The organism is Corynebacterium sp. (genome assembly GCF_052107835.1).
Lineage (GTDB): Bacteria > Actinomycetota > Actinomycetes > Mycobacteriales > Mycobacteriaceae > Corynebacterium.
Genome location: NZ_JBQEDF010000008.1, coordinates 1 through 57,671, shown reverse-complemented (window position 1 = coordinate 57,671; position 57,671 = coordinate 1). Strand labels below are relative to the sequence as shown.

Below are 57,671 nucleotides of genomic sequence, written 5' to 3'. Positions count from 1 at the left end.
GGCCTGCATGCACCGCTGGTGCACGGCATGTGGCTCTCCGCGACCGCGCAGCACGCCGCCTCGGCCGCTGGTTCCGGCCACCACATCACCGGCTGGACCTACCGCATGTTCGGGCTGGTGCAGCTCAATGATCCGGTGGACATCCAGGTCGAGCGGACCGGCCGTGTCGCCGGTGGCGGACTGATGCTGGAGGTCACCTGCCGCATCAACGATGAGCTGGTGTCCCAGGGCACCGCCGTGACCGCCGCGCCGACGACCGCCTACGTGTACCCCGGCCAGGGCATCCAGGCCAAGGGCATGGGCCTCGACGAGCGCAGCGCGTCCAAGGCCACCGCCGAGGTGTGGGAGCGCGCCGACGCCCACACCCGTGCGACGTTGGACTTCTCCATCCTCACCGTGGTCCGGGACAACCCGACCTCGCTGACCGCCAACGGCGTGACCTACCACCACCCGGACGGCGTCCTGTACCTCACGCAGTTCACCCAGGTCGCGCTCGCGACCCTGGCGCTGGCGCAGACCGCGCGGCTGCGTGAGGCCGACGCCCTGGTCGCCGACGCCTACTACGCCGGGCACTCCCTCGGCGAGTACACCGCCCTGTCGGCCTACGCCGGCACCATCGAGCTGGAGACCGTGCTGGAGGTCGTGTTCCACCGCGGATCCACCATGCACCACCTCATCCCGCGCGATGCGCAGGGCCGGTCCGACTACCGTATGGGCGCGCTGCGCCCCAACCAGTTCGGCGTCGACGACGAGCACGTCGTCGAGTACGTGGAGGGTGTCGCCGCCGCATCCGGTGAGTTCCTCGAGATCGTGAACTTCAACCTGGCCGGCGAGCAGTACTCCGTCGCCGGCACCGTCGCCGGGCTCGCCGCCCTGGAGGCGGACGCGAAGAAGCGCACCGCCGCCGCCGGCGGCAAGGGCTCGTTCATGATGGTCCCGGGCATCGACGTGCCCTTCCACTCGCGCGTCCTGCACCCCGGGGTGCCCGACTTCCGCGAGAAGCTGGAGGGCCTCCTGCCGGAGCGGATCAACTACGAGATCCTCGTCGGACGCTACATCCCGAACCTCGTCGCCCGCCCCTTCGAGCTCACACCCGAGTTCGTGGAGTCCATCCTGACGGTCGTCCCGGCCGAGCCCGCCCAGGCGCTGCTGGATGACTGGGACGGCCGTACCAGCACGGAGGAGGGGCGTGCCCAGGCCGCCCGCGTGCTGTTCATTGAGCTGCTGTGCTGGCAGTTCGCTTCCCCGGTGCGCTGGATCGAGACCCAGGACCTGCTGCTGGCGTCCGACCGCCTGGACATCGACGAGCTCGTCGAGGTCGGCCTCGGCGCTTCGCCGACGCTGTCGAACCTGGCGACCAAGACCCTGAAGCTGCCGCGGTTCACCGGTGCGGACGTTGCCGTGCGCAACGTCCAGCGCGACGAGAAGCTCGTCTACAACACCGACGTGCAGAGCATTGAGGCACCGGCGGACGAGAGTGGTGCGGGCACGGTCGAGGCCGCTTCCGTGCCCACCGGCGACGCCGCCTCCCACGCCGAGCCGGACACCTCCGCGCCGTCCTCGTCCGTGCCGGAGCCGGTGGTCGAGCCGATCAACGAACCGACCGCCGCCACCGGTTCGGTGGCCCCGGCCGGTTCGGTGGAGCGTCCCGCGGACCTGCCGTACAAGGCGTCCGACGCGATCAAGACGCTGCTGGCCTACGCCAACAAGCTGCGTCCGGAGCAGATCGGTGGTGCGGACACCACCGGTACCCTGACCAACGGTGTGTCCTCGCGGCTGAACCAGCTGCTCATGGACATCTCGGCCGAGCTGGGCCTGTCCAGCGTCGAGGGTGCGGCCGAGGCGGACGTGACGACCCTGTCCGCCACCGTGGACGCCGCGGCCCACAACTACTCCGCCTTCGGGCCGGTGCTGGCGGAAGCCGTCAAGGACCGCCTGCGCAAGCTCTTCGGAGCCGCCGGCGCCAAGGCCACGGCCATCGCCGACCGGCTGACCGGTACCTGGGAGCTCGGACCGGGGTGGGTCGACCACGCCACCGCGCAGATCCTGCTCGGCTCGCGTGACGGCGCATCCTCCCGCGGCGGCGACCTCGCCACCCTGGCCACCTCCGCCACCTCCATGGCGGACGTCAACGGCATCATCGACGAGGCCGTGACCCAGGTCGGAGCCGCCCACGGCATCCCCGTGGCCATGCCCACCGCAGGTGGTGCAGGTGGCGGCACCGTGGACTCCGCCGCGCTGGACGCCTTCGCCGACGAGGTCACCGGTGAGGAGGGTGTGCTGGCCGGCCTGGCCCGTCACCTGCTGCACGACCTGAACCTGGACGTGCCGGAGTCCAGCTCCCTCTCCGACCCGGAGGCCGACGAGACCGCGGCGATCCTGCAGTCCGTCAGCGAGGAGCTCGGCGCCACCTGGCCGACGCTGGTCACCCCGGTGTTCGACGAGGCCCGCGCGATCCTCATCGACGACCGCTGGGCCACCGCCCGTGAGGACATCCACCGGCTCGCCGCCGGGGAGTCCCTGGCGGAGACCGTGAGCTTCCGTGGCACCGGTGAGACCGTGGCCAAGCACGCCGACCTGCGTGCGGCCCGCGCCGAGGTCGAGGACGACGCGTCCGCCGCGGAGCGTTTCCGCGCCATCGCGGCCGAGGCCCGCCTCAGCGGTGCAGAGGCCGACGGCGACTTCGCCGGCCAGGTCGCCGTGGTCACCGGTGTGACCCCGGCGTCCATCGCCGGTGGCGTGGTCGGGGACCTGCTTGCCGAGGGCGCGACGATCGTGATCACCGCCTCGCGGATCGGCCCGTCCCGCCTGGAGTTCATCAAGAAGCTCTACCGAGAGCGCGCCAACAACGCCGCGAAGATCTGGCTGGTGCCGGCGAACCTGTCGTCCTACCGCGACATTGATGCGCTGGTCGACTGGATCGGCAACGAGCAGACAGAAACCGTCGGTTCCGACCGGAAGCTCATCAAGCCCGCCCTGGTGCCCGACCTCTTCCTGCCGTTCGCCGCACCGTCGGTGACCGGCACCGTGGAGGACGCCGGCGGAAACGCCGAGACCCAGGCCCGCCTGCTGCTGTGGAGCGTGGAGCGGTCCTTCACCGCCCTGTCCCGCATCGGCCACGAGGCCAACCTGGCCCACCGCCTGCACGTGGTGCTGCCCGGTTCCCCGAACCGCGGCACCTTCGGCGGCGACGGCGCCTACGGCGAGACCAAGGCCGCCTTCGACGCCATCTGCAACAAGTGGTCCAACGAGCCGTGGGGTGAGCGCGTCACGATCGCCCACCCGCGGATCGGCTGGGTCTCCGGCACCGGCCTGATGGGCGGCAACGACCCGCTGGTCGATGCCGCTGTCGAGGCAGGCGTCCGGGTGTGGACCCCGTCCGACATCTCCGGTGAGCTCGTCCGGCTGTGCACCTCCGAGATCCGCGCCGCCGCGGGCATCGGTCCGGTCGACGCCGACCTGACCGGTGGACTGGACAAGATCAACCTCACCGAACTGCGTGAGCAGGCCCTGGCCGAGGCGGCGGATGCCCCGGCGTCCGCACCCGCCGAGGACGCGGGGCAGCCGGTGACCGTCAATGCCCTGCCCTCCCCGGTGCGCGTCTCCCAGCCCGTCGGCGCCGACTACAGCGACGGCACCGACTGGGGCGAGGTCTCCACCGACCTCGAGGACATGGTCGTCATCGTGGGCCTCGGCGAGGTCAGCGCCTGGGGCTCCGGACGCACCCGCTTCGAGGCCGAGTACGGCATCCAGGCCGACGGATCGGTCGACCTGTCCGCCGCCGGTGTGCTGGAGCTCGCCTGGATGACCGGCCTGCTGACCTGGAAGGACACCCCGGTCGCCGGCTGGTACGACGCCAAGGGCGAGATCGTTCCCGAGGAGGAGATCTTCACCCGCTACCGTGATGAGGTCGCCGCCCGTGCCGGCGTGCGCACCTTCGTCGACGATGTCGCGCTCGAGGACCTGAAGACCCCGCAGGAGGTCGAGATCTTCCTCGACCGCGAGGTCACCTTCGCGGTGGACTCCGCCGGGGATGCCGCGTCCTTCGTCGAGACCGACCCGGACTTCACCCGGGCGAACCTCAACGAGGAGACCGGTGAATGGTCCGTGACCCGCCTGCCGGGTGCACGGACGCGTGTTCCCCGCCGGGCGACGCTGGCCCGCAAGGTCGGTGGCCAGTTCCCGACGGACTTCGATCCGTCCCGCTGGGGTGTGCCCGCCTCGATGATCGAGGCGGTGGACCGCATCGCGATCTGGAACATGGTCTCCGCGGTGGACGCCTACCTCTCCGCCGGCTTCTCCCCGGCAGAGATCCTTCAGGCCGTGCACCCGTCCGACATCGCCATGACGCAGGGCACCGGTTTCGGTGGCATGACCTCGATGCGCAAGCTGTTCGTGGACCGGTTCCTGGAGGAGGACATCCCGTCCGACATCCTGCAGGAGACCCTGCCGAACGTCGTCGCCGCGCACACCATGCAGTCCTACGTGGGCGGTTACGGCTCGATGATCCACCCGGTGGGTGCCTGCGCCACGGCGGCAGTGTCCGTCGAGGAGGGCGTGGACAAGATCATGCTCGGCAAGGCCGAGTTCGTGGTCGCCGGCGCGACCGACGACATCAATGTGGAGTCCATCAGCGGCTTCGCGTCGATGAACGCGACCGCCGACTCCGACAAGATGGCCGGCAAGGGCCTCAACGAGCGCTTCTACTCGCGTGCCAACGACCGTCGCCGCGGCGGCTTCGTCGAGGCGCAGGGTGGCGGCACGATCCTGCTGACCCGCGGTTCGGTCGCGGCGAGGATGGGTCTGCCGGTGCAGTCCGTGGTCGGGTTCGCGGCGTCCTACGCCGACGGTGCGCACACCTCCATCCCGGCCCCCGGCCAGGGTGCGTTGGGCGCGGCGCGCGGCGGCACGGAGTCGAAGCTGTCGACGTCGCTGGCGTCCCTGGGTGTGTCCGCCGATGACATCGCCGTGGTGTCCAAGCACGACACGTCCACCAACGCCAACGACCCGAACGAGTCCCGCCTGCACACGCGCCTGGCTGGTGCGATGGGCCGTACCGAGGGCAACCCGATGTACGTCGTCTCACAGAAGACGCTCACCGGGCACGCCAAGGGTGGCGCCGCCGTGTTCCAGACCGCGGGTCTGGGCGACATGTTCCGTACCTCCAGGCTCCCGGCGAACCGTTCGCTGGACTGCGTGGACCCGGAGATGGCGTCCGCACCGAACCTGGTGTGGCTGCGCGAGCCGCTGCAGCTCAACCGCACGATCAAGGCGGGTCTGCTGACCTCGCTGGGCTTCGGCCACGTGTCCGCGCTGCTGGCGCTGGTCCACCCGGAGGCCTTCCGGGTGGCGGTCGAGTCGCAGCTCGGTGAGTCCGCCGCGTCCGAGTGGGTCGAGCGGGCATCGGCGCGGTTGCGTGCCGGTGTGCGCCGCCGTGAGGCCGGGATGCTCGGTCACCGGGCCCTGTTCGAGGAGATCGACCACCGCCGCTTCGCCGACGGAGTCGACATCGATTCCGCTGAACCGGACATGCTGCTCGACCCGGCCTCCCGTGCCGGTGAGGACGGACTGTTCCGGTGACGGCTCCCGGTGGCTCCGTACTCGGCATCGGCGTGGATGTCGTGGATATCCCGTCCTTCGCCGACCAGCTGGAGCTGCCGGGCTCGAAGTTCGCCCGGTCCTTCAGCGGGGCCGAGCGGCGTGCCTGCCGGAAGCTCGCGGAGACCAGTGGGAACGAGGCCCAGCACCTTGCGGCCCGGTGGGCGGCGAAGGAGGCCTTCTACAAGGCCTGGACCTTGGCCGGTGCCGGGGACGAGATCCCCGGTGCCCGCATGGACTGGTCGCAGATCGAGGTCGTCAAGGACCGCTGGGGCAGGCCGTACATCCGGCTGCATGAGCCGTTGGCGTCGATTGTCTCCGGTGCGCTGTCGCGGGAGTTCGGCGACGGTTCCCCGTCCGGCCACGCCGTGTGGCACCTGAGCCTCTCGCATGACGGCCCGGTCGCCCAGGCCTTCGTGGTCGGGGAGTGGCGGCCGTAGGGGTGCGTGCCCCCCTCACAGCGGCACCCGGCGTGCTGTCAGGCGGAGGTGTGCCCGGTCGCGTACCGTTGGTACCGATGAACCATGACGTGAACAGGCAGTGTGTCCTCGTCATCGGCGGGACCGGGATGCTGCGCTCCGCCGTCAGGGGACTGGTGGGACGCGGCGACCCGGTGATTGCCGTGGCCCGGCGTCCGCAACGCGGTGCGCCGGACGGCGACGGGACATTCATACCGGTCGAGGGGGACTGGAGCAGGCCGGACGAGCTGGTTGACGGGATCCGCGGGGCGTTGGACGCTCACGGTATCCGGTCGTCGGATATCGCCGGTGCGATCGTGTGGGTGCATTCGCCGTACCGTCAGCCGGTCCTGGATAAGTTGGAGGGGCTGCTTCCCCTGGACGCCATTGTCCTGCAGTTGTGGGGGAGCGGGTTTCAGGATCCCCGGGAGGTGGCGGGGGAGTCGGTCGAGCGACCGTGGATCATGCGGCACCTGTTCCTGGGGTACCAGCGTGATTCGGGTGTATCACGGTGGCTCACGGACGACGAGATCTCTGAGGCAACCGTGCAGGCGTGGGACGGTGCCAATGACCGTGTGATCGCCGGCCACCTCGACCCGTGGGATGAACGGCCGTAGCTGCGGTCAGGTTGCGTCGAAGGAATCACAGGGTTCCCGGCAGTAACTCCGCACTCCCGTGTCACATGTCTCCCACTGCTGTCCGAGGTTCGGGCGGCAGACTCCGTGGGTGTCAGAGACACCGAGACACTGAAACACCGTAGGAGGCACTGATGGGCACGGACGACAGTCTGGACAACCGCGCGGACGGCAGTGCGGGCAGCACCGGATCACGTGGCAACGGGCTACGGCACCGATTCCGCAACTTCATGCAGAAGGCAGCCAGGAACGGCAACCGTGGTGGGAGTGACGACGGCATTCCCGAGGAGGGCCGGACCACGGAGGAGCGGGCCGGCGAGGATCAGGGCGTGCGGTTCGAGATTGCCGATGCCCACAGGCGGCGGCACATTCGACAGGGCTTCCCGGGGGCCGCGCCCGCTTACCGTGCGGCGGTCATTTAGGTCGGCGCGCGGCCGGGCTCGCCGAAGACCGAGGGACAATTGAGCACACCCACAGCCAGCACTTCGCTGGCAGCAACCGAGACATCGAGGCCGTCTCCCACGTGAAGTAGGGACTGTGGGCGGCTCAGTACACCATCCCCATCACGTCCTGCACCGTCCGCAGCGTCTCCCCGGCGACGGCGTTTGCGCGCTCGTTGCCCTCGCGGAGAACGTCCAGCAGGTAGCCAGGATCCGCAATCAGTTCCGCGCGCCGGGCACGGTGCTCGGACAGGTGCCCGTTGATGGCCTCTGTCACCACACGTTTCAACTCCCCGGCGCCGCGGTCGCCGATTCCTTCAGCGATCGCGCGGGGATCCTCCCCGGTGAATCCCGCGGCGATCGTCAGCAGGTTCGCCACACCGGGGCGTCCCACCGGGTCGAACGTGATCCGGCGCTCCCCGTCCGTCACCGCCTTCCGCACGATCCTCGCAGTTTCATCCGCCGTCGCGCCCAGGGCAATCGCGTTGCCGCGCGACTTGCTCATCTTCCGCCCGTCCGTGCCGGTGACCAACGGAGTGGAGGTCAGCAACGCCTCCGGCTCAGCGAACACCTGCGCACCGCTGGCGTAGCGGTCGTTGAACCGGCGTGCGATCACCCGGGCCAGCTCGATGTGGGGCAACTGGTCCTGTCCGACCGGTACCACGGTGCCGTGGCAGAACAGAATGTCGCAGGCCTGGTGCACCGGGTACGTCAGGAGCAGCCCGGACATGGCGCGGCCATTCTTCTCGGCGGACGCCGCAAGTTCGTCCTTCACCGTCGGATTGCGGTGCAGTTCCGCCTCGGTGACCAGGGACAGGAACGGCAGCATGAGCTGGTTGGCGGCGGGGACGGCGGAATGGGCGAAGATCGTGGTCCGGGACGGATCGATACCGGCGGCAAGGTAGTCCGCCAGAAGCCCCAGGACGTTACCGCGCAGGTCACCGAGGGAATCACGGTCGGTGATGACCTGGTAGTCGGCGATGAGCAGGAATGTGTCGACCCCCTTGTTCTGGAGGGTGACGCGGTTGCGCAGCGTCCCAGGTAATGGCCGATATGCAGGGGCCGGTCGGACGGTCACCGGTGAGGACGCGGAGGTTTCCCCGTCCGGAGGCGTCGGGGCCGTCGATGATCCGGTGGAGTTGGTCGCTGCGGTGTTGGGCGGTGGTGAGGGACGGGGTGTCCGTCATGGCTGTTCCTTCACGAGGTTTCGGTGGGTGGTCGGGGCCGTCCCCACCCGGCGAAGCAGCGCAGACACGCAAAAAGACGCCGCCCGTGGTGGGGCAGCGTCCGGAAATGAGTGCGGTTCATTCGGTGACTGCCCGTCAGGACAGCCACCACCAAGCCTGGGTCTTGCCGATTGAACTCACGGTCGGTGATCGTACACGGGGAACTGTGAGGTTGTCAGCGCAGCGCAACGTCCATACTGTGGGAAACCTGAGACGCAGAACTTCATGGAAGGAATGTATCGAGTATGCGTCGAACACGGCAGGCTTTCGTGCCCTTGGGTGCCCTCGGGCTCCTGTTCACTGCCGCTTGTGGTGAGGACGGAACCACGGACAAAGAGCAGGAATTCTCGGACGTGGCATTCGCAACCCACTCCGGTGATGTTGCGGACCTCGCAGGGACCGCCTCGATCAACCTTGCCCTCACAGCTCCGGCCGATGATCCCGTGTGGGACGGTATCCACGAATTCCATGTGGTCAACGACGCACCGAATGGTGGTGACCTCGTGCTGGCCGGGGACTCGGTTGAGCTCGACCCCGGGGATGAGGTCGGTGACGACCGCGTGGGTGCCGTGTTGGTCGATATCCCGGACGATGTGCAGGACCTCGAACTCTCCACGGTACGGGTGATGGTTGACGAGGGTGGCACCCTGGAGGACCACGATGTCGGCGACTGGAGCTTCCACCGCAACGAGGCCGAGTCCGCCCTCTCTCCTACCCACGACTACCCCGCGAGTGCTGCCGGGTGTGGGGAGCAGAAGCTCAACCTGAGCGCGGACCACGGCCCGGGAGTCGATATCGTTGACGTGGCCATTGATGCCCCAGGCGTAGACATCAACGATGTTCAGACTGTCCGCAACAGTACGGGGAATGGGGGAGTGGACTTCGACGTCAGCTTCACGCTCGACTGTGACCACGACGCCTACGATGTGTTCGCCGTCAGCCCGAGGATCACGGTCGGGGACGGCGGAAACGTCCACGAAGAAGCGCTGGCACCCATCCTCCTCGGCTACATGGACCTCACGGAGGAAGACGTGCAACGGTTCCGGGACCGGTGACGCCGGAGCCGCTCCACGACCGGCCGGGTGATGACGATAGTGTTGGGGCAACAAGTTCACTGTGTTTCCGCCAGTGACCGACTTCCCCCAACCCCCCCTTTTGACACGCTGAGGTGACTATGTATGACGGACCGTTCCGCGGTTCCGCGGATGCCAGGCTGACATGGACATAGCCGGCCTCGACCCGTCGATCGACGTCGTCTACCAGACCCTCGATCTGATCGGGATCTTCCTGTGCGGGATCATCGGCGGAACGATCGCCCGTGCCCGTAACTTCGACCTGGTCGGGATGGCCTTCCTTGCCATCACCACGGCACTCGGCGGAGGCATGATCCGTGACGTTCTCATTGACGCCGGTCCACCCGCCGCGCTGGTCAACCCCTGGTACTTCGCTATGGCACTGGCCGGGTCCCTCCTCTCGGCCCTGGTCCGTTTCGACAGCAGGGGATGGGAGGTCTTCCGGGTCCACAGCGACGCCGTTGTGCTCGGGGTGTGGGCGGTCACCGGATCCACCAAAGCCCTGGCCAACGACCTGCTCTGGTCGTCGGCGCTCTTCCTCGGTGTGATCACCGTCGTTGGCGGAGGCATGATCCGGGACATGATGACCGGTTCCGTCCCCGCCGTCTTCGGTGGCACCACCCTGTACGCCACTCCCGCCGTCTTCACCGCGGGACTCATGGTGGGGACGTACGCGCTGCATGACAGCGGTGCCCTCCCCGACTTCCCCGTCCTTGCCACCGGAATGATTCTGTCGTCGGTGGTCGGTTCCGGCGTGGTGATCCTGGCGTACTGGCGCGGCTGGAAACTCCCGGGTACCCAGGTCGTGGCGCTGTCCTCGCTCCCCGGTGTGCGTCAGCCCATCGGCCTGGCCCGTGCCATGCGGCGTCGGCGGCGCCGGATGCGGGCGGAACGGATGGAGCGCCGGGAACTCAGGAGATCAGGACGCACCCCACCGGGCACAGAGGTCACCGACGACTGATGCGCGGGATGCACCCGTCCCGGACCTCTCCCCGGACCCCTACGCCTGCAGGCGCTCGGAGCGCAGCTGCGTGACCTCGGCATCCAACTGGGCCGCGAAGTCGCTGGTGAACGACGGCAGCTCATCGAGCGTCGTCTCCATCGCCGCAGCCAGCAGCAGGTCCGCCAGCTGCGGATTCCGGGCCAGTACGGGACCGTGCATGTACGTCGCCACGATGGAGCCCTGCACCGCGCCCTCGAAGTAGACCTCCTTGCCGGCCCGGTCATGTCCCAGACCACCGGAGAGGGCGCCATGGGCATCCGTGTTGCCCACCCCCTCGGTCACGTAGCCCAGGGGAGTCGCGTCCGGTCCCAGCAGCGTCGCCCCCTGGTGGTTCGCGAACCCGGTCAGCGGCTCGGTCAGAACCCCGGCCGAGCCCACGGAGCCCGCGGTCAGCCCGAACCCCTTCAGGTTCGGGTCGGAGCGCAGCTCACCGATCGTCCGGTTCTGCAGCGACGACGTCGTCGCGTCCAGCAGCCCCAGTCCGTCCACCATCCGGTCGGAGGCGCGGAAGGACTGGCCGAAGACCTGCAGGCCGGCACAGATCGCCAGCACGGGACGTCCTGCCTGCACCGCGCGGGTCATTGCCCCGTCGGCGAGAAGGTGGTCCGCGGCGAGGATCTGCGCCACATCCTCACCGCCACCCACGGTGTAGATGTCCAGTGACTCCGGCACCGCGTCGCCCAGGTTGACCGTGTGGATCTCCGCGCTGATGCCACGCATCCGCGCCCGCTGGCGCAGCACGAGGGCATTGCCGTCGTCACCGTAGGTGCCCAGCACATCCGGCAGGACGAGCCCGATGTTCAACGTTGCTTCCTTCACTGGGAAATCTCCTTCTGCAGGTTCTTGCGCAGGTCACGGAAGGCGGTGTAGTTCGCCAGTACCTCCACGCGCCCCGGAGGGCACGCCCGGATCGCCGCCACGGTGTCCTCGACGGTGTCATGCTCCACCCCGGCATAGCCCAGCCGGACCGCCAGGTCCGACGACCGTTCCCCGGCGGCCACCACCTTCAGCGACTCGAAGTTCTCGAACTTCACGTCCCACAGCCACGACAGGTCCTGCCCGTCAGCGACCTGCCCGTTGACCGAGATCACCAGGCCGTCGGCGGAGCGGTCGACCATCGACAGCGCCTCCTGCCAGCCAGCCGGGTTCTTCGCCAGCAGCAGGTGCACCTCGCGCCCGTCGAGGTTGACGGTGGAGTAGCGTCCCGCGACATCGTCGACCCGCTCGGCGGCGGCCAGTGCCTGGTTCTCCCCGGTGCCGAGCGCCACCGCAGCGGCGATGGCCTGCGCCGCATTGCCGCGGTTCGCGGTGCCCGGCAGCTTCAGTGTCATCGGCAGCAGCTCGCCGGACGGTGTCGTCAATCCCTCGTCGCCGATCACCCAGGTCGGCTCGGGACGCCGGAACTCACGGCCGTCCGGCAGCTTCTTCACCGCGAACCAGTCCGGTGACCCGTCCTCCTTCTCGGTGCGGACCACCGCGCCACCGGTGCGTGGGCAGGACGTCGAATCCCCGGTGAACCCCACCCCGGCGGACACCCACTGCACGTTCGGGCTGTCCCAGGCCACGGACGTGACCTGGACGTCATCGCAGTTCGCGATGATGGTCATGTCCGGACGCTTCTCCGCGAACTCACGCAGGACGCGCTCGATCTTGTTGATCTCCCCGACACGGTCGAGCTGGTCGCGCGAGAGATTCAGCAGTACCAGCACCGAGCAGTCGAGTTTCTCGCCGATGCTCGGAACGTGGAGTTCGTCGACCTCCAGGACCATCCGCTCAGCACCGCGTCCGGCCAGCAGCGCCGAGATCACGCCGGCATCCATGTTGTCGCCGCCGTCGTTCGTGGCGACGGTGCCCAACGAGCGGGTTGCCTCGGCGAGCATCCGGGTGGTCGTGGACTTGCCGTTGGTGCCGGTGACGATCGCGCACGGCCGTCCCACCCCGAGCTGCTCCATGAGCTTGGGGTCGATGAAGTTGGCCACGAGACCGCCGATCATGCCGCCGGAACCGCGTCCCGTCTTCTTCGATGCCCATGTCGCCGCATCCGCGGCCTTGACGGCCACTGAGGTCAACAGCCCCATTGGTGGATCACCCCTGCTTCTGGTTGTTGTTCTGGCCTGAGCCGCGCCGTCTGCGGCGGCGGTTCTGGGAGGCCTGGCCTGAGCCCTTGCCCACCTGCTTGGCCTGGCCCCCCTGCTTGTTCTGGTTGGCCTGGCCGCCCTGGTTGTTCTGGCCGCCCTTGCCGGAGCCGTTCCCACGACCCTTGCCGCCACGGTTGCCGCGGTTGCCGCCCTTGCCCTTGCCGTTACGGTTGCCGCCGCGCCCACGGCCTCCGCCGCCGCGTCCCTGTCCGGTCTGCGGTGCGGGGATCTTCGGGGTGGCGGGGCGGGCGTCCGCGCCTTTGATGTCGGTGGAGCCGGGAGCGACGTCATCCAGGGCACCGAGGAACTCGACGTCGGTGAGCAGCGGGATGTTCTTGCGCTCACCATGCATCGCCTTGCCGCGCAGCGGGTGGTTGCCGTTGCACACGACCAGGCTGGACGTCCGGTTCAGTTTCTCGCTGTACACCAGCCCGGCCCGCATCGCGGAGTTGATCAGGACGTCGGGGTCGGTGGAGACGTCCGGGCTGACCACGAACTCCATGCCCTGGACAAGGCGGAAGCTGTCGGGAGTGCCAGGGTTGCCGAAGGGCCGCGGCGACGTTGTCGCGTCCACCCGGACGATGCTGCGCTGCAGGCCGAACCGGTCGGCCGTCAGGTCGGAGGGGTCAGCGACGGAGATACCGCCGGGACCGTTGTCGTCCGAGCCGCCGGCGACCGCCAGGTCCCTCTGTGTGCTGTACAGCGGGAAGAGGATGCGATTGTCGGCCAGGAGGATGTCGTCGGGAACCAGGTCGGCGCGTTCACCGCTCGATGCCGCCCCGATACCGGGGAGTGCGTCGGCGGGCAGGTCCAGGCCATGATCCCGGACGTAGACGTCGGCGATGCTGCGCAGCCGCGGGTCCTCCACGGTCACGGACTGGCGCCGGGCGGTGCCGAGCGTGTCGATGATCCGTTCCGGCACGGGTACGGCGATCTTCTTCGGACGCCGCTGGTTGCGCCGGCGCCCGCGGGATCCGCCGCGCTGGTTGCCGCGGTTGGCGGCACGCTGTGCCCGACGGTACTCGTACTGGATGAATCCCCAGGTCAAGGGGATGTTATGGCAGATCAGGGTGCGGCCGTCGATGAGATCGAACAGCAGCGAGGCCACCGTGGCGAAACCAGGGGCCTGGCCCAGGTCGGCCTCGGTGTACCCGTGCAGGTGCCACGGCCCGGGGTCCTCGCCCGGGTTGATCTGCTGCACGATGCCCGTCACCGCCCCCTCCGGGCCGGTCGCGTCCCGGAGGGCGGAGGCGTTGGGGTCGGCGGAGGCCGGACGGTTCCCGGCGACCCCGATCCGCTGGCCGTCCGCGGAGTGGAGGGTGGCGGAGAATGCCACCATGCGTGAGGTCGACGGGTGAATGCCGGACGCAGCCACCGTGATCTCGACGAACGGGGCGTCCTCCGCCGACGGCAGTGAGCCGTGGAAGGTCTTCGGGATGTTGCGTCCGTTGGCGGTGGACGATGGCCGCGGCCCGTCCTGCTCCGTGCCGGACGGGGGACCCGGGGCCGCGTCCTGCTGCTCCGCGGGCGAGGGACGGGACGCCGCGAGGTTCTCCGCGCGCTCGCGTGCCTGCTGCGACGGGGGAGCCGAACGGCGGTGGACCTGGCGGCGGCGCCGTCGTCGGGAGCGGTTGGTTCCGCTGTCCGGAGCACCGGGTGAAGTGCCGTCAGCGCCGTCGTCGGCGCCGGAACCGGTGGATGTCATGGATCACATCATACGTTCTGCGGCCCGGTGCGCCTAAGAGCGACCCGGCGCGGGGCCCACGGCAGGGGGCCTGCGGCCCCGGGGGAGCCCTGCGCGTGCCTACAGCGCGGGTGCAGCCACCGGCTCGGCGGCACGGGCACGGTTCACACTGGAGGTGATCGCCTTCAGCGAGGCGTAGGTGATCGAGTTGGCGATGCCGACGCCCCATACCTTCTGCCCGTTGACCTCGGCCAGCACGTAGGCCGCGGCCTCGGCGTCGTCGCCGGCGGTACGGGCGTGCTGGGAGTACTCCTGCACCTCCACGTCGACACCCAGCGACTCCAGGGCCTGGCAGTAGGCGTTGACGGGGCCGTTGCCGCGTCCCTGGACGGTCCTGGTCTCGCCCTCCCACTCGATCTCGGCGGTGACCTTGGTCTCCGAGCCCTCGGTCTGCGGGCCGTCGACGGTCACGGAGATCTGCTCCAGGGGGGTGTCGCGGTCCAGGTACTCGCCGGTGAAGATGTCCCACATCGCCTTGGAGCTGACCTCGCCTCCCTCGGCATCGGTCACGGTCTGCACCACGGTGGAGAACTCGACCTGCATCGGGCGGGGCAGTTCCAGGCCGTGGTCGGTCTTCATGATGTACGCCACGCCGCCCTTGCCGGACTGCGAGTTCACCCGGATCACGGCCTCGTAGCTGCGGCCGATGTCCTTCGGGTCGATCGGCAGGTACGGGACCTCCCACTGGACCTGGCGGAACTGCTCGTCGGTGATCTCGTTGGCGTGGTGGCCGGGCTGCGCCTCATCGGCCATGTAGTCCATGCCCTTGTTGATGGCGTCCTGGTGGGAGCCGGAGAAGGCGGTGAACACCAGGTCGCCGCCGTAGGGCTGGCGCTCCGGGACCTCCAGCTGGTTGCAGTACTCCACCGTGCGGCGGATCTCCTCGATGTCGGAGAAGTCGATCTGCGGGTCCACGCCCTGGGTGAACATGTTCAGACCCAGGGTCACCAGGTCCACGTTGCCGGTGCGCTCACCATTGCCGAACAGGCAGCCCTCGATGCGGTCCGCGCCCGCCATGTAGCCCAGCTCGGCGGTGGCCACGCCGGTGCCGCGGTCGTTGTGGGGGTGCAGCGACAGGATCACCGAGTCACGGCGTGCGATGTTGCGGCTCATCCACTCGATGCCGTCGGCGTAGACGTTCGGGGTGATCATCTCCACGGTGGAGGGCAGGTTGATGATCATCGGGTTGTCCGGGGTCGGCTCCATGATCCCGATGACCGCGTCGCAGACCTCCCGGGCGTACTCGACCTCGGTGCCGGTGTAGGACTCCGGGGAGTACTGCCAGCGCCAGTTGGTCTCCGGGTAGTCCTGGGCGACCTCCCTGATCAGTTCGGCCGCGTCCGTCGCCAGCTTCTTGATGGCGGGCTTGTCCTTCCGGAACACGACCTTGCGCTGCAGGATGGAGGTGGAGTTGTAGAAGTGCACGATCACGTTCTTCGCGCCCTCGCAGGCCTCGAAGGTGCGTCGGATCAGGTGCTCGCGGGCCTGGACCAGGACCTGGATGGTGACGTCCTCGGGGATCTTGTCCTGCTCGATGATCTCGCGGACGAAGTCGAAGTCGGTCTGGGAGGCGGACGGGAACCCGACCTCGATCTCCTTGTAGCCCATGGTGATCAGCAGGTCGAACATGCGGCGCTTGCGCTCGGGGCTCATCGGGTCGATCAGGGCCTGGTTGCCGTCACGCAGGTCCACCGCGCACCACTGGGGGGCCTTGTCGATGACCTTGTTCGGCCAGGTGCGGTCGGGCAGCTGGAAGGTCTCGACCTCGGTGAAGTGCGGCTGGTAGCGGTGTACCGGCATCTGGGACGGACGCTGCTTGTTCCAGGCCTTCTGGCCCTCGGGAATGTCGCCGGCGGGGGTGGAGATGCGGGCGGGGGCCGAGATGAAGGAATCGGTGGGGGTCATGGTCTTGCTCCTTGGCAATCGGTGGAAGTGTGTTTTCTACACCGACCGGCACGACTCAACTCCGCGACGGGGAGCCGGTCGGATTTAGAACCTGACCCCGCCGCGGCAGAGAAGGAGAAGCTGCGCGCGCGAGTAATTCATGTCGACGACAGTAACACGGGGGCACCGGCGACCGACAAGCCAGCAGTGTGACCGGGGTTACTTTCCGGGGTTGCCCGGGGGCACGCCGCACTCTGCCGCGGGACGGTAGGCTCATCGGTCATGAGTTCCACCGTCCCCGAGCGCCCCCGGGTGTCCGACGCCGTCATCCCGGTCGCCGCAGCCGTGTCGGCGCTGGTGACCGGGCTGCTGCAACTGCTGGCGATGCAGGTGTGGGGTGGGCGCCGCGGTATGGACCTGCGGGACGTCCTGATGCAGTGGGACTCCCAGTGGATGACGCTGATCTCGGAGTACGGGTACTCCGGCTTCGTGATGTCGGCCGACCAGACCGATCCCGTCGAATGGGAGTCGGTGGCCTTCTTTCCCGGCTACCCGGTGCTGGTCAGGATCGTCGCCGCACCCTCCGCCGTCCTCGACGGCACCGACTCCACCTACATCGCCGCCCTGGTGGTCTCGGCGGTGGCGTCGCTGCTGCTCGCCTGGGGTGCCTCGCGCCTCGCGACCGACATGTGGGAACGCATGCGGGGGAGGTCGGGACGGCCGTCGGTCGGTGCCTCGGTCTGCCTGACCGCCACCGTGACGGTGCTGGTCTTCGGTGCGCCGATGGGCGTCGTCTACTGGATGCCCTACTCCGAGGGACTGTTCACCGCGCTGACCGTGTGGACGCTGGTGTTCCTGCTGCGGCGCAGGTACCTGGTGGCGGGGGCCCTGGTGCTCCTCGCCGGACTGACCAGGCTCACGGCCGCGGCGTTGATCCTGGTGCTGTGCATCGCCGCGGTGATGGAGGCGCGGGAATGGTGGAGGGCCAGGCAGGACCCGGAGGCGCCCGCTGCGTCCCGGCCGGCGTTCCCGGCGCGTGCGGTCGCTGCGCCCGTGATCGGTTCACTCGGCATCATCGCCTACCTGGTCTGGGCGAACAACGCCGTCGCCGAGATCGGCGGCTACTTCGCCGCCCAGGAGCGCGGTTGGCATTCGGGCTTCGACGTCGGGGCGGCGACCCTCCGCTGGCTGGCGGGGAACCTCAGCGGTGACACGACCGGCTACGTGGTCTCCAGCTGGTCCATGATCCTGGTCGCTCTGCTGTGCGCGGCGTCCGTGTGGCCGCTCGTGCGGGGCTGGATCCCGTGGCAGGTCTGGCTGACGGGTGTGGTGACCGCCGGTATCGTGCTGGGCTCGGACGGGATCATGCACTCGCGTCCCCGTCTGCTGCTGCTCCCCGTGCTCCTGCTGCTCCTGCCGTTCGTGGTGCGTGCGGTGCGGTGGGTCTGGGAGGGGCCGGCGTCCCGGCGGCGCACTGCGGGCCTGGGCGTGGTCGCGGTGTGCTGCGTCCTGTGGTGTGTCCTGGGTGTCTGGGTGTCGGGGCAGATGCTCATCGACTTCGACTACGCCATCTGACGCTCAGTCCACACCCTTGCGTGACAGCACCACCGTGGACACCACCATCACCACCAGCGCGGCGGCCATCAGCAGCCACCCCGCGCCCTCGGCCTGGAAACGTTCGCCCAGGATCGCGTAGCCCAGCATGAACGCCACGATCGGCTCGGTGATCGTCATCGCCGGCAGCGAGTTCTTCAGCGCACCGGCGTTGAAACTCGCCTGCTGCACCAGCGTCCCGATCACCGCCCCTGCCACGAGGCCGTAGATCTCCCAGCTGGTCAACAGGCCCGAGAGTCCGCCCCGGGTGAACTCGTCCACCACGGCCTTCGACAGCACCGCCACGTACCCCATGATCGCGCCGGTCAGGGCGCCGAGCAGCAGTGCCCGCTGCCGCGGCACCTGGCGTGACGCATACCAGGCGACCGCGACCATGACCACGATCCCGATGGCCAGCGCCAGCAGCCACCGGTTCAGCGGCGGGGTGGAGAGGCCGGGAAGCGGACGCCCCCAGACCACCAGAATGCCGACGGCCACGGTGAGCAGTCCCGCCCACGCCATCTCCTGGCGGGACACCCGGCGTCCGTCGAAGCGGGCCGCCAGGGGCAGGGTGAACATCAGTGACAGGACGAGGATGGGTTGGACCACGAGCAGCGTCCCGAATCCCAGGGCGACGATCTGCAGGCCGTACGCTGCCAGGGCACACAGGACGCCCGCCCACCAGAGTGGGCGGGCGAGCGCGGCGAGGACCGGCGTGCCGTGGGCGTCGTCGGGATCACCCGACGTCTGCTCCGCGGCCTGGTGACGGAGGATGGTCCCCCAGGCGACGGTGAGCGCTGACAGCAGGGCGAAGACGACAGCGAGGAGGTTGCTGTGCATCATCGAGAGTTCAGACTAGCCGACCTGCGGTCACGCCGGATACCTCGGTGGCCGCGGCACCTACGTGGTGAAGTACTCCTCGATCTGGTCGAGCATCGCCATCGCGCTGTAGAAGTCGATGCGGAAGGTCTCCGCACCGAACTCGAAGACACGGTCGTTCTCCACGGCGTAGGTGCCGCGGGCGGCCGGCTGGGCCTCCAGTTTCGACGACACGGAGCTGCCCGGGTCGGCGTTGGTGGCGAACACCGTCCTGCCGGTCAACCCCTTGTCCAGGTTCTCCGCGGTGACCTGGACAACGTCGGTGCGTCCCGCGTAGTCACCGTCGGTGCGGGCGACGCCCTCCCCCGGGACATCCAGGTCCCAGCCGAGCTCCTCGATGATCCGGCCCTGGGCCGACTCCGCGGTCATGAAGTTCAGGTTGCCGTCCGGGGTGGGCAGCACGAACTGGACGGGCTGCTCCGGCTCCTCGATGTTCCCGGACACTTCGGTGGCGCGGTCCTGGAAGTCCTGGATGGCGTCCGCGGCCTCGTCCTCGTGGCCGGTGATCTCGCCGAGCTGGGTGGTGACCTCGGTCCAGTCCTTGTCGGAGTAGTCCAGGACCACGGTCGGTGCGACGTCCTTCAGACGGTCGTAGAGGGGCAGGGCGGAGTCGGCGCCGAAGGCGGAGACCACGATCAGGTCGGGGTCCTGGTTGATGACCTTCTCGAAGTCGATGTCCTGGAGTTCCCCCACCGGTTCCACGTCGTTCTCGTCGGCGATCCCGGCCCACTGGCTGAAGAAGCCCTTGTCGTCGGAGGTCGGACCGACGGCGGCGGTTCCGGAGCCGACGACCGGGGCGTCGATGGACAGCAGGCTGCCGGTGAGGGTCGCGGCGGTGGAGACGATCTTCTCCGGCTTCCCCGGGATCTCCACCTCCTCGGTCTCGCCCGTCGGGGTGCCGTTGTCGACCGCGATGGAGTCGACGGACCGGGGCCAGTCACCGTCGGAATCCGAGGCTGAGGAGCCGGAGCCGTCGCCGGAATCGTCGTCGCTGGAACACGAAACGACACTGAAAGCCAGGCTGGTTGCGGCGAGCGCGCCGATGATGCGGCGGCCCGCACGACGGCTCAGGGTGGGTTGATGGGACATGTTCTCTCCTAGTGAACGTCGCTCCCCGGGTGGGGAAACGGAACAACAAGTTATCCTAACCTCTGTAGTGTGGCGTGCGCCATCACTACACCGTCGCCGCCACCCCGCCGCGGAACGGATCGACCGACCAGAAGGACCCGGAGGCCACACATGCCACGCATCAGCCGTGACACCGACATCTACCCCATCACCATGCGTGAACTGGAGGTCCTCAGTGTCGAGGACATCACCCCCGGCATGCGCCGGGTCACCTTCGGAGGGGAGGGGCTGCTGGCCCACGAGCGCGACGGCGAGCAGGTGCCCGCGATCGTGTCCGACGGCTTCGACGACGACATGCGCATCATCTTCCCGGACCCGGTGACCGGGGAACGCCCCTACCCGGCATCGCTGGGCGACGGCAGGCTCGACTGGAACGCCGAGGTCAACGACCTTTTCAGGACGTACACCGTGCGGAAATGGAGCCCCGACGCCGGGGAGTACGGGGAACTCGTCGTCGACTTCGCACGCCACGGTACGGGGCTCGCGGAGGACTGGTCGTCCACGGCGGTCCCCGGCGGCAGGGTGTACGCGGCCGGGCCGAAGAACTGCGGATCCCTGCCGGTGCACACCGACTGGCTGCTGCTCGTCGGTGACGACACCGCGCTCCCGGCCATCGGCCGGTGCCTGGAGGAGACCCCCGCAGGGCACCGGGTGATCGCCGTGGTCGAGGTCGCAGACCGTGCCGACATCCAGCACGACCTGGCCGGGGTTGCCTGTGCGGAGACCCTGGACCTGCACTGGGTGGTCCGTGCGGAAGGTGGGGACTTCACCGAGGAACTGCTGGCGGTCGCGGGCGGCGGGGGCGGGCTGCCGTCCGGCGTGCCATTCGTGTGGGCCGCCGGTGAGTCGAAGCGGCTGAAGACGGTCCGCAGGTTCGTCAAGGAGGCCGGGGTCCCGCGCGAGCACGTGGAGATCACCGGCTACTGGCGGAAGAACGACGCCGTGGCGGTGGACGGGAACGAGTCCGGTACCGGGGAGAAGGAGCCGGCGACGTCCAGTCTGGCGCCCCTGATGCAGCTCCACGAGATGGCCGAGGTCGCGCCCGGGTTCGCCCTGCGTGCCGCGGCGGGCCTGGGCATCTTCGAGGCCGTGGACACCGCCGTCGAGCAGCAGGGTGGTCCGGTCACCGCGGCGGCCGTGGCCGGTGCCGTCGGAGTGGACGTGGACATCCTCGTCCGGTTCCTGCGCTACCTCGAGTCCGTGTCACTGGTGGATCTCAGCGTGCCTGACGACAGCACCGGTGTGGGGGACACGACCGTGCTGCTGACGTCCCTGGGGCGCGAACTCGCCGACCCGGACGGTGCGGTGGCCAGGCTGACCGGCCCGGACTCGCTGCGGACGCTGGCCTGGCTGCACCTGGAGCAGGGCCTGCGCAGCGGCCGGCCCGTCGACGTCGGGGCAACCGGCCTGGACTGGGCCGGACTGCGCGCCCGGGACACCGCGGTGGTCGACACCCTCGCCGACGCCGAGGCCACCAGGGCGCAGTGGGTCGCGCCCGCCCTCGCCCAGGGCCTCGGTACCGTCGCCGCGGCTGCCGGTCCTGTCAGCACCATCGCCGTCGCCGGTGCGGGGGAGGGCGTCGCCGCGGCCGTCTACGCCGATGAACTGCTGCGCCACGACCCGGAGCTGGCGGTCAGCGTCCTGAACCTGGACGGTGGGGCAGGTGGCGGCCGCACCGTCGTGGCGGAGGAACGCCTGGCCCGCGAGGTTGGCGAGTCGCGCCGGGAGCGGTTCTCGGTGCAGGCGTGGACCCCGGGCGCCGGTGGTGCGGACGGGGGGTCCGTGGACCTGGTCGTCCTGGTCGACCCTTTCGCGCTCGCCGTGCCGCAGGACGTCCCCGCGCTGCTGTCGTCCGCGGCCTCGCGTGGGCGCGCCGTGGTCGTCATCTCCCGCCTGCTCGCGGAGAGCGGGGACGAGGACCACGACTACGAGGAGGACATCACCCGGCTCCTGCTCGACGGCCGGAGCGTCCCGACCAGGCGTGACCTGGGTCGGGCGATCGCGGAGGCCGGACTCACGGGGGTCGCCGACCGTCCGGTGGGTTGGGGTAGCCACGCGGTGGTCGCCGTGCCGTCCTGAGCGGCGTTGTGGAGGACACTCCCGGGCTACCGGGCACAGCACGTACTCAGGTAGTCTGAGTCTCGCGCACGAATCAAAACAGAAGGTGGAGCAAGGAACAGTGGCCCTGATCGTCCAGAAGTACGGCGGCTCGTCGTTGGAGAGCGCCGAGCGCATCCGGCGCGTCGCCCAGCGGATCGTGGAGACCAAGAAACAGGGCAATGACGTCGTCGTCGTCTGCTCCGCCATGGGCGACACCACCGATGAACTGCTCGACCTCGCCAACCAGGTCAACCCGGTTCCCCCGGGGCGTGAGATGGACATGCTGCTCACCGCCGGTGAGCGCATCTCCAACTCCCTGGTCGCCATGGCGATCGACTCCTTCGGTGCCGAGGCACAGTCCTTCACCGGCTCGCAGGCCGGCGTGATCACCACGGAGCGGCACGGCAACGCCCGCATCGTGGACGTCACCCCGGGTCGCGTCCGGGAGGCCCTCGACAACGGCATGATCTGCCTGGTCGCGGGCTTCCAGGGGGTCAACCGGGAGACCCGCGACATCACCACCCTGGGACGCGGCGGCTCCGACACCACCGCCGTGGCGCTGGCCGCCGCGCTGGACGCCGATGTCTGCGAGATCTACTCCGACGTCGACGGTGTGTACACCGCGGACCCGCGCATCGTCCCCAACGCCAAGCGACTGGACAGGATCTCCTTCGAGGAGATGCTGGAGATGGCCGCGGTCGGCGCCAAGATCCTGATGCTGCGCTGCGTGGAGTACGCTCGCGCGTTCAACGTCCCGATTCGTGTCCGTTCGTCATTCAGCAACGAGCCCGGCACCCTGGTGTCCGGATCATTGGAGGATATCCCCGTGGAAGAAGCAGTTCTGACCGGTGTGGCCCACGACCGTTCCGAGGCGAAGGTCACCGTCCTCGGCATCCCCGACAAGCCGGGCGAGGCCGCACGGGTCTTCCGCGCCCTGGCGGACGCCGAGATCAACATCGACATGGTGCTGCAGAACGTGTCCTCGGTGGCGGACAACCTCACCGACATCACGTTCACCTGCCCGCGGGAGGACGGCCCCCGCGCGGTCGAGCTGCTCAAGGGGCTGCAGGGCACCGAGGACCACCAGAAGTTCAGCCAGCTCCTCTACGACGACCAGGTCGGCAAGGTCTCCCTGGTGGGTGCGGGCATGAAGTCCCACCCCGGCGTGACCGCGGACTTCGCCGAGGCACTGCGCGACGTGGACATCAACATCGAGCTGATCTCCACCTCCGAGATCCGTATCTCTGTCCTGATCCGCGACACCGACCTGGACGCCGCCGTCGCCGCGCTGCACGAGCGTTTCCAGCTCGGTGGCGAGGAAGAGGCCACCGTGTACGCCGGTACCGGCCGATAGACACCGCACCGTCGAAAGGAACCAAGGAATGACCACTCTCGCCATCGTCGGCGCCACCGGCCAGGTCGGCCGCGTGATGCGCGACATCCTCGAGTCGCGCCCGTTCCCGCTGGAGAAGGTCCGCTTCTTCGCCTCCGCACGGTCCGCGGGCTCAGAAATCGAGTTTCGCGGGGACACGGTCGTGGTGGAGGACGTCGCGGCGACCCCGACGGAGGACCTGCGCGGCATCGACGTCGCCCTGTTCTCGGCGGGTGGTGCCACCTCAAAGGAGCACGCCCCCCGTTTCGCGGAAGCCGGTGCGACCGTGGTCGACAACTCCTCGGCGTGGCGCAAGGACCCCGAGGTCCCGCTGGTCGTCTCCGAGGTCAATCCGGGCGATGCGCAGAACGTGCCCAAGGGCATCATCGCCAACCCGAACTGCACCACCATGGCCGCGATGCCGGTGCTCGGCGCACTGCATGCCGAGGCCGGGCTGAGACGCCTCCACGTGTCCAGCTACCAGGCGGTCTCCGGATCCGGGCTGGCCGGGGTGAAGGCCCTGGCCGACCAGGTGCGTGCCAACCTGGACGTGCTCGAGCAGCTGGTCACAGACGGGTCCGCGCTGGAGGTCCCCGACGATGACCTCGGCCCGTACGCTGAGCCGATCGCCTTCAACGCCCTGCCCCTGGCCGGGAACCTGGTGGACGACGGCACACGGGAAACCGATGAGGAGCAGAAGCTCCGCAACGAGTCCCGCAAGATCCTGCACATCCCGGACCTTCCCGTGGCGGGCACCTGCGTGCGCGTACCCGTGTTCACCGGTCACACCATGACGGTCCACGCCGAGTTCGACAAGGCGATCAGCGACAAGCGGGCCGCAGAGGTCCTCGCCGGTGCGTCCGGTGTGAAGCTCCAGGAGGTCCCCACCCCGCTGGCGGCCGCCGGCATCGACGAGTCGCTGGTGGGACGTATCCGCCAGGACCAGTCGGTCGAGGGCAACCGGGGTCTGGTCCTGGTCGTGGCGGGGGACAACCTGCGCAAGGGTGCGGCTCTGAACACGATCCAGATCGCCGAGCTGCTGGTGTAGACCGCCCCGCTGCGCCGGGCGTTCCGGTTGCGGGGGCTGCCCGGGGCGCGCAAGGTCGTCAGCATGACGACCGCAGAAAGCACCACTGAAACCGCCACCGGCTCCGCCTTCGCACACAACGGCAATCCCTGGCCCGATGTAGAGCAGCACATGGTGCGCTACGGTGCGCCGCCCTACTTCCCGGAGATGATTGACCGGGCCGAGGGCAGCTACGTCTGCACCGAGTCCGGGCGGAGGATCCTCGACTTCACCTCGGGCCAGATGTGCGCCACGCTCGGGCACGCGCACCCGAGGATCGTCCGGACCGTCCAGGAGTCCTATCCGCGCCTGGACCACCTGTTCAGCGGGATGCTGTCGCGTCCCGTGGTGAATCTGTCCACCCGGCTGGCGCAGAAGGCCAGTGCGGTCACCGACATCGATCCGTCCACCGATCCACTGGAGAGGACACTGCTGCTCTCCACCGGTTCAGAGGCCAACGATGCTGCGATCCGCATGGCCAAGGCCATCACCGGAAAGTTCGAGGTCGTCTCGTTCAGCCGTTCCTGGCACGGGATCACCGCGGCCGCTGCCGGGGCCACGTACAGTTCCGCCCGGACAACGGGCACACCAGGGATGCCGGGGCAGATCGCGATCCCCACCCCCTACGACTACCGGCCGGACATCGAGGATCCGGAGGGGAACCTCGACTGGCGGCGCCTGCTGGACTTCGGCTTCGAGATGGTGGACGCCCAGTCGGTCGGCAGCCTGGCCGCATGCATCGTGGAACCGGTGATCTCCAGCGGTGGTGTCCTGGTCCCGCCGGACGGGTTCCTCGCCGCCTTGCGGGAGAAATGCCGTGAACGGGGCATGCTGATGATCCTCGATGAGGCGCAGACCGCCATGGGACGCACCGGTTCCTGGTTCGACTTCGAGCACGAGGGGGTCACCCCGGACATCCTCAGCCTGTCGAAGACCCTCGGTGCCGGCCTGCCCCTGGCAGCGGTGCTGACCACAGCGGCGCTGGAGCAGAAAGCGCACCACAACGGCTTCATCTTCTACACCTCCCACGTCAACGACCCGGTCGTTGCCGCGGTGGGGAACACCGTCCTGGACGTCATCGAGGACGAGGGTCTGCTGGACAATGCCGGCGAGCGTGCGGCGCAGCTCAGTGCCGGTCTGCGGGACCTGGTGGACCGCCACGACATTGTCGGGGACGCCCGGGGCCGCGGCCTGCTCCAGGGACTGGAGATCGTGGAGAGCTCCGCGTCCAAGGTCCGTTCGGAGACTCTGGGCAACCGGATCACCGACACGTGCTTCGACCTGGGCCTGCACATGAATATCGTCAACCTGCCCGGGATGGGTGGTGTGTTCCGTATCGCGCCACCGCTGACCGTGACTGCCGATGAGATCGATGAGGGGCTCACGATCCTCGGACAGGCGATCGAGGACGTTGAATCGGGTTGGCGGGCGGGGGATAAGGGGTAATTACTCCCCGGGGACGTCCGCCCAGTGCTCGTGGACCAGGTCCAGCACCAACCGCGTGAACTCCGGCTCCAGCCCGGGTGTTGCGGCGCGGACCATGGTCACCCCCAGCTCCGCAGCGGTCTCCGCAGCCTCGTTGTCCAGGTCCCACATGACCTCCATGTGGTCGGTGAGGAACCCGACGGGGCACAGGACGATGGGGCGCCGGTCGCCGTCGGCGGAGTCACCGGAGCCACCCACCGTGGCCTCCAGGTGGTCGCAGATGTCCGGTTCCAGCCACGGCACGTGCGGTGGGCCGGAGCGGGACTGCCACACCAGTTCCACGTCCGCGGCCTCCACACCGTCGTGGTCCTCCCCGTCGATGGCGAAGGAGCTGAGGGCACGGATCTCCCGGGCGGCGGTCAGCACCTGTCCTGAATAGCGGTGGGTGGAATCCGCCGAGGATGCCTCGTCCGCGGCGACCGGGATGGAATGTGCGGTGAACAGCAGACGGCCGTCCGCCTGCTGCGCGGCGGGCAGCGACGCACGCGCCTCGTCCACCAGTCGGGCGAACGCGGCGCGGAACAGGGGGTGGTCGTGGAACGGACAAATCTTCGTCATCGACGGCGGGGTGATCCCGGCGTCACGGCAGGACTGCAGGGCACGCTCGATGTCCTCGCGGTACTGGATGTCACCGGAGTAGCCGCCCCACGCGGACGTGGCCAGGACCAGTACCTCGGTGATCCCGTCGGCGACCATCCGCTTCGTCACGTCCTCGACGTACGGCTCCCAGTTCCGGTTGCCGAAGTAGACCGGAAGATCCACGCCACGTGCACCCAGTTCGGCGCGCAGATGATCGATGATCCCCAGGTTCTGGTCGTTGATCGGGCTCTTTCCCCCGAAGCGGTAGTAATGCTCGCCGACCTCGGCGAGACGGTCGCGGGGGATGCCGCGTCCCCGGGTGACGTTCTCGAGGAAAGGGAGGACGTCCTCGTCCTTCTCGGGACCCCCGAAGGAAAGGACGAGCAGTGCCCGTGTGCTGTGAGCCATGGGGCCAGCCTACCCGCCGGACAGACCGAGTTCGTGGACCAGGGCCGTCCTGAGACGGGGGTGGCGGAAGCGGTGGTTCGCCTTCTCCAGGACACGGGGCGAGACATTCTGGTCGGCCAGGGCGAGCTCCTCGGCCCCCTGTACGCCGAGCAGCAGGGCGGGGGCCGCGGCAGGGACGGGGATGCTGGTCGGCACGCGGAACCGGAGAAGTTCGCCGAGGGTGTCGGTGAACTCCGCGTTGGTCAGCAGCTCCGGGGCCACCGCGTTGACCGGGCCGTGCAGCGTTTCCGACCCCGGCACACCGACGATGGCGCGGTGGTAGATGTCGACCAGGTCCTCCAGTGATATCCACGCGAAATGCTGGCGGCCGTTCCCCAGTACGCCGCCGCCGGCCCGGGACGATGCGGTGAGCGCGCTGAGCAGCGGTGACCCGCCACCGAGGACGATGCCGGTGCGGATGTTGACCACCCGCAGCCCCGCGTCCGCGGCGGGGGAGCAGGCGGCCTCCCAGTCGGAGACGACGCGGGCGAGGAAACCGTCCCCGGCGCCCGCCTGCTCGGTGACGCGTCCGGCGCGGGCGTGCCCGTAGAAGCCGATTGCGGAGGCGCAGACGAAGCTCCCCACGCCGTCGGTCGCCGCCGCCAGGTCGGCGAGGCGGTGGGTGGGCCCGACCCGCGAATCCCGGACCTTCGCCTTGTGTCGGTCGGTGAACCTTCCGGCGATGGAGGCCCCCGCGAGGTGGACCACCGTGTCCACCCCGCGCAGCAGTTCGGGGTCGGGGTGCCCCGGGTCCCAGATCCGGGCGTCCGGCTCATTCGGCTGGGCCGAGCGCGACAGGGGGACCACCGTGTGGCCGGTGCTGCGCAGCAGTGCGGTGAGACGGGTGCCGACCAGTCCCGTCGCGCCGGTGACGGCCACGGTGTGGCGGGGTGCCCCGTGATCCTGGTGGGAGAGGAAGGTGAGGTCCTCGGTCAGCTGGCGGTGGCGGTAGGCGAAGATGCGGTCCAGCAGCGCGGACGGTGCGGTGGTGTCCACGGAGTCGGTGAGGAGGGTGCCGTCCTGCGCGGTGTCCGTGGCAGGGGCATCGGCGAGGTCATGGTGGTGGCGCCACCGGGTCAGTTGCTTGACCGGTGCGTTGCTGCACTCGTCGGCGAAGTGGCTGCCCTCGCGGAAGCTGCCGGGCAGGTGCCGGGCGTCCCACCGCAGACCCGGCAACCGAAGGACGGTTGTGCCGTCACGCAACGAGGATGCCTCGCTGGCGACATGGACGTGCGCGAAACCGGGTGTGAGTCTGGTGACGGCACCGGGGCGTGTGTGCCAGTCCCAGACCTCAGGCCGTGGGAACTCGAGGTTCTGGCGGTAGGTGTGGGTCACGAGCCCCAGTGTAGGAGCGGGTCGTCCCCTGCGTCGTCGTCGCTGCTGCCCGTGCCGCGGTTCGCGTTTCCGGACGCGGCGAGCAGGTCGGCGCGGGCGCGGGCCACCCGTGAACGGATCGTCCCCACCCGGACGCCGCAGATGTCCGCGGCCTCGGCGTAGGTGTGGCCCAGGATCTGGGTGAGGATCAACGCCTCACGGCGTTCCGGCCGGAGCTGGTCCAGGAGGGCGCGGGCGTCGACCAGTTCGGCCCAGGTCTGGCTGCCGGCGGTGTCCGGTGAGCTGGTGGTGCCCGCCGCCTCCTCCCACTGCTCCGCGGACTTCCGCGGCCGGGCCATGTCGTGGCGGACGCTGTCGACCCAGGTGTGGCGGGCCAGTGCCAGGAGCCAGGTCCGGGCCGACGAGCGTGCGGCGAAGCGGGGGAGCGCACTGATCACACGCAGGTAGGTTTCCTGGGTGAGGTCGTCGGCCCGGTCCGCGTCCGCCAGATGCGCCAGCAGGCGCCAGACGTCGGCGTGGGTGGCCTCGATGAAGTCGGTGAGTGCCCGACGGTCCCCGGAGGCCGCACGCAGGGCGAGGTCCGTGACGGCTTCGTCACCGGGACGGGACATCAGTTCGTCTCCTTGGCGGGCTCGCCGCCGGACAGCGGCACGGTGTGGTCCCACAGGGTGGCGTGCAGGGCACGGCCCATCACGTAGGAGCCCACCGCCTGCACCACCAGCAGGGCGAACACGGCGACGATGGCGCGGATGAAGTATCCGGGGACGAAACCCTCCAGCGCCCAGGAATGCACCAGGTCCGCGGCGACGAGCAGCGGCAGGCCCATGCCGACGGCGGGGCCGAGCATGTTGACCTGGCTCAGTGCGTCCGGGGCGAGGTACATGGCCACCGCCGGGACCATGATGTAGAGGGCGCCGACGAGTGCCAGGACGCCGGCGATGATGGCCGGGACCCAGCCGATTTCGTTGGTCTCGAGGACCTGGCCGCCCTCGGCCGCCAGGAGGGTCACTGAGGATGATGCGGGAATGGTCATTGCGGCTCCTACCTCCGTCCACGGGTGATGACACGGGCGAACGCCATGGTGCTGATCGCACCACCGAGTCCCGCGATGAGCACGACGTCATAGGTGATCGACGAATTGACGAACAGGCTGTACACCAGGAAGCCGGCGACAACGGTCAGGAAGATCATGTCGGCGAGGACGGCCCGGCGGGCGTCATTGCGGGTCGAGACCGCACGCCAGAGCACGAGGGTCAGGGACACCGCGACGATCGCGCCGGCCGCGCCGGCGAAGATCCACAGCAGTTGGGTCGGAGTCACTTCGTTCCGTCCTCTCCCTTGTCGTCCCCGGTGGGGGTCTCCGTGTCCTTCTTCGGCGCCGGAGTGTCCTTGGCTGGGGTGTCCTTGCCGGTGCTGTCCTTGGCGGCATCACCGGTGGGGTGCTCCGTCTTCGGACGCTTCGCCAGGGGAGTCCCCTTCGCGCCGCTGAGGTTGAGGTTCGGCTGCGGCAGCCGTGACCGGACCTCGAGGGCGTTGACCAGGGAGGCGATGGGGGACGTCCGGCGGCCCGACTTGGCGGCCGACGACCCGCCGGCGACACCGGCGCCAGCGGCACCGGAGTCCGCCAGTGCCGACACCCCGCCCTCGGAGTGGGGTGCCACCCGCTGGCTGTCCAGTCCTTCGTCGTCGTCCGACTCATCGTCGTCGAGGGTCAGTGGCGGCGGGCTGAGCTCCTCGGCGAGCTTGCGCCGGCGACGCTCCTCCTCCTTCAGGGCGAGCCTGCGGCGCTCCTCCGCGGCCTTGCGTGCGTGCTCCCTGGCGATCTTCTCGCGCTGTTCGCGGGAGAGCCCCTCCAGGTCGTTTTCGTCCAGCTTGTCCTCCTGGCGCATGATCGCCGCGACGAACGCGGCGGCATGCGGTGTGGAGTCGACCTTCTCGATGTCGAAGACACCATCGTCGCTGGCACGGCCACCACGGTTCCCACGGTAACCGCGGGGGCCGGGGACGCCACGCTCCACGAGGTGCTCCACGTCGAACTCGATCTTGCGCTTGCGCACGGCGGGAACGAGCTTGCCCTCCATCACCGCCAGCGAGTGGAGGAGCTCCTGCGGGTCGGCACCGTACATCGCGTGCACCGCCAGGAAGCGCTGGACGCGGGTCAGGCCGTGGGTGCGGAACTCGGAGGTGGCGACGGACGCGGCGTCCTGCAGGTTCCGCTTGCCGGCGGCGGCGTCCTCGTCGACCTCCTTGGGGCCGGTCACACCCAGGGCGAGGGTGCCCGGGGTGATGGTGATCGACGCGATGAACGCGGCGATGTCCCGCTCGCGGGTGAGCCGCAGCGGGTAGTAGATCATCACCGGTGCGATGTGCCGACCGGTGGTGAAGGTGTCGAACGCCATGATGGTGGATTCCTTGATGATCTGGCCGATCAACCACACCACGTAGACGATCACGTGCCAGACCCGGCGCACTCCGTCCTTCAGGCCCATCACTGCCCACCTCCATCGGTTTCCTCGGTTGCCCCCACGGTAGTCGCGTGGTCCATTCCGTACTCGTCGGAGGGGAGTACGACGCCCACCGACTCGTACGGATCACCGAGGACGGCGTGCACGTAGGCGGTGGTGTCGGTGAGTGACGCCGCAGCGTCCCCGGTGACCTGGGTCATTGGCCCGATGAAGAGGAACATGCCCAGGCTCAGCACCATCATTGTGGCGCTGGGCAGGGTCAGCGGGACGCTGACGGCGAGGGACGGGTCCATGTCCTGCTTGTCCATCGGCTTGCCCCAGAAGCACTTGCGCCACACGTGGAGCATGCTGAGCAGCGCGCCGACCGAGGCGATGACCACCGCTCCGACACCGATCCAGGCCAGCCAGCCGGAGTCCCGGACCATGGCGAAGATCAGCATCAGCTTGCCCCACAACCCGGAGAACGGGGGGAAGCCGATCAGTGACAGCGCGGCTGCGGCGAAAACCGTGGAGACCAGCGGGTCCCGGCGCATCAGGCCGGAGAGCCGGCGCAGGCGTCCGGTGCCGTAGGTCTCCTCGACCGCGCCGGCCGCCATGATCATGCCGGCGGCGGTGATCATGTGGTGGAGCATGTAGAAGATGGCGGCGGACAGCATCAGCTCGGCGCTGCCGCCGAGGAAGGCCAGGGCGACGAGGATGAAGGGGATGCCGTTGACCATCTGGTAGGCGATCACACCGCGCAGGGTGGTCTCGCCGAGCGCGGCGTAACCGCCGATCAGCATGCCGATCACGGCGAAGACCAGGATGGTCACGGCCCACCGCTGGTCACCCTCGAAGATGGTCATGAACACCCGCAGTATCGCGTAGACCCCGACCTTGGTGTGCAGCCCGGAGAACAGTGCCATCACCGACGGTGAGGTCGACCCGTAGGCGCGCGGCAGCCAGGTGTGCACCGGTGCCGCACCGGACTTCACCGCCAAGGCGATCAGTACGATGCCCAGTGCCAGCCACAACTGCCACTGGGTGCCGTGGATGCCGTCGGCGAATCCGCCCTCGGCCCGTGGGCCCGCGGCCCCGGCGAGGGCGGCGATGTTGGTGGTGCCGACGACGGCGTAGATGAGCCCGACACCGGATAGCAGGGTGAGTGAGGTGACCAGGTTGACCAGGATGAACGTGCGGCCCGCGGCCAGCCGGGCCCAGGTTCCGGTCATGGCGAGCAGTCCGAAGGACGGCATCAGCATGACCTCGATGAACACGAAGAGGTTGAAGAGGTCGGCGGTCAGGAACGCGCCCCACACACCGGTCAGCAGCATCAGGGTCATCGCCGGGTAGAACCGGGAGCGGGATTCACCGACGGTGTCCGCGAACCAGTTGGCGACGAAGGCGACGATGGAGGTCGTCACGATCATCACGGCGGACAGGGCGTCCGCGGCGAGGGGAATGGAGACGCCGCCGATGAAGTCACCGATGTTGTGCGCGATGACGGTCGTTTCCCCACCGCCGATCACCTGGGTGAGCAGCAGGACGCCACCGACACCGCCGGCGGCGGGGACGGCGAGGCCGAGGAGGCGGCGGGGGAGTTCCCAGGGCAGGAAGGCCGCGATGCCGGAGGCGAACAGCGGCACCACCACGAACAGCGCGAGGAGGGCTCCGAGGGTGTCGGGGGACGTCATCAGTAGTCCTCCTCTCTCTCGCGGCGACGCTGGGCCTGCGGCGAGTCCTGGTCGATGTGGTGGGCGGAACGGCGTCCGACGGTGTCGAGCGATCGGAACTCGCGGCGGGCGCGCTCGACGTCCTCACCCGAGCGGGTGTCATCGTCTCGTCCGAGGGCGGCGAGGGCGAGCATCACCGCGGTGGCGGCCATCGAGATGACGATGGCGGTCAGGACGAAGGCCTGGGGCAGGGGGTCGGCGGAGTCCTCGGGCAGTGTGCGGTCGGCCAGGGGGTCGCCCCGCCAGGCGCCGATCCCCGCGGCGAGCAGGAGCAGATTGACCCCGTGGCTCATCAGCGTTGTCCCGATGATCACGCGGACCATGCCGCGTTGCATCACCATGTAGACGCCGGCAGCGACGAGGAGGGCGATGATTGCCGCGATGATCACTGGTTGTCACCGTCCTTCCCGTCGTTGTTGTTCTTCTTCTTGTCGTTCTTGTCGCTGTTCCGGCGTTCCTCTGCAATGGCGGAGGGGTTGAGCGGTACGGCTGATCCACCGGCGGTGATGGCGATACTGGAGTCGGCCACCGCCTGGAGTTCCGGACGGTTCGTCATCGGTCTGGGCGTTTCGACCGGGCTGGGTTTCAGCAGGGTCCCGGGTGCGGCACCCGGCCGGTCGCGCCCGCCCAGCGTGCTGACGACGATGGTGACCGTGCCGATCACGGCGAGGTACACACCTCCGTCGAAGAACAGCGAGGAGCTGAAGTGGATGTTGCCGATGTAGAAGTGGATCGGAGCCAGGAAGCTCCCCTCCGCGAAGCCGGCGATGCCGGTGACCAGCGCCAGGACGATTCCGCCGCCGACCAGCTGGTAGCCCAGGTCCTTGCGGCCGATCCGGCGGGCGGAGGGCTGCACGAGGTACCAGAACACCAGCCCCAGGGCCAGCATCAGCGCGGCGAGGAATCCGCCGCCCGGTGCCTGGTGGCCGCGGTAGAAGGTCACCGCGGAGTACACGACCAGGATGCCCAGCATCGGCCAGACGACGGTACGGCCCAGGATCGAGTTCAGGTGGGTGCTGCGCAGGTACTTCGAGTAGAAGGGGGCCAGTTCCGGGATCTTGTGCACGTCCGGGAACTTGGTGGACCCCTCCTTGCGGAAGAGTTCGGCGGTGGAGCCGGGGCCGTAGCCGGGGACCGGCGACTTCGGGACGGAGGCCACGATCGCCGCGATAACGATCCCGGCCATGCCCAGCACCGACAGCTCGCCGAGGGTATCCAGTGCACGGAACTCCACGAGGATGGTCGCCACGATGTTGTTCGCCCCGGAGACCTCCGGTGACTCGGTGATGTACCACTCGGCGAGCTCGGGGCGGGGGTGGCGTCCGACCAGCAGCCAGACCCCGACGAAGACGACCAGCCCGACCATCGCCGCCAGGGTGACGGCGAACTTCGTGCGGTTCTCGCCCTCCTTGAGGTACAGGCGGGGCTGGTGGCGGACGACGAGCATGAGGAACACGGTGACGATGAACTCGACCATCAGGTTCGTCAGGGCGACGTCCGGCGCACCCAGGGTGAGCATGATCCAGGAGACGCCCACGCCGGCGACACCGACCAGGACGACGGAGCCGAGCCGGGACCGGGTCGAGATGATCGCCATGGTGACCAGGAACATGATCAGCAGCCCGGCGACGTCGCCGATGTTGTCGATACCGTGCTCGCGCGGCGGCAGGGCACCCATGTGCTCCAGGCCGCCCGGGCCGAAGAACGCGGCGATGGTGAGAACCAGGATCATCGCGAAGATCCACAGCAGGTGGCTGTTCGGGCTCAGAGTGTTGCCCAGGCGGCTGACCAGGCGTCCCCACCGGTTGGCCAGGCGCATCGAGAAGGCGATGAGTTCGTTGCCCGTGAAGGGGAACAGACGGTGGTCCTCGAGCCAGTCCGCCAGGGGCTGGCGCCGCGCCAGCAGCAGGCAGCCGACCACGATCGCGCCGACCGTGATGTAGAGCGGAATCCCGAAACCGTGCCAGAGGGCCAGGTGCGAGTGCGACTCCCCGGCCCCGATCGAGCCGACGACCGCGTCGAGCGGGGTGTCGGCGAACGAGAGGAAGGCCACGACGGGGAGGGACAGGACGCCGGGGATCGCGGCGGGGAGCCAGAAGGAGACGCCCGCCTCGGTGACGTCTTTGGCGTCGGGGCGGTCGGCGGTGCCGGAGCCGCCGGCGGCGTCACTGGCGGACCCGCTGTCGATGAAGGCCCCGATGAGGTACTTCGCGGAGTACATGAAGGTCGCCAGGGCGCCCAGGGCGGCGACGATGAGCAGGACGATTTCCCAGCCCGCCATCAGCGGAGACTCGGTGAAGGATTCGAGCATCCCCTCCTTGGACACGAAGCCCAGGGTCGGCGGGATCCCGGCCATGCAGGCCACGGAGATGGCGGCGGCCCCGAACGTCCACGGCATACGGCGCCAGATCGAGCCGAGCTCGCGGATGTCGCGTGTGCCGGTCTGGTGGTCGACGACGCCGATGATCATGAACAGCGAGGACTTGAACATCGCATGGGCGGCGGTGTGGACCACCGCTGCGGCCAGGGCGAACGGGGTCCCGATGCCGATGGTGGCCACGATCCAGCCCAGCTGGGAGACCGTGGAGTAGGCCGTGAGCCGCTTCAGGTCCGTCTGCTGGAAGGCGAAGACCGCGGCCATCACCGCGGTCGCCATGCCGGCGATGATCAGCAGCAGGTTCCACACCAGCACATCGGAGAAGATCCCCGAGAACCGGAGCAGCACGTAGATACCGGCCTTGACCACCGCGGCGGCGTGCAGGAACGCGGAGACCGGGGTGACGGCGGCCATGGCCCCGGGCAGCCAGACGTGGAAAGGCAGCTGCGCGGCCTTGGAGAAGCCACCGATCGCGACGAGTACCGCGACGATGCCGGTGAGGGTGCCGTTTTGTGCCCAGACGTCACTGGCGATGATCTCCGAGAGGTTCGTTGTGCCCGTGGACATGACCGCGATGCCCAGGGCGACCAGCAGGCTCAGGCCGCCGGTGAAGGTGAGGAGCAGGGTGCGCACCGCACCGGGTTCGCCGGTGTGGCCTGCGCGGGCGATGAGGAAGAACGAGGCCAGCGAGACGAGCTCCCAGCCGATGAACATCAGGGTGACGTCATCGGCGAGGAACAGCAGGACCACGGAGAACATGAACGCCGTCATCAGGACGTAGAAGTTCATGATGTGTTCGCCGCGGTGCAGGTAGCTGGCCGAGTACGCGAACACCGCCGCACCGATCAGCAGGGCGAGCAGGGTGAAGAACAGGCCGAGGCCGTCCATCCGCAGGGCGAACTCGACGTCCCCGCCCGACCCGTCACCGCCGGGCACGATGCCTTCCAGCCAGGTGGCGGAGAACGTCGCGTCCTGCCCGTCGACGATGTCGCCGGCGTGGGACAGGACGTAGGCGGCGAGCGCCAGGAACACGGCGGCGAGCGGCCAGCCGGTGTTTCGGTCGAGTACCTTGACCAGGACCGGGGTCAGTGCGAGGGCTATGGCGAGCACCACTGGAACGACGATCAGGGCCACGGTCTCACCAACACCTCACATTTGTCCTGGGACTGTACTTCACAGAGCGCAGATGGTGAACGGCATTCAACCAAAAACGACCTCTAGCAACGTGACCTACTTTAACAGGCGTCACCGACACGGGTACGGCCAGGTCTGATGGGGTTACGATTGGACACATGACTGAAACTCCCGAACAACAGAACCCGTCACGACACAGCCTGGAGCTCCCGCCGATCGGATTCGGCACCTACAAACTCCGCGGTGAAGAGGGGCGCGACGCCGTCTCCAGCGCGATTGACCTCGGCTACCGTCTGATCGACTCGGCCTACAACTACGAGAACGAGGGGAGCGTCGGCGCCGGTATCCGGGCCGCCGTGGACGCCGGGACGGTCTCCCGCGCGGAGATCACCTACACCAGCAAGCTCCCCGGCCGCTACCACGAGCGCGACAAGGCGCTGGAGGCCGTCGCAGAATCCTACTTCCGCAGCGGGATCGGCGCGATCGACCTCTACCTGATCCACTGGCCCAACCCGGAGCAGGGGCACTACGTGGAGGCGTGGCGTGCGCTGATCGAGGCCCGCGAACGTGGGCTGGTCAAGCACATCGGCGTCTGCAACTTTGTGCCGGAGCACCTGGAGACGCTGGAACGCGAGACCGGCGAACTTCCCGTGGTCAACCAGATCGAGCTGCACCCGTCGTTCCCGCAGACCGATGCCCTGGCATGGGATGCGGAGCGCGGCATCACGACCGAGGGGTGGAGTCCGCTGGGCCGGGGTGCGTCGTTGGACGCCGCCCCGGTGAAGGACGCCGCCCGCGCGCACGGCGCGACCCCTGGCCAGGTCGTCCTCGCCTGGCACCGTGCGCTGGGCTCGCTGGCGATCCCCAAGGCCTCCGGCCGTGCGCGCCAGCAGGAGAACCTCGAGTCCCTGCAGCTCACGCTCAGCGAGGACGAGATTGCCGCGATCAGTGCCCTGGGACGCCCGGACGGTCGGCTGAATGGGCAGGACCCCGCCACCTACGAGGAGTTCTAGGCCCGTCGCAGCGGGTATGGTCATGAGCGTGACCCTCCCGACGCCCCGCCCCCTCCGCCTCCGTCTCCTCAACGACTTCGAGGTCGTCGTTGAGGGGCTCAGATCCATGCTGCTGCCGTTCTCCGACCGGATCCGGATCGTTGAGACGGACGTGAACGACACGGCTGACCGGGACGCCGACCTCACCCTCTACGACACCTTCGGCCTCAACCGGTCCGACGAGGGGGAGATCGATGACGCGCTCCGGGACATCAACGCCGGACATGTGGTCGTCTACACATGGAACATGCACCCGGAGCTGGTGGGTTCCGCCTTGGACAAGGGGTGCCGCGGCTACCTCGACAAGTCAATGCCGGCGACGGCGCTGGTGGAGTCTCTGGAGGCGATCCACCGGGGGGAGACCGTCGTATCCGGGGAGTCGGAGGTGTCCGGCTCCGCCGGTGACACGGGGGCGGCGGAGCAGCCCGCCTGGCCCGGCCAGGACGAGGGGCTGACGGCACGTGAAGCGGAGATCATCGCGCAGGTGACCCGCGGGCTGACGAACGTGGAGATCGCAGCACTGAACTTCATCACGATCAACACCGTGAAATCGCGGATCCGCTCCGCCTACCGCAAGATGGGTGTCGAACGTCGACCGCAGGCCGTGCGGTGGGGGATGGAGCACGGCATGACGCCCGCGGTCGCGCAGAAGGAGTAGCTGCTTCCCCGTGGTCCCTCGGGTGATCAGCCCCACGGTCCACAGCAGAACCACCGCGCCGATGAGGCAGGTGAGGATGGGTGCTGCGGAAGCTATGTCATTCCCCAGTCGTGTCGGCCACCCGGTCGGTGACTGCGGGATTGCGGGTGGCGTCCTGTGAGCTTGTGGCCACAGCGGCAAGTTCGAGCGATCGCAGCGCGTTGACTTGCGCGAACCGGGCCCGGGAATAGTGGAGGTCCGGGGCGCCGGTGGGCGCGGTGCCTGGCGTGCGGATCGACATGGTGTCGAAGCTATAGGAGACGGCGCACCCCGGGAAACACCCTTGGGGGTGCACGGTGAAACCCACCGGTGAGGTGGGCGACACGGACTACTATCAGGGGGATGAGAATCCCGTCCCCGAGAAGTCCCGCGTCCAGACTGACCCGACAGAAGCGCCCGAGGCGGTCCGTGGTCGCCTACGGCGCCCTCGCCGCCGGCGGGGCCACCGCCCTCGCCGCCGCAGCCGCCCTGCCCGCACTGACGGTCGACCTGGTGAAACGCCGGTCGCGCAGTGAGCGTCCGGCGCCGAGCCCGGGGACGTTCTCGGCGACGGTGGGGGAGTCGGACCTGACGATCTACACCGACGGTGGCACCCTCTACGGTGACATGCTGGCCACCATCGGTGCCGCGACCGACGAGGTCATCATGCAGAACTACATGTGGAAGAATGACGAGGTTGGGGCCCAGTTCATTGAGGCGTTGAACGGCGCGGCCGATCGTGGCGTCGAGGTCTACGTCATCTACGACGGGGTGGGCAACGCCGTCGTCCCCCGGTCCTTCTACCGCAACTTCTCGGACAAGGTCCACGTGGCGAGACTCCCCATGGTCACCCGGAAACTCTGGAACGCTCCGTTGCGCACGACCGGGCTCAGCCATGCGAAGGTCCTGGTCGCCGACGGGGGCGTGGGGTTCGTCGGCGGGTACAACATCGGTTCCCTGTTCGCGGAGCACTGGCGTGACACGCACATCCGGGAGGTGGGCCCGGGCGTGTGGGGGCTGCGCAATGCAGTGGCCCGGGTGTGGAACCTGAAATGGCCGGACGGTGGCGATATCCCGTGGACAGCCCCGGACGACTGGGCCTCGGACATCCGGGTCGTGGCGAACCTGCCGGTGCAGCTGGTCTACCCGCTGCGCACGATGTACCTGAACGCCATCGAGCGGGCCAGGGACCGCATCTGGATCAACACGCCCTATTTCATCCCCGACCAGCAGATCCTGCAGGCCCTGCTGCGGGCGGCAGGACGCGGCGTGGACGTCCGTCTGATGGTGCCCAAGGAATCCAACCATGTCCTCGCGGACTGGGTCAGCCGCGGGTTCTACGGCGAGCTCATCGACGGGGGAGTGAAGATCCTGCTGTTCACCGCGAGCATGATCCACGCGAAGACAGCGACGATCGACGGGGAATGGTCGACGGTCGGGAGCTGCAACATCGACCGGCTGTCCCTGACCTTCAATTACGAGACCAACACGGAGATCATCGACCGTGACTTCGCCTCCAGGATGGAGGAGGTCTTTCTGGCGGATTCGGAGCACTGCGAGCCGGTGAACTCCACTGCATGGCGTGACGAGCACCCCATGGCACGCATTGCGGAGGTGGCACTGCGCCCGCTGCGCTCGGTGCTGTGACTCGAAAACACCCTCCCACCTTAACTAGCAGGTGGGAGGGTGTTTCTCTGGCTGTCGGGGTAGCGGGATTTGAACCCACGACCTCTTCGTCCCGAACGAAGCGCGCTGCCAAGCTGCGCCATACCCCGGTCTGGAACGGCACGCGTGATCCCGGACGGAATCTCCCGTGTCGCAACAGGTATGCACTATAGACCGGATTCGATGGCCAGGGCAAAACAGCTGGACAACAGCCTGCTCAGTGGTCGCGCTCGACCACGTGCACCAGGGTTGCCGACGGACGGCAGAACAGGCGGAACGGGACGTACTTCGACGTCCCGAGGCCGTTGGAGACGTGCAGCCACATCCGCTCCGACCACCGCGACAGGCCGGACACCCGGGAGCGGTCGATTCCGCAGTTGGTGACGATCGCACGTCCACCGGGCAGACAGAGCTGACCGCCGTGGGTGTGCCCCGCCATGGCCAGCTGGTACCCGTCCGCCGCGAACTCGTCGAGGACCCGTGGCTCCGGGGAGTGCGCCAGTCCGATGGCGAGGTCGGCGTCCGGGTTCGGGGGGCCGCCGAGGGAGTCGTAGTCGTCCCGGTCGAGATGGGGGTCGTCGACGCCACCGACGGCGAGCTTGAGTCTGCCCACGGCGAAGTCGACGCGGCGGTGGGTGGCGTCCTCCCAGCCGTGCTCGATGAAGGCCGCACGCATCCCCCGCCACGGCAGTTCGACCTCGCTGGGCTTGTTCCGCTTGCCCACCAGGTAGTTGACGGGGTTCACCGGGCGGGGGGCGTAGTAGTCGTTGCTGCCGAAGATGAAGACCCCGGGGCGGCGGAGCAGCGGGCCGAGTGCCTGCAGTACGGAGGGGACGGCCTGTTCCTCGCCGAGATTGTCGCCGGTGTTCACCACCAGGTCCGGGTCGAGGGCGTCCAGGGAGGCCACCCAGTTCTGCTTCAGCTTCTGGTTGGCGAGCATGTGCAGGTCGGAAACGTGCAGGATCCGGAAACCGTCCCGGTCGCCGTCGTCGAGGGTCCCGGGTTCCAGGACAGGGAGGGTCACTTCGTGGAGGACGAAGGCACGCGTCTCAACGAGGGCACCTGCGGCGGTCGCCAGACCGGTTGCGGTCGCCAGCCCGGCGGCACGGCCGAGGGCGGGCAGGACGCCGGGGCGTCGGGACCGGGTGGCGTGGCCGGGGGAACCGGGGACTGGCGTCTCTGACGGGTCTGAGGTGTCGGGTCTGCGGCGGTTGATCACACCGGCCAGTGTAGCGACGCCGTGGACCAGCACCGGGCCGAACCCGTGATCAGTCGAACTCGTCGAGGTTCATGTCCCAGTTCTGTGAGTCGTAGCCGTTGGGCTCCGGCTCATTGGCGGTGCCCGCGTTGGGCGGGTTGCCGGTGCCGCCGGGGCTCGTGCTGTCCCGGTAGCGTCCCGGGTCCCCACGGTCGAAGTCGCGGTTGTAGCGGGGCAGTCCGGGGCCGCCGTAGCGTCCGATGATGTCGTTGGCGGTGTTGAAGAACGCCCGGGCGGGCTCATTGCCGCCGAAGAGGTTCCCCTCCCCGCACTGGCGCAGTGGGGAGCTGCACAGGGGGGAGGTCTGGGAGCCGTCGTTGAAGGCGTAGGTCGCGCCGGCCAGCCCTGGCGTGAACCCCAGGAAGGCGCCGGAGAGGCTGGTCTCGGTGGTACCGGTCTTCGCGGCGACGGGCCCGCCCCAGCCGGAGCTGCCAGCCGCGGCGGCCGCCGTGCCGTCACTGACGTCGCCACCCATGCCGTTGGCCAGGGCATCCGCGATGCCGCGGTCGATGGCCTGCTCACAGTCCGGGGTGTCGAGGTCCACGCCCTCCCCGTCACGGTCGGTGACGGACAGGACCGGGGAGGGCTCGCACCAGCGGCCGTGGTCGGCGAGGCTGGCGGAGACATTGGCCAGTTCCAGCGGGTTGACCTGCAGGGGGCCGAGGACGAAGGAACCCATGTTGGAGTCCTTGACGAAGTCGGCCAGGGAGGTCTCCCCGTCGTAGCTGCCTTCCGCGGCGTAGGAGCGCAGCCCCAGCTTCACGGCGATGTCGGTCATCCGTTCGGTGCCGAGCTGTTCCGCGATCCGGACGAACGGGGTGTTGGGGCTGGTGGCCAGGGCCTCCCGCAGCGGCAACCGGTCCGGGTACTCGCCGGCGTTCTCCACGCAGTAGCGGTTCGGCGGGCAGCCTTCGGCACCGCCGGTGCCCATGCCCTCGACGTCGATGCGGCGGGGCACGTCCAGCACGGTGTTCAGCCCCATGCCCTCCTCCATGGCGGCGGCGGCCGCGAAGATCTTGAACACACTGCCTGCACCATTGCCTTCCGCGGAGTGGGTGACGGGCAGGACGGTCTGCCCGGAGTCCGCGTTCAGGCCGTACTCACGGGAGGATGCCATGGCGACGACCTCATGGGCGTCGTCGGTGGGGGCGATGTAGTTGGAGGAGACCGACACCCCTGGGGTGGAGGGGTCGGCCTCGTCGCGGACCGAGCGCACCGCGGCGTCCTGCGCGACGGGGTCCAGTGCCGTCTTCACGGTGTAGCCGCCGCGGGCGAGTTCCTCGGTGTCGATGCCGCTGTCGGCGAGGTACGACAGGACGTAGTCGCAGTAGTACCCGGCATTGCCGGCGCCGATGCAGCCGTTGGATACGTTGTTCGGGTTCTCGCTGACGCCCAGGGGCTCACCGGCGTACCGGTCGCGTTCGGCGGGACCGAGCGCGCCCGTGTCGGTCATGGCCGACAGGACGGCGTCGCGCCGGTCCAGGGACCCGTCCGGGTTGGAATAGGGGTCGTGCAGGGAAGTGGACTGCACCATGCCCGCGAGCATCGCGGACTGGGGAACCGTCAGCTCCGCGGCGGACGTCCCGAAGTAGGTCCGGGCGGCCGCCTCGATCCCGTAGGCCCCGTTGCCGAAGGACACGAGGTTGAGGTAGCGGGTGAGGATCTCGTCCTTGGAGTAGCGTTCCTCCAGGTCGATGGCCATCTTCATCTCGCGGAGCTTGCGGGCGGCGGAGGTCTCGGTGGCCGCGGCGCGTTCCTCGTCATCGGCGGCGTCGATGAGCAGGAGGTAGTTCTTGATGTACTGCTGGTCGATGGTGGACGCGCCCTGTTCCACGCCGCCGCTGGAGAAGTTGGCGGCCATGGCGCGGATCGTCCCGCGCACGTCAACCCCGTCGTGCTCGTAGAAACGTCGGTCCTCGATGGCGACGATGGCGTCCTTCATGGACTGGGAGATCTCGTCCTCGCCGACGGGGTAGCGGCGCTGGTCGTAGAGACGGGCCAGGACCCCACCCTCCCGGTCGGTGATGGTGGTGACCTGCGGGAGGGACTGGTTCTCGTCGATGTCCGCGAGGTCGTCGTCCACGGTGTCGGCCCCGGCGTTGACCGCCACGCCGACCCCGCCGACCAGGGGGACTACCGCCAGCGCCGTCAACACGCCGGTCACGATGACCGCGAGGATGAGGTACGCCGCGTTCCTGATGAATGTCACACGCCAAGAGTATCCGATGGGTGCGGCGGACGGGAGTCGGTCGGACGCGTCGACAATGTTCGCCGACGGGGGGAGTGTTCGGGGGTGATTGGGGGACGTCGTGCTCCGGATGGACGGTCCGGAGTGTCCGGGCGTCCATTTCCCACGGGGAATCCGGGTGGTGAATACGGTGACTCAGGTCACTGGATCCGGTAGGATTACGCGGTGCGCTCCCATGACCAGCACATTGGAAGCCCCTCGCGGGTGGCGGTCGCCGGTGGGTCGGGGGGACGTGCGGTCATCCGCAGCTGCCGGTTACTGCAGTGGGACGGGGGGACCGAAAAACTGCGTGACGTGGCACACATTCTCGCGAAATGTGTGCGATTCGACACTTCTAAATGTGTGTGAATAGACTTACACGCAGTTTCTGATGATCACTTCCGGGGTTCGTTCTCCGGAGCCGGCGATCGTCTACCGGCCACACACCACAACAGCGGAAGGACATCATGACCGCATCTCTCCGAAGCCCCGAAGCGGAATCCCGTAACGCGGTGACTGAGCCTGCAGGGCACAGTGTCCAGCAGGTCCGTAGTGGCAACCAGGGAGTGCTGCACCGGACCACGGGCCAGGTGACGACCCGTGAGTCCTTCAACAACCGCGGTGAATGGATCACCCAGGCGCACTGCCGGGACATCGACCCCGAGGAGCTCTTCGTCAAGGGCGCGGCACAGCGCAAGGCAGTCGCCATCTGCCGCCACTGCCCCGTGGTCCTGCAGTGCCGCGCCGATGCGCTGGACAACCAGGTCGAGTTCGGGGTCTGGGGCGGGATGACCGAGCGCCAGCGTCGTGCCCTGCTGCGTCAGCACCCCGAGATCGACAGCTGGGCCGACTTCTTCGCCGGCCAACTGGAAGCCGCGCAGTCCGCCTGAGCGCTCTTTCCCTATACTCGTGCCCATGACTCAATGGGAATACGCCACCGTGCCGCTTCTGACACACGCCACCAAGCAGATCCTGGACAACTGGGGTGAGGACGGCTGGGAACTGGTGTCCGTCCTGCCCGGGCCCACCGGCGAGCAGCACGTGGCATACCTGAAGCGGGAGAAGTGACCGACAGTGGACGCGCCGAACACCCCGAGCACCACTGAACGTCTCACCGAACTCGGCATCACCCTGCCCCCGGTCGCGGCACCCGTCGCCGCCTACGTCCCCGCTGTGCAGGCTGGTGACTTCGTCTACACCTCCGGCCAGCTGCCCTTCACCGACGGTGAACTCCCGGCGACCGGACAGGTGGGGGATGCCGTGGCCGCCGATGACGCCGCCGGGTACGCCCGCACCGCCGCGCTCAACGCCCTCGCCGCGATCGACGCACTGGTCGGCATCGACCGGGTCGTCCAGGTGGTCAAGGTGGTCGGGTTCGTGGCCTCCGCCCCCGGGTTCGGGGGACAGCCCGGCGTCGTCAACGGCGCGTCCTCCGTCCTCGGTGAGGTCTTCGGGGACGCCGGGGCCCACGCCCGCAGCGCGGTCGGTGTCGCGGAGCTCCCGCTGGGGAGCCCGGTCGAGGTGGAGTTGATCGTCCGCGTCGGGTAACCACCCCCGGACGTGAAGAACGGGGCACCCGGTGCAATGTCGGTTGCCCGTCCCGGCAGTAGGATCGTCAGCATGGAGCATCCCGCGTACAGCCAGTTGCGTCCCGTCGCCTCCTCCACCGGTGTGGTGCTGTGCGACAATCCCAGCTACCAGGCCCTCGAAGGCACCAACTCGTGGATCGTCCGGGCACCCGGGGACTCCAGGAGCATCATCATCGACCCGGGGCCGCACGACGAAGGGCACCTGAACGTCCTTCGTTCGAAGGCGACGCAGGGGGGAGCCGAGGTCGCACTGATCCTGCTGACCCACCACCATCCCGACCACGCCGACGGCGCGCCGCGGCTGCGTCAGCTCGCGGGTGCACCGGTCCGCGCCTTCGACGGGCGCTACTGCGCCGGCGGGGACGCCCTGACCGATGGTGAGGTCATCAGCGTGGAGGGGCTCACCCCGACCGTCGAGGTGGTGGCCACCCCGGGCCATACCGGCGACTCGGTGTCCTTCTTCATCCACACCGACGGCGGGGACACCGACGGTGATGTCGAGGGGATCGCCACCGGGGACACGATCGCCGGCCGGCACACCACCATGATCTCCGAGACCACCGGTGACCTGGGGGACTACCTCGAGTCGCTGCGGCTGCTCATGGACCGGGGACGTGGGATCAGGCTGCTGCCCGGGCACGGGCCGGACCGGGAGGACACCGCGGAGCTGGCGGGGAAGTACCTGGAGCGCCGTGAACTCCGCCTGCGCCAGGTGGTCGGGGCCCTGGAGACGCTGGGGGAGGACGCGACGGTCGGGGAGATCGTCGACGAGATCTACACCGACGTCGACCCCGTCCTGCGGGACGCGGCGAAGCAGTCGACCCGGGTCGCGCTGCGTCACCTCGGAAAGCTCTAGCTGCGGCTAAGCTGAGACGACCTCGCGTCGGCGGTGGCCCTCACTGGGCTCTCCGGGGGACGCGGTGATCGCGACATTGGCCACCAGGGACGCGACCAGCATCGTGACTGCCAGGGGAAGGGGATCGAGTTCGCCGCCGAGTCCGACCAGCGGCGCGACGACGCCGGCCAAGCCGAACTGCAGGAAACCGAGGACCGCGGAGGCGGACCCGGCCGCACCGGGGACGGCGTCGAGGGCGAGGGCGGTCGTGTTGCCCAGCACCAGGCCGAGGGAGCCGACGACAATCACCAGCGGGAACATGAGGCTGATGGCGGGAGCCCCGGCCAGGTGGAGAATCCCGTAGAGCAGCACGCCGAGCAGGTTGAGTCCCAGGCCGGTGCGGGCGAGCGAACGGACGCGGAACCGTGCGGTGAGCTTCGCCGACGGGATGCTCACGACCATCAGGACCAGGGCGTTGGCGGCGAAGGCGAGACCGTACTGCAGCGTCCCGAGCCCCATGTACTTCTGGTACAGGAAGGGGGAGGCGGAGATGTAGGCCATCATCGTGGCGAAGCCGAAGGAGAAGGCCAGGGTGTTGGACAGGTAGTCGCGGGACAGGAGGTTGCGTAGGCCGGACCGGGCTGTGCCGGACGCCCCGTCCCGCGTCTCCTTCTCTGCCACGGTGTCCGCCTCTGCCTCCGCGGACGTGTCGGACGATGCTTCGCCGGAGCGGGGGTGGGTCTCCGGGACGATGGCCAGGACGCAGACCAGGGCGATCAGGCCCAGGGCGGCGACGATCCAGAGCAGGCCGCGCCAGCCGAGCGGGTCGGCCAGGGTACTGCCCACGAACGGTGCGATGACCGGGGCGACTCCGCCGACGATCATCATCAGGCTCATGGCCTGGGCTGCTGCCGGGCCACGGTAGCGGTCGGAGATGATGGCGCGTCCGATGACCATCCCTGCGGCGCCAGCCAGTCCCTGGACGAGCCGCAGTGCGACGAGCACGGCGATGGACGGGGCGAGGGCGGTGGCCGCGGAGGCCAGGAGGTAGACCACGGAGCCGATGACCAGCGGGAGACGGCGTCCGGCTTTGTCGGACCACGGGCCGAATAACAGCTGGCCGACGGCGGTGCCGATGAGGAAGGCGGTCAGGGAGAGCTGCGCACCGGACGCGCTCGTCGACAGGTCGTCGGCGATCTGCGGCATGGCGGGCAGGTAGAGATCGGTGGCGAACGGCGCCACCGCGGCCAGGAGGCCGAGGGTGAGGAGGAGTGCGATGGGCAAGTGCTGAGCCTCTTTCTGAGCGGAAGTGGCTATGCTAGCATAGTAAAAATGGAAAGCGTAAGCCACTTCTCCGAGCTCGCCGACACAGTGGTCCGTGCCGCCCGGCGCATCCAGGTGCTCGACATGCCCGACGGCGTCGTGGAGCTCAGCAACCTCGAGACGATCGTGATGAACCGCATCGATGACGAGCCGGGGGTCTCGCCGAAGCGGCTGGGGCGGGAACTCGGCCTGAAGAGCAGCAACACCAGCATTGCGCTGAAGGGGTTGCAGGCCAAGGGGTTGGTTGACCGTCGTCCCGATCCGGCGGACGGCAGGGGCACCTGCGTGCACCCCACCGGTTTCGCCGCGGAGAACCTGCGGCGGGTCCGTGGAGAGCTGGGCCGTGTCCTGGGCGATGTCCTGGAGGACGTCCCGCCGCAGGACGTGACCACCTGCCTGCGCGTGCTGCGTCAGGTCAACGACGGTCTGGAGCGGTAGGCGGCGCGACGGCGGCTGCGGCGTCGGCGACTTTCACACCGACGGCGATTCCCATATTGTGAGACGTGCAGGTCAGGACGCTGCAGCACCCAAAGAAAAACCGCCGCCGGTGTGAAAATCTCACCGGGGCGGGGTAGGTGGGGCGGGTGGCGACGTTCGGGGACGCGCCGGGAGCACGTACCGGACTACCGGGCGCGCTTCGCCAGGCGCTCAGTGTCCGAGATCAGCACCGACTTGCCCTCCAGGCGGATCCACCCGCGGTGGGCGAACTCGGCCAGTGCCTTGTTCACGGTCTCGCGGGAGGCACCGACGAGCTGGGCGATCTCCTCCTGCGTCAGGTCGTGGTGCACACGCAGCGAGCCGCCCTCCTGCACGCCGAAACGGTTCGCCAGCTGCAGCAGTGCCTTGGCCACGCGACCGGGCACGTCGGTGAAGATCAGGTCGGCCAGGGCGTTGTTCGTCCGGCGCAGTCGACGGGCCAGCACGCGCAGCAGCTGCTCGGAGATCTCCGGGTGGTCGGTGATCCAGTCGTGCAGCATCTGGGAGTCCATCGTCGCCGCCGACACCTCGGTGACGCACACCGCTGCGGAGGTGCGGGGGCCCGGGTCGAAGATGGACAGCTCGCCGAACATGTCGGACGGCCCCATGATGGTGAGCAGGTTCTCCCGGCCGTCGGGGGCGTGCCGGGCGAGCTTCACCTTGCCGGTGATGATGATGTAGAGCCGGTCGCCGGGCTCGCCCTCGTCGAAGATGGTCGTGCCGCGGGGGAACGTTATCGATTCCAGCTGCTCGATGAGGGCGTTGACCGCCGTGGCCTCGACTCCCTGGAAAATTCCGGCGCGAGACAGGATCTCAGGTACTTCACCCATTACTCGTCTGACTCCTGGTCTAGGTTTGGCTCGAGGCCTCTTACTCAGTGACGGGTTGGTCACATCGGCCCCCGAAAAAGGGTCACTCCACACAATACAGCGTGGAGCGCCACGGCATGTGAAGACGGTGCCGATAGACGGGTCGTGCGGGGTTAGACTGTGGGCACCATGGTCGCCACGTCCCCCTCCCCGTCCGCCCGTCCCGCACGGTCAGTCGCCCCGGCATCCGCCGCCCGCCGCCGGGCCATCCTGCACGAGAGTCCGCTGGCGCGGACGCGCAGGGCGCGCCGGGTCAACCGGGTGCTCGCCGCCGAGTACCCGGACGCGGACTGCGCGCTGGACCACACCACCGCGCTGGAACTGCTCGTCGCCACCGTGCTGTCCGCCCAGTGCACGGACAAAAGAGTCAACGAGGTCACCCCCGACCTGTTCCGCGAGTTCCCCGACGCCGCGTCCTACGCCGGTGCCGACCGGGGGAGGCTGGAGGAGCTGATCCGTCCGACGGGGTTCTTCCGCAACAAAGCCGCGAACCTCATCGGCATGGGGGCCGCGCTGTGCGACCGGCACGGTGGGGAGGTCCCGGACACGATGGCCGAGTTGGTCGATCTTCCGGGGGTGGGGCGAAAGACCGCCAACGTCGTGCTCGGTAACGCCTTCGGCGTCCCCGGCTTCCCGGTGGACACCCATGTCGGACGTATCGTCCGGCGGCTGGGACTGACCGCCCAGACCGATGCGGTGGCGGTCGAGCGGGAGATCACCGCGATGGTGGAGAAGAAGGAGTGGACGATGTTCTCCCACCGGCTGATCTTCCACGGCCGCCGGGTCTGCCACTCGCGTTCCCCCGAGTGCGGCCGGTGCGTGCTGGCGGGCGACTGCCCGTCCTCCTCCACCGGCGACAGCTCCACGGTGGTGGGCTGATGGGGAAGGACACCAGGAACCGTACGATCCTGCTGGCCATCGCCGTGGTGGTCGGCCTCGCGGTGGCGTCGGTGCCGTTGTTCATCTCGGTGTTCGGGGCCGACGGACAGGACGGCGGGCCCCCGGCGGACCCGTCGACCGGTGCCGGGAACGGGGCCGGTCTGGCGGGCGGTGCGGAGACGGGCGAGCCACTCCCGGAGCCGACCACGACCCCGGACCCGGCCGGGACGTCCTACCGGGTCTCCGACCAGCAACGCATCGACTGCCCCTCCCCGGGTGGGGACGGTCCCGGCACCGCGGCGCCGGACGCTGAACTCGCCGGGATCACCCTGCCCTGTCTCACGGATGGGGGGGAAGCCTCGGAGGCCCCGCTCGCCGAGACGTTGTCGGGGCGGCCCACACTCGTCAATGTGTGGGCGTGGTGGTGCGGTCCGTGCCGCCAGGAGCTCCCCGTCCTGCAGGACGTCGCGGAGAAGCACCCGGAGTGGAACATCGTCGGTGTGCACGTCAACGAGCGGGGCCAGGCCGGGGTGGACCTGCTGGCCGACCTGGACGTCCGGTTCGCCAGTTTCCAGGACTCGGAAGGGGAGCTTTCGGTCGCGGCGAATCTCCCGTCCGTCGTCCCGTTGTCCCTGGTGTACGGGCCGGACGGGTCGCGTTCCGAACTGCATCCGGGGGAGTTGACCTCGGTCGAGGAGGTAGAGGATCTGATGGCACGTAGTATGGACGATCGATGACGCACACACCGAACCCTGAGGGGTACTCGTTGGAGGACTGGCTGGCTGCCGCACAGGCGCAGCCCGCCCTTCCGTCTGACCTGCCCGAATGGTTGTCGTCCCTGGCCGGTGCGGCCCGCAGTGGGCGGGAGGCGGGCATCATCGGGGACGCTGCCCGGGAGGTTCCCGGGGTCGGCCCCGGAGGCGAACCACCCCGGTACTCGGCGGTGCTCGTGCTGGTCGGTGCTGACCGCGACGGGAACCCCACGATCCTGTTGACCCACCGCAACCCGCGGATGCGCACCCACTCCGGGCAGATCGCCTTCCCCGGCGGACGGCGTGAGGCAGACGACGAGGGCCCGGTCGACACCGCGGTGCGCGAAGCCGTGGAGGAGACCGCCCTTGACCCGTCCTCCGTGGTCCCCGTGGCAGTGATGGAACCCCTCTACATCGACCGCACGAACCACGCGGTCATCCCGGTGCTCGCCTGGTGGCGGACGCCGGGACCGGTGCATCCCGCCACCCGGGAGAGCGACTGGGTGCGGGCGGTGCCGGTCGCTGACCTGGTGGACCCGGGTGTGCGCAGCCGCATCGGTTTCCTCGGCTGGCACGGTCCCGCCTTCCGCGTCGACGGGTACCTGCTGTGGGGGTTCACCGGCGGTGTGGTGGACGCCCTGGTGCAGCTCGCGGGCTGGGAGGAGCCGTGGGAGGAACCGTGGGTGGACGGGGAGCCGGTCGGGGTGTCCGACCTGTTCGCCGCGCTGGAGACCTCCCGCAACGGGGAGAATCTGGTGCCGGCGATACTCGGCGACCGTCTGAGCGGTGAACTGGAGCAGGACCGGGATCAGGGGGAGGACGGATGACAGGATCCGCGATCGTCGATGTCGCACTTGTCGTCGTCGCCCTGTTCGCCCTGGTCTCGGGCTGGCGGCAGGGCGGCTTCTCCGCGTTCCTGTCGTTGGCCGGCGTGCTGCTCGGCGGCGTGCTCGGACTGCGCGTCCTGCCGTCGGTGATGAGGCACGTCGACGGTGACACGGCACGGTTCATCGTGGCCCTGCTGATCGTCGCCGGCTCGGTGGTGATCGGGTACACGATCGGTTCGGTCATCGGCGGGAAGCTGCGTGACCTGATCAAGACCCGTACCGCGCTGCGTGTCGACTCGGTCACCGGGGCGCTGGTGCAGGTCGTGACCACCGTGGTGGTGGCGTGGCTGATCGTGGTGCCGGTGGCGGGCAACAATTCCGGGGACCTGGGTAAGGCGGTCCGCGGATCATCGATCCTTTCGGGGGTCAGTGACATCGCCCCGTCCTGGCTGGAGGCACTCCCGTCGCAGACGGCCTCCTTCTTCGGCGACTCGGGGTTCCCGGTGATCACCGACCCCTTCACCGACATCCCGGATACCGAGGTCGATGCCCCGAACCCCGGGCTGACCGACCACCGGGCTGTCCAGCAGACCCGTGAGTCCGTCGTGAGGGTCGTCGGTGAGGCCGAGCAGTGCAGCCGGATCCTGCAGGGCACCGGGTTCGCCGTCGCCCCCGACCTGATCATGACGAACGCCCACGTGGTGGCCGGGACCGGCAGCGTGGTCCTGGAAACCGTCGACGGCGACGCCTCCGGTGAGGTGGTCTACTACAACCCGTCCGAGGACATCGCCATGGTCCGCACCGACGACGGCACCACGCTGCCGCCGCTGGACTGGGCGGACGGGCCGGGAAAGCACAACCAGGACGCCATCGTGATGGGCTTCCCGCTGGGGGGCCCGTTCGAGGCGACCCCGGCGCGCATCCGGGAGATGTTCGTGGTCTCCGGACCGGACATCTACGCCGACACCCGGGTCGACCGTGAAGCGTACACGCTGCGCGGGACGGTGGTGCAGGGCAACTCGGGCGGGCCGATGATCGACACGGACGGCGAGGTCATGGGGGTGATCTTCGGCGCTGCGGTCGGTGATTCGGAGACCGGTTACGCCCTGACCAAGGACGAGGTGATGTCCCATGTGGGCGATGTGGAGTCCTACCAGGACAAGGTCGACACCCAGGGGTGCGTGGCGAGCTGACTACAGCTGGTGCCCGGCGTCCGCCGCGCGGATCAGTGCCGCCACCGCGGGCGGATCCTCGATGTGAGGGAAGTGGCCCACGCCGTAGAGGACCTCGTCGGATGATCCGGGGGCACCCCGGGCGGCGGAACGGCGGGCGATCTTCGGGGAGTACGCCCTGTCCATCGAACCGTCGATGCAGGTGGCCGGGGCTTCGGTGCGTTTGGGGATCGAGCGGTCGAAGTCCCCGCCCTCCGGGCGCAACCGGCTGCGCAGCGTCCACCGCCGGTACTCGCAGGACAGGTGTGCCACCTTGTCGATCTGCATGCCCTCCCGGCGCAGCTGCTCGTGCGCTTCACAGGTCGGGGTGCCGCGGAACCCCGGGGAGACCTGTCGGCGGAAGGACTGTGCGACCTCCGCGGCGCCGTCCCTGAGCAGTCTGCGCTCGGGCAGCCGGGGAAGCTGTGAGAACAGGGAGTTGCGGATCCGGGGCCACTGGGACACCGGGTGCACCAGTACCGTCCGGGCCAGGACCAGCGGGTGCGAGGAGGCCAGGGTGACGATGCCGCGAACCCGACGCGGCTCGTGGGCCGCCATTGTCCAGGCGATCAGCCCGCCCTCGCCGTGCCCGACGACCAGGGCGTCGGTGTGTCCGAGGGCGCGGATCGTGCCGCACATGTCGGAGGCGGCGGTGGTCAGGTCGTAGCCGCGGGGGGTCTTGTCGGAACTCCCGTAGCCACGCAGGTCGACGGCGGCGACGCGGACGGGTGGGACTGGTGCGGACGCCGCGGCGTCCTGACCTGCACCGCCGAGGAGCTCGGGCATGAGTTCGCGCCAGTCGAAGTGCCCGCCGGCGAAACCGTGGATCAGCAGCACCAGGGGTGCGTCCACGGGGCCCTGGACGACAACATGGAGACGTATGCCCCGGGTGTGCACGTAGCGGTGCTCCGGGGCGGAGGGGGTGGTCACGGGCAGGTTCTAGGTGAACATCCCGTCGCCGTCCTCGACGGCCTTCTGGCCACTGGGGACGACGGCCTTCAGGTCATTGACGGAATCAAGCGTGGCCTGGGGCTTCTTCACTCCCTTGATGAACTTGATGCCGACGACGGCGAGGATGGCCACCAGGACGAACATGATCAGAAAGACGACGAGGAAGGCGACCCAGCGCGGCATCCAGTTGTCCAGCAGTTCCGCGAGGAAGAAGAAGAAGAAGAATGAGCTGTAGGCCAGGACGACACCGGCGGCCCCGAACAGTCCGACCGCGATGCCCGCCTTCTTCGCCGAACCGGAGATCTCGGTCTTGGCGAGCTCCACCTCGGAACGGACCAGGGACGACACCTGCGTGGTGGCGTCCTTCACCAGGTCACCGATGCTGCCACCGCGTCCCGCCGCCTGGGCGTCCACGTCTGACAGCGGGATTGAATTGACCTGTGGGTTGAAGCTGTCCTGGTCGGTGAACATCCCGTTGCTGTCCTTGTCGCTCACTTCGCACTCTCCTGGTGAATGGTCATTCGGGGTTACTCGGGTGTTGTCTCCACGCTATTGTGCCAGAGCCTCCACCGCGAGGTGGGAGAAGCCGCACTATAGGTCGTGTCGGACGGGGTCAGCGGTCCTCCCGGCCGCGCAGCCACACCAGCAGGCCTGCGGCCACCGTGCCGACCAGGGCGGCGGTTCCGGCGGCCCCGGCGATCGCCCCGGTGTGTTCCGGCAGGTGGAACAGGGGCTCTGTGCGTCCGAATTTCACGATGGGCCAGTCGCGGGAGGTGGCGATGCGCCGCAACGCACGGTCGGGGTTGACGGCGGTGGGGTGGCCGACGGCTTCGAGCAGGGGGAGATCGGTGCCCGAATCCGTGTAGGCGTAGCTGGCTGAGAGGTCGAACCCGTTCTCGTCGGCGATGCGCTGCAGTGCCTCGACCTTCGCCGGTCCCTTGCAGAAGAACGGGACCTCACCGGTGAAGACACCGTCCCCGTCGACCTCGAGTTCCGTGGCGATGAGGTGGTCGGCACCGAGTTCGGTGGCGATGGGGCCGACCAGGACCTGGGCCGAGGCGGTGATGATGGCCACGCGGTGGCCGGCGGCGTGGTGGCGGTCGATGAGGTCGCGGGCTTCGGCGTAGACGAAGGGGACGATGACCTCGTGGAGGGCCTCGTGCGCGACGTCGGCGAGGTCCTGTTCCCGGCGGCCGCGGACCATGGCGACGAGGGTGTCCCGGGTGGCGTTGATCGAGTCCTCGTCGTGCCCGCTGATCATGAAGTTGCCGAGCATCACGAGCATGCGGAGCATTTCGCTGGTCGTGATCAGGCCGCGCTCGGCCAGGGGCTTGCGGTAGGCCATCGACGCCGAGGTGTCGATGATGGTCTTGTCGAGGTCGAAGACGGCCAGGACGCAGGAGGGACCGACCCCGGGTTCGGTGATGATCTCGGGTTCGGTCGTGCCGTGGTGGTGGTCATCCTGGCGGGCGGTCACACCTACACCATACGTTCCTCCCGCACCGTTTGTTTCATGTCTACGTCGGATTTTCCGGGGTGGGATGGAGTTATCCACAATCGGCGGCGTTTTCGGACGGAAGTTATCCACCGGATTGCGGCGCAGAAGGCCCCACCCTTCCCACGTCGGCTGCTGCCCTGCCATGATCACCGGCCATGAGGGGACAATCAATGAAGAAGAGGACGACCACTCCCGTGGTCCTGCAGCTCGCGGACCCGGCACTGGCGGACGAGGTGTCGATGGTGGTGGCGCTCACCGGACGTCGGCTGCTCCGGGCCGGTGAGATCGGCACGGACGCGGTCATCCTGGTGACCGACGCCGACCCGGGAGCCGGGTCAGGGACAACCACCGGCCCGGGCACGGATGAGGTGCGGCTGACGGAGCAGGACGACAGGGTCACCCGTGTGATCAGGGTGTCCTCGTCGTCACGGGACGGTGTGCTGCAGATCCCCGAGGAATCCACGGAGCTCGCCGGTGCCATCGGGAGCCACGACGTGCTCGACGTCGCCGTGTTCGGGGTGGTCGGAGGGGCGGGGGCGAGTGTCTTCGCCGCTGCGCTGGCCGGGGTACTGGCCGATCCCGGGACGGGTGGTCCGGGACAGGCCGCGCTGGTCGACGGTGATCCGATGTCCCGGCCCGGGCAGCTGCACCTGCTGCTCGGGCTGGAGAACTCCGGGGATCCCTGGGCTGGTGACGTCGCCCTGGTGGAGGACGGCAGCACCCCACCCGACGTGCCGTCGACCGTCCGGCTCCCCGTCGTCCGGGACGGTGGACGGTACGGCAGGGACCCGGTCACCGGCCTGGTTGCGCCCGGGGGCGGACCGCGGGAGACCCGGTGCGTCCTCGTCGTCCCGCAGACGGTGCCGGCGGTCCTGGCGGCGCGGCACGTACTCGACACGTCGCCGGAGATGTCCGTCGTCCTGCGCGAACTGCCGCGCTCCGGACTGACGTGGAACCAGACACTCACACTGCTTGGCCGTGCACCTGCGGTCACCTGGGAGGACGACCCGTTCCTCACCGTCGACATCGACCGGGGTGACTTCCGCACCACCGGCCCGGGCGCGGGGACGGCCGCGACAGCGGCCGCCAGACTGTGGGAGGGGATGGAGCGGTGAAGTGGAGGGCAGGGAGGACGACGGGGGTGGAGCAGGATCCGGGGGACACCGGGACCGGCATGATCGACCGGGTCCGCAACGAACTCGCCGGACGCGACGTGGTCAGCCCCGGCCCGTCCGACATCGCGGGTGTCCTGCAGGATCTCCACCTGGGAGGGGTCGAGGACATCCGCACACTGACCCGCGAATTCTCCGGCCTGGGCGAGCTCGCCATCCCCCTGTGCGACCCGGAGGTCACCGACGTCCTGCTCAACGGCCCGGGTCCGGTGTGGATCGACCGTGGCAGGGGAGTGGAAGCCACGGACCTGCACATCGGGGACGCCGAAACGTGCCGGGCGATCGCTGTCCGGCTGGCCGCGTCCTGCGGAGTCCGGCTGGATGACGCCCACCCCTTCGCTGACGGCATCATCACCGACCTGCCGCCGGGGATTCCGGCGATCGGGGTACGGGTGCACGCCGTCCTGGACCCGCCGGCCGGTGCCGGGGCCTGCGTGAGCCTGCGGGCGCTGTCCCAGGCGCACCGTGACCTGGGAGTCCTGCAGGATGCCGGGATGTTCCCGGACTGGATCGGAAATGACCTGCGTGGCCTGGTCGCCGGAGGACGATCCTTCCTGGTCAGCGGAGGAACGGGAGCAGGCAAGACCACCCTGCTCTCGGCGATGCTGTCCGAGGTTCCGGCCGGGGAACGGATCCTGCAGGTCGAGGACACCCCGGAGCTGTTCCCGGACCACCCGCACGTCGTGGGGCTGCACACCAGGGAGGCCGGACCGGACGGGGGCGGTGGCATCGACATGCGGATGCTGGTGCGCCAGAGTCTGCGGATGCGGCCGGACCGGATCATCGTCGGCGAGATCCGCGGCGCGGAGATCGCCGAACTGCTCCTCGCCTTCAACACCGGCCACGGTGGTAGTGCGGGCACCGTCCACGCCAACAGCCTCCGGGCGGTGCCGGGACGCCTCACCGCCCTGGGTGCGCTGGCCGGGATGTCCGCCGACACCGTGGCACGCCAGGTCGTTGACGGTGTGGACGCCGTCATCCACGTGTCACGGGACGGGGGCCGGCGCCGGGTGACCGGGTTCGGCCGCCTGGTCGGGGACAACGGGCTGCTGGGCGTGGAGACCGAATGGGAGCGGGCATGCTGACCCCGATCGCGGTGACCGCGGCGGCGGCGATCGTGGCCTTCACCGGGCGGCGTGTGGCCCTGGCAGCCATGGAACTGTCCCGGGAGACCCGGCGGACGAGGGTGCTGCGGGAGTTCGTGGACGCGTTCGCGGTGGAGCTGATGGTGGGTGCACGGCCGGTGGACGCCGCCGACCAGGCACTGGTGGTGGTGTCGGACACCCCGGACGGGCGGCACACGGTCGGCGTTGGGCTCGTCGGTGGGCTGCAGCGCGCCGCCCGGCGTGTCCGGCTCGGTGGCGTGGTGGCGGCCGGGCCGGTGGACCCCGCGGTCACCGACAACTCCGTTGACGTGGACGATGTGCTGCGGCTGTGGGCTGTGGCGGAGCGCCACGGGATGGCGATGGGCCAGGTCATGCGCCGGCTCGTCGCCGACACAGATGCCCGGCTCGCGCACCTGGGCCACACCTCCAGTGCGCTGGCGGGGGCGAGGTTGACCGAGATCATCCTGCTGCTGCTCCCGGTCGGGGCGGTCGGGATCGGGGAATCGATGGGACTGGCACCCGCCGCCTTCCTGATCGGCAACATCCTGGGCATCCTGGTCCTGCTGGCGGGAATAGTGCTGGCCTGCGCCGGGGTGCTGTGGGTGGAGTCATTGACCGTCACGGTGCTGGGCGGTGTCGGCGGACGCGCCGGACCGGCGGAACTCGGTGCCGCCCGCGTGCTCGACGTCTTCGGCGCCGCGACAGCATCCGGACTTCCGGTGTCTGTGGCGTGGCGGGCGGCGGTGTCGGGTGCGGGGGACGGCACGGGGAAGGACGCAGAGGCCCTGCGCAGGGTCGCGCTGCTGCTGGAACTCGGTGCCGGGGTGGAGGCGTGGAGACCGCTGCACGGTGATCCCTGCTTCGGTCCGGTGGCGCGCCGCGCCGCAACCCAGGTCCGCAACGGTGCCCGGATGTCCGACGAGATCAGCGGCCAGGCCGACCGGTTGCGCAGGCAGGCCGGGGACCGCTCCCGGGCTGGCGCGGAGCGGGTTCTCGTGGCGGTGGCCGCACCACTGACATTGTGCTTCCTCCCGGCATTCGTGCTGGTGGGTCTGCTGCCGTTGGTGGTGGGTTTCGCCGGGGTGTGAGGGGTCGGAATCGGCCGGGACCGCCCCGGTGGTCGACGGAAGTTCAGGAATCAGGACATGACAACAGGAATCAGGGAACACAGGAAGCAGGGAGAATGACCATGAACAACAACATGAACAACAACATTGACAACAACACGAAGGACCCGGACGTCACCTGGGAGGAGGACTGGGACACCGACTGGGACGTCAGCGAGCTCGACGACGCTGTCGACACCGGTACGGGGGACGAACATGGTGGAGTCCTCGAATCCGTCCTGCGCGATGACCGTGGGATGTCAACGATCGAGTACGCGCTCGGCTGCGTCGCCGCTGCTGCACTGGGCGCGCTGCTGTACCTCGTGG

At 68.9% G+C, this 57,671-nt stretch carries 51 protein-coding genes and 1 tRNA gene (1 of these 52 running past the window's edge); 27 read left to right on the top strand and 25 right to left on the bottom strand.

Annotation, left to right across the window (positions count from 1 at the left end; genetic code table 11):
- The 4 genes from ACTIL2_RS03520 to ACTIL2_RS03505 form a co-directional block, all read left to right on the top strand.
- On the top strand, positions 1–5,580 hold the 3' portion of the coding sequence (locus tag ACTIL2_RS03520; protein WP_442336070.1) for a fatty acid synthase subunit beta domain-containing protein. It extends 3,801 nt beyond the left edge of the window; 5,580 of the gene's 9,381 nt are visible here — the last part of the coding sequence; the start codon falls outside the window, past its left edge; the stop codon is at positions 5,578–5,580.
- Positions 5,577–6,038, top strand: a complete 462-nt coding sequence (acpS, locus tag ACTIL2_RS03515; protein ID WP_442336069.1) for a holo-ACP synthase AcpS — start codon at positions 5,577–5,579, stop codon at positions 6,036–6,038. Before ACTIL2_RS03520 ends, acpS begins: the two co-directional genes overlap by 4 nt.
- Positions 6,039–6,115: 77 nt before the next feature.
- Positions 6,116–6,673, top strand: a complete 558-nt coding sequence (locus ACTIL2_RS03510; RefSeq protein WP_442336068.1) for a hypothetical protein — start codon at positions 6,116–6,118, stop codon at positions 6,671–6,673.
- Positions 6,674–6,825: 152 nt separating this feature from the next.
- Positions 6,826–7,113, top strand: coding sequence for a hypothetical protein (locus ACTIL2_RS03505; protein WP_442336067.1), 288 nt, complete (start codon positions 6,826–6,828; stop codon positions 7,111–7,113).
- Between the two features lie 124 nt (positions 7,114–7,237).
- Here ACTIL2_RS03505 and trpS read toward each other — a convergent pair whose 3' ends face one another.
- Positions 7,238–8,209 (bottom strand): tryptophan--tRNA ligase, encoded by a 972-nt coding sequence (trpS, locus tag ACTIL2_RS03500; protein ID WP_442336066.1) that lies wholly within the window; start codon positions 8,207–8,209, stop codon positions 7,238–7,240.
- A 501-nt stretch (positions 8,210–8,710) separates the two neighbouring features.
- On the opposite strand from trpS, the gene ACTIL2_RS03495 reads away from it, so the two are divergent.
- Together ACTIL2_RS03495 and ACTIL2_RS03490 are read left to right on the top strand one after the other, a co-directional pair.
- Positions 8,711–9,412, top strand: a complete 702-nt coding sequence (locus ACTIL2_RS03495) for a hypothetical protein (protein ID WP_442336065.1) — start codon at positions 8,711–8,713, stop codon at positions 9,410–9,412.
- A gap of 163 nt (positions 9,413–9,575) precedes the next feature.
- A complete protein-coding gene (locus tag ACTIL2_RS03490) occupies positions 9,576–10,391 on the top strand; it encodes a trimeric intracellular cation channel family protein (RefSeq protein ID WP_442336064.1) in 816 nt (271 codons plus the stop codon).
- Positions 10,392–10,430: 39 nt separating this feature from the next.
- On the opposite strand, the gene ACTIL2_RS03485 is transcribed toward ACTIL2_RS03490, so the two are convergent.
- The 4 genes from ACTIL2_RS03485 to leuA form a co-directional block, all read right to left on the bottom strand.
- On the bottom strand, positions 10,431–11,252 hold the full coding sequence (locus ACTIL2_RS03485; RefSeq protein ID WP_442336063.1) for a type 1 glutamine amidotransferase: 822 nt from the start codon (positions 11,250–11,252) through the stop codon (positions 10,431–10,433).
- Positions 11,249–12,511 carry a MurT ligase domain-containing protein gene (locus ACTIL2_RS03480; protein ID WP_442336062.1) on the bottom strand — a complete coding sequence of 421 codons (1,263 nt, stop codon included), beginning with the start codon at positions 12,509–12,511 and terminating at the stop codon, positions 11,249–11,251. The genes ACTIL2_RS03485 and ACTIL2_RS03480 overlap by 4 nt, the downstream gene beginning before the upstream one ends.
- Before the next feature lie 7 nt (positions 12,512–12,518).
- Entirely contained in the window at positions 12,519–14,276 is a 1,758-nt protein-coding gene (locus ACTIL2_RS03475; RefSeq protein ID WP_442336061.1) for a DNA polymerase III subunit epsilon, read from the bottom strand.
- Between the two features lie 99 nt (positions 14,277–14,375).
- On the bottom strand, positions 14,376–16,220 hold the full coding sequence (gene leuA / locus ACTIL2_RS03470) for a 2-isopropylmalate synthase (protein ID WP_442336060.1): 1,845 nt from the start codon (positions 16,218–16,220) through the stop codon (positions 14,376–14,378).
- 261 nt (positions 16,221–16,481) lie between these two features.
- On the opposite strand from leuA, the gene ACTIL2_RS03465 reads away from it, so the two are divergent.
- On the top strand, positions 16,482–17,774 hold the full coding sequence (locus ACTIL2_RS03465) for a hypothetical protein (RefSeq protein ID WP_442336059.1): 1,293 nt from the start codon (positions 16,482–16,484) through the stop codon (positions 17,772–17,774).
- A 3-nt stretch (positions 17,775–17,777) separates the two neighbouring features.
- Here the strand turns inward: ACTIL2_RS03465 and ACTIL2_RS03460 are convergent, their stop codons facing one another.
- Positions 17,778–18,635 carry a DMT family transporter gene (locus ACTIL2_RS03460; protein ID WP_442336058.1) on the bottom strand — a complete coding sequence of 286 codons (858 nt, stop codon included), beginning with the start codon at positions 18,633–18,635 and terminating at the stop codon, positions 17,778–17,780.
- 57 nt (positions 18,636–18,692) lie between these two features.
- Entirely contained in the window at positions 18,693–19,760 is a 1,068-nt protein-coding gene (fepB, locus tag ACTIL2_RS03455; RefSeq protein WP_442336057.1) for a Fe2+-enterobactin ABC transporter substrate-binding protein, read from the bottom strand.
- A gap of 150 nt (positions 19,761–19,910) precedes the next feature.
- Between fepB and ACTIL2_RS03450 the strand changes: the two genes are divergently transcribed.
- From ACTIL2_RS03450 to ACTIL2_RS03435, 4 genes are all read left to right on the top strand, one after another.
- A complete protein-coding gene (locus ACTIL2_RS03450; RefSeq protein ID WP_442336056.1) occupies positions 19,911–21,878 on the top strand; it encodes a siderophore-interacting protein in 1,968 nt (655 codons plus the stop codon).
- 100 nt (positions 21,879–21,978) lie between these two features.
- Positions 21,979–23,253, top strand: coding sequence for an aspartate kinase (locus ACTIL2_RS03445; protein WP_442336094.1), 1,275 nt, complete (start codon positions 21,979–21,981; stop codon positions 23,251–23,253).
- Between the two features lie 28 nt (positions 23,254–23,281).
- Positions 23,282–24,319 carry an aspartate-semialdehyde dehydrogenase gene (locus ACTIL2_RS03440; RefSeq protein ID WP_442336055.1) on the top strand — a complete coding sequence of 346 codons (1,038 nt, stop codon included), beginning with the start codon at positions 23,282–23,284 and terminating at the stop codon, positions 24,317–24,319.
- A gap of 150 nt (positions 24,320–24,469) precedes the next feature.
- On the top strand, positions 24,470–25,783 hold the full coding sequence (locus ACTIL2_RS03435; RefSeq protein ID WP_442336093.1) for an aspartate aminotransferase family protein: 1,314 nt from the start codon (positions 24,470–24,472) through the stop codon (positions 25,781–25,783).
- On the opposite strand, the gene ACTIL2_RS03430 is transcribed toward ACTIL2_RS03435, so the two are convergent.
- From ACTIL2_RS03430 to ACTIL2_RS03390, 9 genes are read right to left on the bottom strand one after another with little or no spacing between them, the layout of a single operon-like run.
- A complete protein-coding gene (locus tag ACTIL2_RS03430; RefSeq protein ID WP_442336054.1) occupies positions 25,784–26,809 on the bottom strand; it encodes a ferrochelatase in 1,026 nt (341 codons plus the stop codon).
- A 9-nt stretch (positions 26,810–26,818) separates the two neighbouring features.
- Positions 26,819–28,183: a TIGR01777 family oxidoreductase gene (locus ACTIL2_RS03425; protein WP_442336053.1), complete on the bottom strand. Its 1,365-nt coding sequence runs from the start codon at positions 28,181–28,183 to the stop codon at positions 26,819–26,821.
- The gene (locus ACTIL2_RS03420) at positions 28,180–28,794 is read right to left on the bottom strand and encodes an RNA polymerase sigma factor (RefSeq protein WP_442336052.1); all 615 of its coding nucleotides are present in this window, start codon (positions 28,792–28,794) and stop codon (positions 28,180–28,182) included. Before ACTIL2_RS03420 ends, ACTIL2_RS03425 begins: the two co-directional genes overlap by 4 nt.
- Positions 28,794–29,216, bottom strand: a complete 423-nt coding sequence (locus ACTIL2_RS03415) for a Na+/H+ antiporter subunit G (protein ID WP_442336051.1) — start codon at positions 29,214–29,216, stop codon at positions 28,794–28,796. Before ACTIL2_RS03415 ends, ACTIL2_RS03420 begins: the two co-directional genes overlap by 1 nt.
- A gap of 8 nt (positions 29,217–29,224) precedes the next feature.
- Complete coding sequence (locus tag ACTIL2_RS03410; RefSeq protein WP_442336050.1) at positions 29,225–29,503, bottom strand: monovalent cation/H+ antiporter complex subunit F; 279 nt, start codon at positions 29,501–29,503, stop codon at positions 29,225–29,227.
- On the bottom strand, positions 29,500–30,672 hold the full coding sequence (locus ACTIL2_RS03405; RefSeq protein WP_442336049.1) for a Na+/H+ antiporter subunit E: 1,173 nt from the start codon (positions 30,670–30,672) through the stop codon (positions 29,500–29,502). Before ACTIL2_RS03405 ends, ACTIL2_RS03410 begins: the two co-directional genes overlap by 4 nt.
- A complete protein-coding gene (locus ACTIL2_RS03400; protein ID WP_442336048.1) occupies positions 30,672–32,321 on the bottom strand; it encodes a monovalent cation/H+ antiporter subunit D family protein in 1,650 nt (549 codons plus the stop codon). Before ACTIL2_RS03400 ends, ACTIL2_RS03405 begins: the two co-directional genes overlap by 1 nt.
- Positions 32,321–32,749 carry a cation:proton antiporter subunit C gene (locus ACTIL2_RS03395; RefSeq protein WP_442336047.1) on the bottom strand — a complete coding sequence of 143 codons (429 nt, stop codon included), beginning with the start codon at positions 32,747–32,749 and terminating at the stop codon, positions 32,321–32,323. The genes ACTIL2_RS03400 and ACTIL2_RS03395 overlap by 1 nt, the downstream gene beginning before the upstream one ends.
- Complete coding sequence (locus ACTIL2_RS03390) at positions 32,746–35,871, bottom strand: DUF4040 family protein (RefSeq protein ID WP_442336046.1); 3,126 nt, start codon at positions 35,869–35,871, stop codon at positions 32,746–32,748. Before ACTIL2_RS03390 ends, ACTIL2_RS03395 begins: the two co-directional genes overlap by 4 nt.
- Before the next feature lie 158 nt (positions 35,872–36,029).
- Here ACTIL2_RS03390 and ACTIL2_RS03385 point away from each other — a divergent pair, with 158 nt between their 5' ends.
- Both ACTIL2_RS03385 and ACTIL2_RS03380 read left to right on the top strand, forming a co-directional pair.
- Positions 36,030–36,884 (top strand): aldo/keto reductase, encoded by an 855-nt coding sequence (locus ACTIL2_RS03385; RefSeq protein WP_442336045.1) that lies wholly within the window; start codon positions 36,030–36,032, stop codon positions 36,882–36,884.
- 28 nt (positions 36,885–36,912) lie between these two features.
- The gene (locus ACTIL2_RS03380) at positions 36,913–37,581 is read left to right on the top strand and encodes a response regulator transcription factor (RefSeq protein WP_442336044.1); all 669 of its coding nucleotides are present in this window, start codon (positions 36,913–36,915) and stop codon (positions 37,579–37,581) included.
- Positions 37,582–37,678: 97 nt separating this feature from the next.
- On the opposite strand, the gene ACTIL2_RS03375 is transcribed toward ACTIL2_RS03380, so the two are convergent.
- A complete protein-coding gene (locus ACTIL2_RS03375) occupies positions 37,679–37,861 on the bottom strand; it encodes a hypothetical protein (RefSeq protein WP_442336043.1) in 183 nt (60 codons plus the stop codon).
- Between the two features lie 101 nt (positions 37,862–37,962).
- On the opposite strand from ACTIL2_RS03375, the gene ACTIL2_RS03370 reads away from it, so the two are divergent.
- Positions 37,963–39,246 (top strand): phospholipase D-like domain-containing protein, encoded by a 1,284-nt coding sequence (locus ACTIL2_RS03370; RefSeq protein WP_442336042.1) that lies wholly within the window; start codon positions 37,963–37,965, stop codon positions 39,244–39,246.
- A gap of 54 nt (positions 39,247–39,300) precedes the next feature.
- Here the strand turns inward: ACTIL2_RS03370 and ACTIL2_RS03365 are convergent.
- From ACTIL2_RS03365 to ACTIL2_RS03355, 3 genes are all read right to left on the bottom strand, one after another.
- Positions 39,301–39,374, bottom strand: a tRNA-Pro gene (locus ACTIL2_RS03365).
- Positions 39,375–39,481: 107 nt separating this feature from the next.
- Positions 39,482–40,387, bottom strand: coding sequence for a metallophosphoesterase (locus ACTIL2_RS03360; RefSeq protein ID WP_442336092.1), 906 nt, complete (start codon positions 40,385–40,387; stop codon positions 39,482–39,484).
- Between the two features lie 145 nt (positions 40,388–40,532).
- Positions 40,533–42,731 (bottom strand): transglycosylase domain-containing protein, encoded by a 2,199-nt coding sequence (locus ACTIL2_RS03355; protein ID WP_442336041.1) that lies wholly within the window; start codon positions 42,729–42,731, stop codon positions 40,533–40,535.
- Positions 42,732–43,216: 485 nt separating this feature from the next.
- On the opposite strand from ACTIL2_RS03355, the gene ACTIL2_RS03350 reads away from it, so the two are divergent.
- The 4 genes from ACTIL2_RS03350 (at position 43,217) to ACTIL2_RS03335 (ending at position 45,194) form a co-directional block, all read left to right on the top strand.
- Positions 43,217–43,639, top strand: a complete 423-nt coding sequence (locus ACTIL2_RS03350; RefSeq protein ID WP_442336040.1) for a WhiB family transcriptional regulator — start codon at positions 43,217–43,219, stop codon at positions 43,637–43,639.
- A 25-nt stretch (positions 43,640–43,664) separates the two neighbouring features.
- Positions 43,665–43,817, top strand: coding sequence for a DUF4177 domain-containing protein (locus ACTIL2_RS03345; protein WP_075814027.1), 153 nt, complete (start codon positions 43,665–43,667; stop codon positions 43,815–43,817).
- Positions 43,818–43,823: 6 nt separating this feature from the next.
- Entirely contained in the window at positions 43,824–44,297 is a 474-nt protein-coding gene (locus tag ACTIL2_RS03340) for a RidA family protein (protein WP_442336039.1), read from the top strand.
- Between the two features lie 72 nt (positions 44,298–44,369).
- Positions 44,370–45,194: an MBL fold metallo-hydrolase gene (locus tag ACTIL2_RS03335; RefSeq protein WP_442336038.1), complete on the top strand. Its 825-nt coding sequence runs from the start codon at positions 44,370–44,372 to the stop codon at positions 45,192–45,194.
- Between the two features lie 6 nt (positions 45,195–45,200).
- On the opposite strand, the gene ACTIL2_RS03330 is transcribed toward ACTIL2_RS03335, so the two are convergent.
- The gene (locus tag ACTIL2_RS03330) at positions 45,201–46,457 is read right to left on the bottom strand and encodes a multidrug effflux MFS transporter (RefSeq protein ID WP_442336037.1); all 1,257 of its coding nucleotides are present in this window, start codon (positions 46,455–46,457) and stop codon (positions 45,201–45,203) included.
- Between the two features lie 48 nt (positions 46,458–46,505).
- Here ACTIL2_RS03330 and ACTIL2_RS03325 point away from each other — a divergent pair, with 48 nt between their 5' ends.
- Positions 46,506–46,934 carry a MarR family winged helix-turn-helix transcriptional regulator gene (locus ACTIL2_RS03325; protein ID WP_442336036.1) on the top strand — a complete coding sequence of 143 codons (429 nt, stop codon included), beginning with the start codon at positions 46,506–46,508 and terminating at the stop codon, positions 46,932–46,934.
- A 185-nt stretch (positions 46,935–47,119) separates the two neighbouring features.
- Here ACTIL2_RS03325 and glxR read toward each other — a convergent pair whose 3' ends face one another.
- Positions 47,120–47,803, bottom strand: a complete 684-nt coding sequence (gene glxR / locus ACTIL2_RS03320; protein WP_442336035.1) for a CRP-like cAMP-activated global transcriptional regulator GlxR — start codon at positions 47,801–47,803, stop codon at positions 47,120–47,122.
- A gap of 168 nt (positions 47,804–47,971) precedes the next feature.
- Between glxR and nth the strand changes: the two genes are divergently transcribed.
- From nth to ACTIL2_RS03300, 4 genes are read left to right on the top strand one after another with little or no spacing between them, the layout of a single operon-like run.
- Positions 47,972–48,721: an endonuclease III gene (gene nth / locus ACTIL2_RS03315; protein ID WP_442336034.1), complete on the top strand. Its 750-nt coding sequence runs from the start codon at positions 47,972–47,974 to the stop codon at positions 48,719–48,721.
- Entirely contained in the window at positions 48,721–49,458 is a 738-nt protein-coding gene (locus ACTIL2_RS03310; RefSeq protein WP_442336033.1) for a TlpA family protein disulfide reductase, read from the top strand. The genes nth and ACTIL2_RS03310 overlap by 1 nt, the downstream gene beginning before the upstream one ends.
- Complete coding sequence (locus ACTIL2_RS03305; protein ID WP_442336032.1) at positions 49,455–50,300, top strand: NUDIX hydrolase; 846 nt, start codon at positions 49,455–49,457, stop codon at positions 50,298–50,300. Before ACTIL2_RS03310 ends, ACTIL2_RS03305 begins: the two co-directional genes overlap by 4 nt.
- Positions 50,297–51,493 (top strand): MarP family serine protease, encoded by a 1,197-nt coding sequence (locus tag ACTIL2_RS03300; protein ID WP_442336031.1) that lies wholly within the window; start codon positions 50,297–50,299, stop codon positions 51,491–51,493. The genes ACTIL2_RS03305 and ACTIL2_RS03300 overlap by 4 nt, the downstream gene beginning before the upstream one ends.
- Here the strand turns inward: ACTIL2_RS03300 and ACTIL2_RS03295 are convergent, their stop codons facing one another.
- The 3 genes from ACTIL2_RS03295 to ACTIL2_RS03285 all read right to left on the bottom strand — a co-directional run bounded on the left by ACTIL2_RS03295 (position 51,494) and on the right by ACTIL2_RS03285 (position 53,939).
- Positions 51,494–52,441, bottom strand: a complete 948-nt coding sequence (locus ACTIL2_RS03295; protein ID WP_442336030.1) for an alpha/beta fold hydrolase — start codon at positions 52,439–52,441, stop codon at positions 51,494–51,496.
- Between the two features lie 9 nt (positions 52,442–52,450).
- A complete protein-coding gene (locus ACTIL2_RS03290; protein ID WP_442336029.1) occupies positions 52,451–52,957 on the bottom strand; it encodes a phage holin family protein in 507 nt (168 codons plus the stop codon).
- 118 nt (positions 52,958–53,075) lie between these two features.
- Entirely contained in the window at positions 53,076–53,939 is an 864-nt protein-coding gene (locus tag ACTIL2_RS03285; RefSeq protein ID WP_442336028.1) for an HAD family hydrolase, read from the bottom strand.
- Positions 53,940–54,130: 191 nt separating this feature from the next.
- Here ACTIL2_RS03285 and ACTIL2_RS03280 point away from each other — a divergent pair, with 191 nt between their 5' ends.
- From ACTIL2_RS03280 to ACTIL2_RS03265, 4 genes are all read left to right on the top strand, one after another.
- Positions 54,131–55,075, top strand: coding sequence for a hypothetical protein (locus tag ACTIL2_RS03280; protein WP_442336027.1), 945 nt, complete (start codon positions 54,131–54,133; stop codon positions 55,073–55,075).
- Positions 55,072–56,217 (top strand): TadA family conjugal transfer-associated ATPase, encoded by a 1,146-nt coding sequence (locus ACTIL2_RS03275; RefSeq protein WP_442336026.1) that lies wholly within the window; start codon positions 55,072–55,074, stop codon positions 56,215–56,217. The genes ACTIL2_RS03280 and ACTIL2_RS03275 overlap by 4 nt, the downstream gene beginning before the upstream one ends.
- Entirely contained in the window at positions 56,211–57,326 is a 1,116-nt protein-coding gene (locus ACTIL2_RS03270; protein WP_442336025.1) for a type II secretion system F family protein, read from the top strand. The genes ACTIL2_RS03275 and ACTIL2_RS03270 overlap by 7 nt, the downstream gene beginning before the upstream one ends.
- A gap of 101 nt (positions 57,327–57,427) precedes the next feature.
- On the top strand, positions 57,428–57,671 hold a 244-nt coding region (locus ACTIL2_RS03265), incomplete at its 3' end, for a DUF4244 domain-containing protein (protein ID WP_442336024.1).

Coding starts and splice junctions, on each gene's coding strand:
- ACTIL2_RS03510 (WP_442336068.1), top strand. CDS start 6,116: ATGAACCATGACGTGAACAGGCAGTGTGTCCTCGTCATCGGCGGGACC.
- ACTIL2_RS03505 (WP_442336067.1), top strand. CDS start 6,826: ATGGGCACGGACGACAGTCTGGACAACCGCGCGGACGGCAGTGCGGGC.
- ACTIL2_RS03490 (WP_442336064.1), top strand. CDS start 9,576: ATGGACATAGCCGGCCTCGACCCGTCGATCGACGTCGTCTACCAGACC.
- ACTIL2_RS03480 (WP_442336062.1), bottom strand. CDS start 12,511: ATGGGGCTGTTGACCTCAGTGGCCGTCAAGGCCGCGGATGCGGCGACA.
- ACTIL2_RS03475 (WP_442336061.1), bottom strand. CDS start 14,276: ATGACATCCACCGGTTCCGGCGCCGACGACGGCGCTGACGGCACTTCA.
- leuA (WP_442336060.1), bottom strand. CDS start 16,220: ATGACCCCCACCGATTCCTTCATCTCGGCCCCCGCCCGCATCTCCACC.
- ACTIL2_RS03465 (WP_442336059.1), top strand. CDS start 16,482: ATGAGTTCCACCGTCCCCGAGCGCCCCCGGGTGTCCGACGCCGTCATC.
- ACTIL2_RS03460 (WP_442336058.1), bottom strand. CDS start 18,635: ATGATGCACAGCAACCTCCTCGCTGTCGTCTTCGCCCTGCTGTCAGCG.
- fepB (WP_442336057.1), bottom strand. CDS start 19,760: ATGTCCCATCAACCCACCCTGAGCCGTCGTGCGGGCCGCCGCATCATC.
- ACTIL2_RS03450 (WP_442336056.1), top strand. CDS start 19,911: ATGCCACGCATCAGCCGTGACACCGACATCTACCCCATCACCATGCGT.
- ACTIL2_RS03440 (WP_442336055.1), top strand. CDS start 23,282: ATGACCACTCTCGCCATCGTCGGCGCCACCGGCCAGGTCGGCCGCGTG.
- ACTIL2_RS03435 (WP_442336093.1), top strand. CDS start 24,470: ATGGTGCGCTACGGTGCGCCGCCCTACTTCCCGGAGATGATTGACCGG.
- ACTIL2_RS03430 (WP_442336054.1), bottom strand. CDS start 26,809: ATGGCTCACAGCACACGGGCACTGCTCGTCCTTTCCTTCGGGGGTCCC.
- ACTIL2_RS03420 (WP_442336052.1), bottom strand. CDS start 28,794: ATGTCCCGTCCCGGTGACGAAGCCGTCACGGACCTCGCCCTGCGTGCG.
- ACTIL2_RS03415 (WP_442336051.1), bottom strand. CDS start 29,216: ATGACCATTCCCGCATCATCCTCAGTGACCCTCCTGGCGGCCGAGGGC.
- ACTIL2_RS03405 (WP_442336049.1), bottom strand. CDS start 30,672: ATGGGCCTGAAGGACGGAGTGCGCCGGGTCTGGCACGTGATCGTCTAC.
- ACTIL2_RS03400 (WP_442336048.1), bottom strand. CDS start 32,321: ATGACGTCCCCCGACACCCTCGGAGCCCTCCTCGCGCTGTTCGTGGTG.
- ACTIL2_RS03385 (WP_442336045.1), top strand. CDS start 36,030: ATGACTGAAACTCCCGAACAACAGAACCCGTCACGACACAGCCTGGAG.
- ACTIL2_RS03375 (WP_442336043.1), bottom strand. CDS start 37,861: ATGTCGATCCGCACGCCAGGCACCGCGCCCACCGGCGCCCCGGACCTC.
- ACTIL2_RS03370 (WP_442336042.1), top strand. CDS start 37,963: ATGAGAATCCCGTCCCCGAGAAGTCCCGCGTCCAGACTGACCCGACAG.
- ACTIL2_RS03350 (WP_442336040.1), top strand. CDS start 43,217: ATGACCGCATCTCTCCGAAGCCCCGAAGCGGAATCCCGTAACGCGGTG.
- ACTIL2_RS03345 (WP_075814027.1), top strand. CDS start 43,665: ATGACTCAATGGGAATACGCCACCGTGCCGCTTCTGACACACGCCACC.
- ACTIL2_RS03335 (WP_442336038.1), top strand. CDS start 44,370: ATGGAGCATCCCGCGTACAGCCAGTTGCGTCCCGTCGCCTCCTCCACC.
- ACTIL2_RS03325 (WP_442336036.1), top strand. CDS start 46,506: ATGGAAAGCGTAAGCCACTTCTCCGAGCTCGCCGACACAGTGGTCCGT.
- glxR (WP_442336035.1), bottom strand. CDS start 47,803: ATGGGTGAAGTACCTGAGATCCTGTCTCGCGCCGGAATTTTCCAGGGA.
- nth (WP_442336034.1), top strand. CDS start 47,972: ATGGTCGCCACGTCCCCCTCCCCGTCCGCCCGTCCCGCACGGTCAGTC.
- ACTIL2_RS03310 (WP_442336033.1), top strand. CDS start 48,721: ATGGGGAAGGACACCAGGAACCGTACGATCCTGCTGGCCATCGCCGTG.
- ACTIL2_RS03305 (WP_442336032.1), top strand. CDS start 49,455: ATGACGCACACACCGAACCCTGAGGGGTACTCGTTGGAGGACTGGCTG.
- ACTIL2_RS03300 (WP_442336031.1), top strand. CDS start 50,297: ATGACAGGATCCGCGATCGTCGATGTCGCACTTGTCGTCGTCGCCCTG.
- ACTIL2_RS03280 (WP_442336027.1), top strand. CDS start 54,131: ATGAAGAAGAGGACGACCACTCCCGTGGTCCTGCAGCTCGCGGACCCG.
- ACTIL2_RS03270 (WP_442336025.1), top strand. CDS start 56,211: ATGCTGACCCCGATCGCGGTGACCGCGGCGGCGGCGATCGTGGCCTTC.